Origin of the sequence: Methylorubrum populi, from assembly GCA_036946625.1 — a bacterium.
Classification (GTDB): domain Bacteria; phylum Pseudomonadota; class Alphaproteobacteria; order Rhizobiales; family Beijerinckiaceae; genus Methylobacterium; species Methylobacterium populi_C.
Map to the genome: position 1 here is coordinate 509,571 of JAQIIU010000003.1, position 57,671 is coordinate 567,241.

Consider the following 57,671-nt stretch of genomic DNA (forward strand, 5'->3'; position numbering starts at 1 on the left):
TCTCTTCAAGAACGGAGAGGCGGGCTCATCCGCTTCATCGGCGAAGACGGTCAAGGCCGCCGCCACCTATGTCGGGCCGCGCCAGCGCACGGGGGGCGACACCGTGGTGGAACTGCGCGAGGACATCCGCGCCAAGCTCGTCTACGGGCTGGGCAAGACGCCCGAGGCCGCCCGCGAGCGCGATTGGTTCGCCGCCACCGCGCTCGCCCTGCGCGACCGGATCGTCGATGCCTGCTACCGCGGGCAGGCCGGCACCGTCCCGGACAAGCGGGTCTACTATCTCTCGCTCGAATTCCTGATCGGCCGGCTCCTGTCGGACGCGATGAACAATCTCGGCCTGGTCGAGGCCACCAAGGCCGCCCTGCGCGATCTCGGCGTCAGCCTCGCCGAGGTCGAGGGGGCCGAGCCCGACGCGGCGCTCGGCAACGGCGGCCTCGGGCGGCTCGCCGCCTGCTTCATGGAGAGCATGGCGAGCCTGTCGATCCCGGCGATCGGCTACGGCATCCGCTACGACCACGGCATCTTCCGGCAGTCGCTGGAGGACGGCTGGCAGCGCGAGGCGCCGGAGACCTGGCTCGCGGAGGGCAATCCCTGGGAGTTCGCCCGGCCGGAGGCCACCTACACGATCGGCTTCGGCGGCCACGTCACCATGACGAGCCAGGGCGACCACCACATCCGCCGCCACTGGCACCCGGCCGAGACGGTGAACGCGGTCGCCTACGACATCCCGGTCGTCGGCTGGGGAGCCAAGCACGTCAACGTCCTGCGCCTGTGGAAGGCGGAGGCCGACGCGCCGGTCGAGCTCGCCCGCTTCAATGCCGGCGACCATGTCGGCGCGGTGGCCGGCCGCGCCCGGGCCGAGGCGATCTCGCGGGTGCTCTATCCGAGCGACGCCTCCGCCGAAGGCCAGGAGCTGCGCCTGCGCCAGGAATTCTTCTTCACCTCGGCCTCGCTGCAGGATCTCGTGCGCCGGCACGCGGCCGAGCGCGGCAGCTTGCGCTCCCTGCCCGACCACGCCGCGATCCAGCTCAACGACACGCATCCCGCCATCGCCGTGCCGGAGCTGATGCGCATCCTGATGGAGGATCACGACCTTCCGTGGGAGGAGGCGTGGCAGATCACCTCCAACACGCTGCACTACACCAACCACACCCTGCTGCCCGAGGCGCTGGAGACCTGGCCGGTCGAGCTGATGGAGCGGCTGCTGCCGCGCCACATGCAGATCGTCTACCTGATCAACTGGCTGCATCTCGAAGAGCAGAGCAAGAACGCCAAAGGCGGCGCGTCGGGAGGGGCGCTCGACATCTCTTCCGTCTCGCTGATCGACGAGTCGAACGGGCGGCGCGTGCGGATGGGGCCGCTCGCCTTCCACGGCTCGCGCCGGGTCAACGGCGTCTCGGCGCTCCACAGCGAACTCCTGAAAACGACCGTGTTCAAGGATCTCCACGCGATCGAGCCGGAGAAGATCGTCAACAAGACCAACGGCATCACCTTCCGCCGCTGGCTGCACAACGCCAATCCCGAGCTGACGGCGCTCGCCGTCGAGGCGGCGGGGGAGGGCGTGCTCGACGATCCGACCGAGCTGACGAAGCTCGAAGCGTTCGCCGACGATCCCGAGTTCCGCCAGCGCTACGCGGCGATGCGAAAGGTTCGCAAGACGCGGCTCGCCGCGGTCATCGCCGAGCGCACCGGCGTCGCCGTCGATCCGTCCGCGCTGTTCGACGTGCAGATCAAGCGCATCCACGAGTACAAGCGCCAGCTCCTCAACCTCGTCGAGACGGCGGCTCTCTACCAAGCCATCAAGCAGGCGCCTCACGAGGACTGGACCCCGCGCGTCAAGATCTTCGCCGGCAAGGCGGCCCCGAGCTACGTTCAGGCCAAGCTCATCATCAAGCTCGCGGGCGACATCGCCCGGGTCGTCAACGCCGATCCGGAGATCGGCGACCGGCTGAAGGTGGTGTTCCTGCCGAACTACTCGGTCAGTCTCGCCGAGGTGATCATCCCGGCCGCCGACCTCTCCGAGCAGATCTCGACCGCCGGCATGGAGGCCTCGGGCACCGGCAACATGAAGCTCGCCCTCAACGGCGCGCTCACCGTCGGCACGCTCGACGGCGCCAACATCGAGATCAAGGACCATGTCGGCGCCGACAACATCTTCATCTTCGGCCTCGACGCCGAGGGGGTGCTGGCCCGTGCGGCCGAGCCGGCCTACGCCGCCAGGGCCATCGCTGCCTCGCCGCGGCTGGCGGCGGCGCTCGATGCCATCGCCGACGGCACCTTCTCGCCGGACGATCCCGGCCGCTTCGCGCCGCTGGTGGACGAGCTGCACCGCCGCGACCACTACCTGACCACGGTCGATTTCGACGATTACTGGCGCGTCCAGCGCGAGATCGACGCGGCCTGGAAGCGCCCGGCCCAGTGGTGGCGCGCGGCGATCCTCAACACCGCGCGGATGGCGTGGTTCTCCTCCGACCGCTCCATGCGGGAATATGCCGAGGAGATCTGGCAGGTGAAGCTGGGCTGAGGGCCCGAGCGGGACGAACGACGAAAGGGCGGGAAGGGGGCCCTTCCCGCCCTTTCTCTTGCTGAGTTCGAGGGGAGGGGCTGATAGGCTCGCTGCGCCCGCGGCTCCGCGAATCGCTTCGCCCGATCAGAGGTCGCGCCCTGGATTGCTTCGGCTCCGCCTCGCAATGACGGCAAGGGGAGGAAGAGGGCGCTCCACTCCGTCATCGCGAGCCGTCAGGCGAAGCGATCCAGGACCGCGACGGCGCCGGAAGGGGCATCCGAGCGGTCCGACACCTATTCGCCAGCAGGATCGGCTTCACCTCGCGATGACGGGGAGGGTCCCCCTCCCCGTCATCGCGAGCGGCAGCGAAGCGATCCGGCAGCGCCGGTGGCCGGATCGAGGGCGACCCCGCATCATGCAAGCGGCCGTCGGAAGGGCGTGCCTCACGCCCCCGGTTCGAGCGGGATCGGGTAGAACCGCGCCCCGGCGGCCGCGGCCAGAACCTCGACCGCGCCGAGGGTCGAGGGGCCGCCGGAAGCGTGCACCACGTCGGTCGCCCGCAGGGTCGGGATGTGGGCGGTGAGCGGGCCGGGCCGCACGTCGGGGGCGCGCTGGCGGTGGCGGTCGGCGGCCAGCGTGATGCGGGTCACGCCGGTGGCGCGCAGCCATTCGAGCGACGGGCGCATGTAGAGGTCGAGGGGGTCGCGCGCACCGATGACGAGGCAGATCTCGCGGGCCGGCTCGACGTAGCGCGCGGCGCGGGCGATCGCCCAGATGCCGGCGAATCCCGTCTCCGCCGCCACCAGCACGAGGCGCCCGCCGCCGGGCCGGTAGGTGCCGTTGCCGACCGGGCCCTTGACCTTCAGCGCGAGGCCGGGCGCGACCGCGCAGCCGAACAGGGCGGTCAGATCCTCCGCGCACGCGCCGCGCAGGTGGAAGACGAGCTCATTGAGTTCCGCCCCGCCCTCGACGCCGAGCGTCGGGGCGAGCGTGACGGGACGGCCGCCGTCGAGCGTGACCACGACCTGATCGCCCGGCTCGAAGGGGAGCCGCCGCTCCAGGGTGGCGACCACCTGCACGACCCGCGGCGCCAGGGCCGTGACCGCGTCGATGCGGCCGGGGCGGCCCACCGGCGTCCGGGCGGTGGGCTTGGCGGGCCGGATCGCCGCAGCCGGATCGGGCGCCGACAGCGTCACGGCCTCCGCCCGCCGGGCCCGGGCCGGCAGCCGCCGCGAAGCCGGTCCGGCGCCCTGGCCGAGCAGGCCGGTCGCCGGGGCGATCACCCCGTCGGCGAGGGCGGTTTCGAGGGATGTGTCGCCGGGCGAGACCCGCAGGGGCTGGCCGTTCACGACAAGCGAGCAACGGGCGCTCGTGGGGGCACGCATGGCGGCAACCCGCTCCGATCGACTTGAAAACAGGTTCGGCGGATCAGAGCGGATCGTGGATCAGGCGCTCGACCAGGGCGGCCCAGCGCGTGCGCACGGCCCGCGCCTCCTCGCCCAGGGTCTCCGCTTCCGCGAGGCCGAGGCCGGCGCGCAGCGCCTCGCTCTCCCGCCGCTCGGCGGCGAGCGCGGCCTTCATCATCGCCACTTCGAGGCGCAGGCGCGCGAGATCGGCCGATGCCGCATCCGCCTCGGGCTCCGAGGGCGGGGGATCGTCCGCTTCCGCCTCGATCGCGCGCGGCGGGAGGGAGCCGGCGAGGTGCGTCTGGAGCGGACGCATCATCAGGCGCCGCATCGCGCTGCCGTTCGGCGCCGGGCTCCTGCGTCTCGTCGCCTCGATCATCGTCCATCCCCGGGCCGGCCGGAGCGCCGAAGGGCGTCCCGGATCCTCGAGATGGACCTTCCCGCAACATGGTTAAGGGACGTTTAAGCGGACCTCCGACGCGGCCGCCTCACCGCGGGATCGCGCGCCGCGCGCAGGGGCCGGATCAGGCGGCCTCCGGCGCGGCACCGACGAGCTGGCGGGCCTGGAGCATGGTCATCGGCTCGCCGAAGGCCGCCCCTTGGGCGTAGTCGCAGCCGAGCTCCTGCAGGCCCTGCGCATCCTCCTCCGACTCGGCGCCTTCGGCGATGGTGGCGAGTCCGAGTTCCTGGCCCATCCGCAGGATCGAGCGCAGCATCGCGGTGCGCCCCTGGCCGAGCGGGCGCACGAAGGTCTGATCGACCTTGATCGTGTCGAAGGGAAAGCGCTGGAGGTAGGAGATCGCCGAGTAGCCGGTGCCGAAATCGTCGAGGACGAGGCCGGCGCCGAGATCGCGCACCCGCGCCAGCATCTGCGCGGCGTATTCGGGGTTCTCCATCACCAGCCCCTCGGTCATCTCCAGCTTGAGCGAGCCCGGCAGAACGCCGGTGCGGGCGATGACGGTCTTCACGTCGTGCAGGAGGTCGTGGCGCAGGAGCTGGCGCGAGGAGACATTGACCGAGGCGAAGATCGGCGGATCGACGTCGAGGGAGCGCTGCCAGGCGGCGAGTTCGAGGGCGGTGCGCTCGACCGCGAAATTGCCGAGCTGGACGATCACCCCGGTCTCCTCGGCCACCGGCATGAAGGTCGCGGGCGGGATGCGCCCGAGCTTCGGGTGGTCCCAGCGCAGCAGCGTCTCGAAGCCCGCCACCGTGCGGTCCTCTAGCCGGACGATCGGCTGGAACAGCACCTTGATCTCGTTGCGCTCCAGCGCCTTGCGCAGGTCCGCCTCCAGCATCAGCCGGTCGGAGCGCTCGACCCGCATGTTGGCGCGGAACACCTCGATCCGGTCGCCGCCGCCGCGCTTGGCCTGGATCATCGCCATCTCGGCGCTCTTGAACACCTCTTCGCGCCGCGGCTGCCCGCTTCCCTGGCCGCTCTGCGCGGCTTCGTGCAGGGCGATGCCGATCGAGACGGTGAGGAAGACCTCGCGGTCGGCGTAGGTGACGGGCGTGGCGATGGCGCGCCGGATCATCTCGGCGAACGAGAGGATGCGGTCGGGCTCGCGCTCCGAGAGCAGGATCACCGCGAACCCGTCGCCGTCGATCCGGGCCAGGGTGTCCTGCGGGCGCAGGAGCCGCCCGAGTCGGCGCGAGAGGGTCAGCAGGATCGAATCGCCGGCCGAGAGGCCGATGGCGTCGTTGATCGCCTTGAAGCGGTCGATGTCGAGGGCGATCACCGCCGGCTTCAGGCGCGGATCCTGGCTCGCCAGCGCCAGGGCGGCTTCGAGCCTGTCGTGGAACAGCTCGCGATTGGGCAGGCCGGTCAGGCTGTCGTGCACGGCGTCGTGCAGCAGACGCTCCTCGGCGGTCTTGGCCTCGGTCACGTCGCTGATGGTGCCGACGATGCGGATCACCTCGCCGTCGGTGCCGATCACCGGGCGCGCCTTGAGGCGGTACCACGCGTAAGGCCCGTCGGCCGAGCGCAGGCGGAAATCGTGGACGATGCGCCCGCGCCGTTCCTCGATCACCGTGTCGAGGGCCGCCGAGTAGCGCTCCACGTCGAAGGGGTGGAGCAGGCCGAGCCAGTTCGCCGCCGGGCCTTCGAGGGCGCCGCGCCTGAGCCCGAGCTGGGCCTCGATCTCGGGACCGGCGAAGACCCGGTCGCCGGGCACGTCCCAGTCGAACACGATGTCGCCCGCCCCCGTCAGCGCCAGCGCCCGGCGCTCGGTGTCGGAGACGAGGCTGTGGCTCAGGCCCCCGCCGGCGAAGGCGTGCTGCATCACCGTGAAGCCGATCAGCATGACGATGAGCACGAGGCCGCCGATCAGGGCCGGCTGCACGAGGTCGGAGCCGATCTGCCCGGTGATGGCGAAGCCCGCCGCCACCACCCAGACCAGCAGCAGCAGCCAGGTCGGCACCAGCAGGATGGCGCGGTCGTAGCTGTTGTGGACGGCCAGATACAGGATCAGCAGGAGCCCGACGCCGGCCACCGCCGCGATCGAGATGCGCGCCACGCCCGCCGCCACCGGCGGGTCGAACACCGCGAGCGCCACGAGGCCGGCGAGGAAGGTCAGCCAGAAGAAGGCGACGTGGCTGTAGCGCACGTGCCAGCGCGACAGGTTGAGATAGGCGAACAGGAACACGAGCAGGGTGGCGCCGAGCACCGCCTCGGCCGAGGCGCGGTAGATCCGCTCGGCCAGTTCCGTGACCGGGAAGACCCGCTGCAGGAAGCCGAAATCGATGCAGGCATAGGCCAGCACCGCCCAGGAGAGCGCGGCGGCGGCGGGGAAGATGATCGCGCCCTTCACCACGAAGATGATGGTGAGGAACAGCGCCAGCAGCCCGGCGATGCCGATGACGATGCCCTTGTAGAGGGTGAGCCCCGAGGTCTTCTTGCGGTAGGCGTCCTGATCCCAGAGGTAGACCTGCGGGATGTTGGGGCCTTTGAGTTCGGCGACGTAGGTGACCGTGGTGCCGGGATCGATGGTGATCAGGAACTGGTCGGCGTCGAGGCTCTCGTCGCGCTCGGGCCGGATGCCCTCGCTCGCGGTGATCGCGGCGATGCGCGAGCCGCCGAGATCGGGCCAGATCACGCCGGAGCCGACGAGGCGGAAGTGGGGGGCGACCAGCAGGCGGTCGATCTGCTCGTCGGTGTCGTTGGTGAGGGCGAACACCATCCAGTCCGGCCGCGCGCCGGTCTCGCGGGCCTTGACCGCGATGCGCCGCACGATGCCGTCCTTGCCCGGGGCGGTGGAGATCTGGATCAGGTCGCCGTCCGAGCGGTAGCGCTCGATCGTCGGCGTGAGGTCGATCGCCGGCGCGTCGAGGGTGACGCGCACGGCCTCGACCGCGCGGGCGGGGGTGGCGCTCCCGAGGAGGCAGCCCAGGGAGGCGGCCACGGCCGTCAGGATCGCGAGGGCCAGGGCAAGGGCCGGGGAGAGCGTGCGCAACGGGCGTTTCTTGGCAACCGGCTTTGAGCGGTGGAGGCGAGCGGCCAAGTCGTATCGGCGGTGCCGCGCCCCGGCAAGGCGAGGCGAGCCGGCGCGCGCGGCGCACCCACCGCTCTTTCGGCGCACCGCGGCCTGCGGATCGCGTGGCTTTGCGGCCAAAACAAGTTGGGGCCGCCCCGCGGCGCGAGGGGCGGCCCTGAGAAGTCGGCGGATGCCGGGTCCGGGCGGCGCTCAGAAGAAGATGGGCCGCGCGCTCGCGCTGTGCTCGACCAGCACCGCGCCGGTCGCCGGATCGACCTCCTTGAGCACCGCGTCGTAGCCCCAGAGGTCGGCGAGGTGCTGGAGCACCCGCCGGGCATCCTCCTTCTGCAGGGTGATGCGGTTGAGCGCCTTGTGGTGGAGGATCAGCCGGCGATCGCCCTCCAGGTCGACGTCCACCACCTCGATGTCGGGATCGAGCCACGCCACGTCGTACTGCCGGGCGAAGGAACGGCGCATCCTGCGGTAGCCGCGCTCGTCGTGGATCGCCTCGACCCGCATCTCCGGCTCGTCGGGATCGTCCACCACGTGGAACAGGCGCATGTCGCGCATCAGCTTCGGCGAGAGGAACTGCGCGATGAAGCTCTCGTCGCGGTAGTTTTCCCAGCAGTCGCGCAGCACCGCCATGGCGTCGCCGGTGCCGGCGATGTCGGGAAACCACGCCCGATCCTCGGGCGTCGGCTGCTCCACGATGCGGGCGATGTCCTGCATCATGGCGAATCCCAGCGCGTAGGGGTTGTGGCCGCCGAAGGAGCGGTCGTCGAAATTCGGCTGGCGGATGACGTTGGTGTGCGAGGTCAGGAATTCGAGATAGGCCGCCTCGCCGATCTGCCCTTTCTGCGAGAGCGCGTTCATGATCCGGTAGTGGCAGTAGGTGGCGCAGCCCTCGTTCATCACCTTGGTCTGGCGCTGCGGGTAGAAGTACTGCGCGACCAGCCGGACGATCCGAAGGATCTCGCGCTGCCAGGGCCGCAGGCGCGGAGCCACCTTCTCCAGGAAGTAGAGGATGTTCTCCTGCGGCAGTTCGAGCAGCGCCCGGCGCCGCTCCAGCGCCGGGTCGCCCTTCTGCCCGCCCGATTTGGCCGGCAGGGTGCGCCAGAGGTCGTTGTAGATCTGCTCGCCGTGCTCCTCGCGCTCGCGCTCGCGGCGCTGTTCGGAGGCGAGGTCCGGCCGCTTCTTGCGGGGATAGCGGTGGACGCCCTGGCTCATCAGCGCGTGCGCGGCGTCGAGCACGTGCTCCACCGCCTGATGCCCGTAGCGCTCCTCGCAGCGGGCGATGTAGCCCTTGGCGAAGTCGAGATAGTCGAGGATGCCCTCCGCATCCGTCCACTGCCGGAACAGATAGTTGTTCTTGAAGAAGTGGTTGTGGCCGAAGGCGGCGTGGGCGATCACCAGCGTCTGCATCGTCGCCGTGTTCTCCTCCATGACGTAGGAGATGCACGGGTCGGAGTTGATGACGATCTCGTAGGCGAGCCCCATCAGGCCGCGGCGGTAGCTCGCCTCGTGCTGGGCGAAGTGCTTGCCGAAGGACCAGTGCTTGTAGAACAGCGGCATGCCGATCGAGGCATAGGCGTCGAGCATCTGCTCGGCGGTGATGATCTCGATCTGGTTCGGATACCACGACAGGCCGAGTTCGGGCCCGGCCACCGCCTCGCAGGCGTCGTGGATGCGCCGGATCGTCTCGAAATCCCAGTCGTTGCCGGAAAACAGCAGCTCGCCGGGCTTCGGCGCCGTGGGCTTCGTGCGAATCAGGCTCGCGACCATGTTTCCGGTCCTCGTGCTCGACCGATCCGTGACACCTCCTCTCCCCGCAAGGGGGAGGAGAGCAAATCCGCCTACGCCTCCGCCTTCGCGTCCTTGCGGCCGAACAGCTCGCGGAACACGGGGTAGATGTCGCGGCGGTGGTTCACTTTCCGCATGGCGAGCGGCTCGCCGGCCCGGGCCAAAGCCTCGTAGGTCCGCCACAGGGTGGTGCGGTGCTCGACGAAGCCGGCGCGCGGGCCGTTCTCGTCGCCGACCTCCAGATAGGCGAAGTGCTGGCAGGCCGGCAGGATGTGGGCGCGCAGGAGTTCCGTCGAGGTCGGCCCGTCGGAGGAGACGTTGTCGCCGTCCGAGGCCTGCGCCGCGTAGATGTTCCAGTCGTCCGGCGAGTAGCGCTCGGTGACGATGCGCTTCATCTCGACCAGCGCGGAGGAGACCAGGGTGCCGCCGGTCTCGCGCGAGCCGAAGAAGGTCTCCTCGTCGACCTCCGTCGCCTTGTCGGTGTGGCGGATGAAGACGATCTCGACGTGCTTGTAGCGGCGCGTCAGGAAGATGTGCAGCAGGATGTAGAACCGCTTGGCCAGATCCTTCATGTGCTCGGTCATCGAGCCCGAGACGTCCATCAGGCAGAACATCACGGCTTGCGCGATCGGCTTCGGATAGGGTTCGAAGCGGCGGAAGCGCAGGTCGATCGGATCGACGTAGGGGATGCGCTTGGAGCGCTCGCGCAGTTCGAGGAGCTTGAGCTTGAGGTCGGGCAGGCGCGGATCGTCCGCGGCCTCGGCCTCGGCGATCTCCGCCTCCAGCGCGGCGACCTCCTCCAGCTTGGGGCGCTTGAGGGCGATGCGCCGGGACATCGAATTGCGCAGGGTGCGCGACAGCGCGAGGTTGGCCGGCGAGCCCGAGACGGTGTAGCCGGCCCGGCGCAGGCCTTCCGTCTCCACCACCGCGAGGCGGCGCTTGGCGAGATCGGGCAGTTCGAGGTCTTCGAGGAAGAGGTCGAGGAACTCCTCGCGCGTCAGCACGAAGTGGAAGGCGTCCTCGCTGTTCTCGCCCCCCTCGCCGCCTTCCCCGGAGCCGCCGCTCCCCCCGCCGCCCGGCGGTCGCTCGATGCGGTCGCCCTCCACGTAGGTCTTGTTGCCGGGCAGGATGTAGTCCTGATGCCCCGTGCCGGGCTGGCGCGAGAAGCGCGGCTCGCGGACGCCATCGCCCGGCACGGAGATGCGTCCGTCCTTGCCGAGATCCTTGATGTCTTTCTCGCGGGCGGATTCCCGAACCGCGCGCTGCGCGACGTCCTTGACCCGGCGCAGGAAGCGCTGGCGGTTCGGGAGGCTCTTCCCACCTGGATTGAGCCGACGGTCGACGATGTGCATCCGGGGTCGCTCAGCGCCTCAAGTCTCACGTCCCGTTGTCAGGGACAAAGGTGCGAAAGTGCGGCGGCGGATGCCGGAGGGTTCGAGCCTCCTCAACCCGCCTGCTTCACTCGCATGTACCATTCCACCAGCCGCCGGACCTGCCGCTCGGTGTAGCCCCGGTCGGTCATGCGGTCGACGAACTCGCCGTGCTTCTTCTCGGTCTCGCTGTCCTTCTTGGATCCAAAGGAGATGACGGGCAGCAGTTCCTCGACCTGGGAGAACATCCGCCGCTCGATCACCTCGCGAAGCTTCTCGTAGGAGGTCCAGGACGGGTTGCGCCCGCCGTGCTGTGCCCGGGAGCGCAGCGCGAACTTGACGACCTCGTTGCGAAAATCCTTCGGATTGGCGATGCCGGCCGGCTTCTCGATCTTGGTCAGCTCCTGGTTCAGGAGTTCGCGGTTGAGGAGCTGGCCGGTCTCGGCGTCCTTGAAGTCCTGATCCTCGATCCAGGCGTCGGCGTAGTCGATGTAGCGGTCGAACAGGTTCTGCCCGTAATCGTGATAGGACTCGAGATAGGCCTTCTGGATCTCGTGACCGATGAACTCGGCGTAGCGCGGCGCGAGTTCGGTCTTGATGAACTCCATGTAGCGCTTCTCGGTCTCCGGCGGCAGTTGCTCGCGCCGGATCGCCTGTTCCAGCACGTACATCAGATGGACCGGATCGGCCGAGACCTCGGTGGTGTCGTGGTTGAAGGTCGCCGCCAGCACCTTGAAGGCGAAGCGGGTCGAGATCCCGTCCATGCCCTCGTCGACGCCGGCGGTGTCCTTGTATTCCTGCATCGAGCGGGCGCGGGGATCGACCTCGCGAAGGCTCTCGCCGTCGTAGACCCGCATCTTCGAGAACAGGTTCGAGTTGGCGTGCTCGCGAAGCCGCGAGAGCACCGAGAAGCGGGCCAGCATCTCCAGCGTGCCGGGGGCGCAGGCCGCCGCCGACAGTTCCGAGCCCGAGATCAGCTTCTCGTAGATCCGCTGCTCCTCCGTGACCCGGAGGCAGTAGGGCACCTTGATGACGTAGATGCGGTCGATGAAGGCTTCGTTGTTCTTGTTGGTCTTGAACGACTGCCACTCGGCCTCGTTCGAGTGCGCCAGGATCACGCCGGTGAAGGGGATCGCGCCGATATTCTCGGTGCCGACGTAGTTGCCCTCCTGCGTCGCCGTGAGCAGGGGGTGCAGCATCTTGATCGGCGCCTTGAACATCTCGACGAATTCGAGAACGCCCTGGTTCGCCCGGTTGAGGCCGCCCGAGTAGGAATAGGCGTCCGGATCGGCCTGGCTGAGCGTTTCGAGGCGGCGGATGTCGACCTTGCCGACGAGCGAGGAGATGTCCTGGTTGTTCTCGTCGCCCGGCTCGGTCTTGGCGATGGCGATCTGGCGCAGGCGCGAGGGCCGCACCTTGATCACCTTGAAGCGGGAGATGTCGCCGTCGAACGCGTCGAGGCGCTTCAGGGCCCAGGGGCTCATCAGGCCGGTGAGGCGGCGGCGCGGGATGCCGAAGCGCTCCTCGATCTCCCGGCCCATGGTCTCGGGATCGAACAGGCCGAGCGGGCTCTCGAACACCGGCGAGATCTCGTCGCCCGCCTTGAGCACGTAAACGGGATGGACCTCCATCAGCGCCTTCAGGCGCTCGGCGAGCGACGACTTGCCGCCGCCGACGGGGCCGAGCAGGTAGAGGATCTGCTTGCGCTCCTCCAACCCTTGCGCGGCGTGGCGGAAGAACGAGACGATCCGCTCGATCGTCTCCTCCATGCCGTAGAACTCGGCGAAGGCCGGATAGACCCGGATCGTCCGGTTCATGAACACGCGGCCGAGGCGGGAATCGCGAGCGGTGTCGACCATCTCCGGCTGGCCGATCGCATCGAGGATGCGCTCGGCGGCGGAGGCGTACATCAGCGGATTGTCGCGGCACGCCTCGAGATATTCGGAGAGGGTCATCTCCGTGTCGCGGCGCGCCTCGTAGCCGCGAGCGAAGCTCTGGAACAGGTCGTTCGTCGAGTGCAGCGGCATTCGAACACCCCCTATCAGGCTGATGACAGCTTCATCCTGTCTCGGGTCGGATGCAACCGACATTGCGGGTTTTGTCGCACCGCCCACAGGAGGGCTGTCGTGCGTGTGAAACGGGACACACCCAAGGCTGGTCGGGATTTAGCGCAACCTCGACCGGCTTCGGTCAAGGCCCGTCAACTTCCGGTCCGGCGCCGGAGGCCGTCGGAGCGGCGCGGGATCGCTGCGCTGCAGCATGGGCGGCGACGGGCTTACCCCACCGACCCGCCGGCTAGAGGTCGGTGGTGTCCTTCTTCTCGTCCTTGGGCTTGTCGCCTTTGTCGACGGTGATGCGGATGTCGCGCTTCTCGACCTCGCCGTCGGCGTTCCTGATCTCGACCACGACCCCGTCCGGGCCGGCATAGCCGCCGTTGGGCTGGTAGAAGATCGCCTGAACCTCGGCTTCCTTGTTGGGGCAGCGGTACTTGGCCGGGGTCTTCAGCTTGCCGGCCTTGGTGATGAGGGAGCCGGACTTCGGCGGCGTCACCACCTTGATCTCGGGCATCGGGCCGGCCGAGCAGTCCTTCTTGAGATTCGGCACGATCACGAGGCGGGCCTGCTTGCCCGCGGGGACGGTCTCGCTGCGGGTGACGGTGGTCTGCGCGAGCGCCGGGCCGGCGAGGCAGAGCCACGCGGCGGCGAGTGCGGCAGACAGGGCCGCGATCGGTCTCGGGGCAGGGGTCGGCAGGTCCATCGGCGTTTCCTTGAGCGTCGTCTCGCCGCCCCGCCGGCGGTCGGCCGGTCGGCCCTGGCGCCGCAGGGCGCAAGCGGGATGTGGGGACCGGGAGCGTCCGCGTCGAGGCTCGTCCCGCCGAATCTCGTCTCGCCGGGACCGCCGTCGGAGGGCGGGGCGGCCGCAGGTTCGCTCGGAAGAGCGTGCGAAAGAACCGCTCGGAGCCTGTTTGACTGCGATGATCCCATCTCGCCCCTCATCCTGAGGTGCCGCGTGAGCGGCCTCGAAGGGTGTTCCAGGTTCCGCGCGATCCCTGGAGCCCCCTTCGAGACCTCCGCTGCGCTCCGGCACCTCAGGATGAGGGTGGGGAGGGGAGCAGGGCTTTCCTCTCGCCTGACCGTTGCCTGACGAAGACACGTCGTCCGGTCACGGTCAGACAGGCTCTCAGTGCTGGAGCGCGGCGGCGACCGCCCCGGTGACGCGGGCGATCTGCGCCGCGTCGAGCTGTCCCGCCAGGGCCTGGGTCAGCACCTTCTCGACGCGCTCGCGCTCGCCGAGATCGGCGAGCGGCATGGAGGGAATGTCCGTTTCGGCCAGGGCGCAGACCCGGCGGATCGTCTCGGCGGCCTTGAGCAGGGTCTCGCGGTCGGTGGGGCCCATGTCCCACAGGGGTGCGCGCAGGCGGCTGATGACGCGCCGCGCGTCGCGATATTCCCGATCGACCGTGGTCGAGGCCTCGATCTGGCTGACGAGGAACATCAGTTCCAGAACCTCGTTCGCGGCTTCCGGGCAGGCGCGCACGATCCGCATCACGCGGGCGATGAGTTCCTGGGTCGGAGACATCCGGGAGCGGGGGGCGGCCATGGCGCCTCAACGCCGAGCGGACGGTAAAGTTCAGGTTCCATGATCGGGCCGGGCCCGGGACCGAGCGGAAACGGCAAGATGCGCCAATGGCTTGCGCGCAAACGAGTTTCGGAATGCTTCGCGGGGCGGTCTCGCCGCGATGGGGCAAAGGGCGACGCGGGAGAATCAGGCCGCCGCGCCGACCTCGTGATCGGCCTCGTCGAGACCGGCGAGCAGGGCTCGGCAGGCGCGCAACTCGGCGAGCGCGCCCTCCAGCGCCCGGCGGTCCGAGGCGGCGGCCTCGACGATATCCTCGTCGCGGTCGGAGCCGGTCGGCGCATCGGCTTCCGCCTCGCCCCGGCCGACCGCCTGGACGAAGCGCACGCCGTTCTCCTTGAGGATGCGCTGCGCCCCGCGGATGGTGTAGCCCTTGCCGCGCAGCAGCCGGCTCACGCCCCTGAGGAGATCGATGTCTTCCGGGCGGTAGTAGCGCCGCCCGCCGGCCCGCTTGACCGGCTTGATCTGGCTGAACCGGCTCTCCCAGAAACGCAGCACGTGCTGGGGCACGCCGAGTTCCTCGGACACCTCGGTGATGGTGCGGAACGCGCCGGGACGCTTCTCGCCGCCGTGCTCGTCGTCGGCAGGCGTGTCGAGAACGGGGGCTTCCAGCGGCAATCCCATGGCGGCGCCTCAATCCGGGGGCATTCGGAGCGGGCCGGGAGCGCCCGGCCGGATCACGCGTCCTCGTCCGCGTCGTGCCCGTTGACGGGGCCGCCATTGATGCGCGCCTTGAGCACGTTCGAGGGCTTGAACACCATCACCTGCCGCGGCTCGATCTCGACCTCGACGCCGGTCTTCGGGTTGCGGCCGATGCGCTTGCCCTTCGAGCGCACCACGAAGGAGCCGAACGAGGACAGCTTCACCGTCTCGCCCGAGGACAGGCACATGCAGATCTCGGCGAGCACCGTCTCGACCAGGGCCGCCGATTCGGCCCGCGAGAGGCCGACCTGCTGGTAGACGGCCTCGCTCAAATCGGCGCGTGTGACCGTCTTTCCTGCCATGCGCTCCCCCCTTCGGCCGCGTCGGATCCCGCCGCGTATCTCTATGATCGGACACGCTAATCGGCAGAGGTTCGACGGTCAACAGAACCTTGCGGTTGACAAGAAGCGCGGGGCGCGTCCTCGACGCGCGCCGCCTCACCAGCGGATCAGCGCGGCGCCCCAGGTGAAGCCGCCGCCGATCGCCTCGATCATCACGAGGTCGCCCTCGCGGATGCGCCCGTCGCGCCGCGCCGCATCGAGCGCGAGCGGGATCGAGGCGGCGGAGGTGTTGCCGTGCCGGTCGACGGTGAGCACCACCTTGTCCCGGGCGATGCCGAGCTTGTCGGCCGAGGCCTCGATGATCCGGCGATTGGCCTGATGCGGCACGAACCACGACAGGTCTTCCGCCGTGGTCCCGGAGGCGCGGAACGTTTCCTCGATCACGTCGGTGACGGAGCCGACGGCGAAGCGGAACACCTCGCGGCCCTCCATCCGCAGCTTGCCCGTCGTGCCGGTCGAGCCGGGCCCGCCGTCGACGTAGAGCTTGGCGCGGTGGCGCCCGTCCGAGCGCAGGCAGCTCGCCAGCACGCCGCGGTCCGCCTTCGTGCCCTCGCCCTCGCGGGCCTCCAGCACGATCGCGCCCGCGCCGTCGCCGAACAGCACGCAGGTGGTGCGGTCCTCCCAGTCGAGCAATCGTGAAAAGGTCTCGGCACCGACGACGAGGGCGCGCTTGGCGCCCCCCGTCGAGAGGAAGCGGTCCGCGGTCGCGACGGCGTAGACGAAGCCGGCGCAGACCGCCTGAAGATCGAAGGCGAAGCCGCCCTCGATCCCGAGCGCCGCCTGGATCTGGGTGGCGGTGGAGGGGAAGGTGTGGTCGGGCGTCGAGGTCGCGCAGATCACGAGGTCGATGTCGGCGGGGGAGAGCCCGGCCTCGTCGAGCGCCGCGAGGGCCGCCCGGGTGCCGAGCACCGAGGTCGTCTCGTGGGCCTTCGCGATGTGGCGCTGACGGATGCCGGTGCGCTGCACGATCCACGCGTCCGAGGTCTCGATCCCGCGCTCGGCGAGGTCGGTGTTCGTGACGACGGTTTCGGGCAGGCTGGCCCCGCACCCGACCACGACGGAGCGCCGATGCGCCATCAGATCCGTCCCCTTCCTCATTGCTCGACCGCGCCGGTCTCGAGACCGGCGGCGACCGCGGGCGTCTGCTCCAGCATGTCGCGGATCGTCCGCATCAGGTCGTGGCGGGCCATGTCGTGGGCAAGGTCGACGGCGGCCGCGAACCCTTGTGCATTCTCCGAGCCGTGGCTCTTGATGACGATGCCTTCGAGCCCGAGGAACACGCCGCCGTTGGCCCGGCTCGGATTCATCTTCTCGCGCAGGGCGCCGAAGGCCTGGCGCGCGAACAGGTAGCCGATCCTGGCCGAGAGGGTCCGCCCCATCGCCGCCTTGAGATAGGAGGCGATCTGCTTGGCGGTGCCTTCCGCCGTCTTCAGGGCGATGTTGCCGGTAAAGCCCTCGGTCACCACCACGTCGGTGGTGCCGCGCCCGAGATCGGTGCCCTCGACGAAGCCGTGATAGGCAAAGCTCGCGGGCTCGCTCTCGCGCAGGAGGCGGGCGGCCTCCTTCACGGCCTCGTTGCCCTTCATCTCCTCGGTGCCGACGTTGAGCAGGCCGACCGTCGGCCGGTCGAGGTCGAGCACGATGCGGGCCATGGCCGAGCCCATCACCGCCATCTCGACGAGGTGCTCGGCATCGGTGCCGATGGTGGCGCCGACATCGAGCACCACGCTCTCGCCGCGCACCGTCGGCCACAGGCAGGCGATGGCCGGCCGCTCGATGCCGGCCATGGTCTTCAGGCAGATCTTCGACATCGCCATCAGCGCGCCGGTATTGCCGGCGGAGACCGCGGCCTGGGCCTCGCCGTCGCGCACCGCCTGGATCGCCCGCCACATCGAGGACTTGCCCCGGCCCTGGCGCACCGCCTGGCTCGGCTTGTCGTCCATGGCGACCGAGACCGTGGTGTGGCGGATCTCGACCGCCCCCTTCAGCCGCGGCTCGGCCTCGACCAGGGGGCGCACCACCGCCTCGTCGCCGAACATCAGGAAGGTGGTCTCGGGGTGCCGCTCACGGGCGATGGCCGCACCGGGCACGACGGTCGAGGGACCGTGATCGCCGCCCATGGCGTCGAGCGAGATGCAAACGCGGTTCGACATGAGTCCTTCGGGGAGCCGCGGAGAGAGCCGGCGGGAAGCGCGCCGGCAAGAGCTTCAAGTCGGACGGAGCATCGGGCGCCCCGGACCCGGCGGCGCGCAAAATAGCGACCGCGTCCCGCCGGGCAAACAAAAACTCACCATAGTTTTCGCACGAGGCCTGTTTCGCGGGGCCCGTGAGCCCGCGCTCACCCCTTGTCCGACCCGAGCTTGGCCCGCAGGGCCGCGAGGTCGGCGAAGGGCAGCGGCTCCTCGCCGACCGTCACCGGCTCGAAGGCGACGCCGGGCTTGCGCGGATAGGGATCGAGCCCGAGCGCCAGGAACTCGGCGGTCAGCACGCCGAAATCGACGCGCCCGTTCACGATCGGGTCGGGCAGGTCGGCATCCTCGGACTCGGTGCCCTCCAGGATGTCGGCGTCGGTGAACGCGACCTCGACGGGTTCGGACACGCGCGCCTCGAATGGCTCCAGCGTGACGGTGCAGACCTGCGTCACGACCGCCTCGACGCGTCCCTCCGCCCGCAGCCGGGTCGGGGAACCGCTCAAGGCGAAGCGGCCGACGAGGTCGCGGATCGCCGGGATCCTGAAGTCGCGGGCGAGCGCCGCGCACTCCGTGGGGCTCGCCTCGACGACGATCTCGGCGCGGTCCCTGGGCAGGCGCTCGACGTTGACGGAGCGGGAGAGCGGGCCCTCGGGTTTGGAGGTCATCGATGGTCTCCTGCGGTTTCGGCCGAAGCCGCCGCGCGCAAAGCCTCGGGAAAGCGGGGCCCCTCCTCCAGCAGGCCGTCGAGGCCCTGGGCCGAGAGGGCGGCGGCGGCGGCCTCCACGTAGGCGGCGAGCGGGGCGGCCCCATCGGCCGCGCCGCCGTCGAGCACGTTGCGGGCGAGCGCCGCGGCCAGCGCCGCCCGGTCGCCGGTATCGAGCGCGGCGCCGTAGGTTCCGGCCCGGGCGTAGAACGCGGCGCCGAGCTTCCTGATGCGCTTGGGCACGCCCATGTCGCCGATGCCGAGTTCGCGCAGTGCGGCGTCGAGCTGCATGAAGACGGAATCGACGAGATCCTGCGCCACGTCCGCCGCCGGCGGCGGCAACTGGCCGAGGCGGCGCAGCACGAGGATGACGTGCAGGCTCAGGGCCTCGAAGCGGCCCTCCACGGTGTCGGGCACGCCGAGCGCCGTGTAGAGGCCCGGCCGGCGCGCCGCCTCGCCGATCCGCCGGTGCAGCGTCCGGATCGTGCGGCGGCGCCGGTCGGCGCGGCGAAAGAGGCCCGCGATCATCGCGCACCGTCCCGGATCGGGCGTCCGGGGCGACGGGCGCGGGTCCACCGGAACGGCCGGGCCTGTGGCCGAGCTTGCCTTGTCAAAGCCATAACCCCGCGGTACGGCAACCGCGGACCAGGGTGCAAGTCCGAACACGAGCGCGTTCCAACGCGCCGCGGATGACGGCCCTTTTGGCAGGAAATCAGGGGGGCCGATGTCGCGCCGTCTCGTCTCGTCGCTCGCCCGCGCGGCCGTTCTCGGCGCCGTCGCGATCGGCGTATCCGGCTGCATCGGCGAGGAGATCCGCCACGGTTATCAGGTCGATCAGGCGGCTCTGGCCACGGTCAAGCCGGGCATGGGCGCCGAGCAGGTGCTGCAGATCCTCGGCACCCCGTCCACCGTCTCCACCGTCGGCAACAAGTCCTGGTACTACATCAGCCAGAACACCCGCCGCACGGTGATGTTCCTCGGCGAGCAGGTCGAGGACCAGAAGGTCACGGCGGTCTACTTCAACCCGGGCATGAAGGTGGAGCGCGTCGCGCTCTACGGCCTGCAGGACGGGCGCGTGTTCGACTTCATCGAGCGCAAGACCCCATCGAGCGGTGCCGACCGGGCCTTCCTCAGCCAGATGTTCCGCGGCCTGACCCGCTACGAGCCCTTCGGCAGCGGCGCCGGCGCCTCGGTCGTTCCCGGCGCCCGCGCGGGTCAGTGAGCGGGGCCCGCAAGGGCACGCACCACCGCGCCCGGATCGGCGAACAGGTAGGCCGGCCTCGCGCCGGCCAGAGCTTCGGGACTGTTGTAGCCCCAGGCGACCGCGGCGAAGGCGCAGGCCGCCTGCCGCGCCGCGTCCGCGTCGCGGATCTCGTCGCCCACGGCCAGCATCGCGGCCGGCGCCACGCCGGCCGCGCTCGCGACCGCGCGCAGGTGGCGCGCCTTGCCGAACAGCGAGGCGCCGCAGGCGTAATGGCGGATGCGCCCGCCCACGGACCCGAGGGCGCGGCGCACGTTCGCCTCGCTGTTCGAGCTGACGACGGCGAGGACGAACCCGGCCCCGTCGAGGCCCGCCAGCATGTCCGGCACGCCGGGAAACAGCCGCACCGCGCCGGCGTCGCGGGTCGCGAGCGCGCGCATGTGGCGGGCGATCAGCGGCACCTTCCAGGCCGGGATGCCGAGATCCTTCAGGATCGCCCGGGCGCTCATGGCACGCAGCCGCCCGGTCTCGCCCGCCGCGACCCGGCGGAAGCGGTAGCGGTCGGCCACGTCGTCGAGGTTGGCGCAGAACCAGGGGAAGGTGTCGGCGAGCGTGCCGTCGAAATCGAAGGCGACGAGGCGATAGGCGGCGGCCGATGCCGCAGGCGCTTCCGGCGTCGTCACGCTCACGCAACAGGTCTCCGGACGGACGGGGGCAGCCCCGCTCGCGCGAGACCGCCTCCCCATGGCCGGTCCCGTGCCGATCTTGCGATCCGGCCTCTTGCCAAGCCGCAGGGAAGCCGACCGAGGGTCGGCATCCCTTGCGTCCGGCGGACGCCCGCCGCCGCGCCTTCGTGCGGGCAACCGGCGACGAGCGGGATCCATCGCCGGCTGGTCTTAGTGTCTCTCACAAAACTCCCGCTGCGCCGTCGCACCCGGAGTGAGCGCGGTCGGTGATCGGGAGTTTTGTGAGGCACTCTTACGCCGCCTGCGACAGCGTCGGATAGTCGACGTAGCCTTCCGGGCCCTGGCTGTACCAAGTCTTCACGTCGTCCTTGGCGAACGGCACGCCCTTGGCGATGCGCTCGGGCAGGTCCGGATTGGCGATGTAGGGCCGGCCGAAGGCGATGGCGTCCGCCTCGCCCGAGGCGACCGCGGCTTTCGCCCGCTCCCCGTCGTAGTCGCAGTTGAGGATGACCGGGCCGCCGAAGCGCTCCTTGATGACGGGCGCCACCGGCGGCACCGTCGCCTTGCCGAAGGTGCCGTTCGGCCCCGGCTCGCGCAGCTCGATGAAGGCGAGGCCGACGCGCTCCATCATCTCGGCGGCGAGCCCGAAGGTCTCGTGCGGGTTGGAATCGTCCACGCCCTGGATCGGGCCGTTGGGCGAGAAGCGGATGCCGGTGCGCTCGGCCCCGACGATGCCGGCCACGGCCTGCGCCACCTTGGTCACCAGCCGCACCCGGTTCTCGACCGAGCCGCCGTAGCGGTCGTCGCGCCGGTTGATGCCGTCGCGGATGAATTCGTCGAGCAGGTAGCCGTTCGCCGCGTGGATCTGCACGCCGTCGAAGCCGGCCGCGACGGCGTTGCGCGCCGCGCGCTCGTAATCGGCGATCAGCCGCGGGATCTCGTCCTCGCGAAGCGCCCGCGCCTGGCTGTAGGGCTTCTTGCCCTCGTAGGTATGCGCCGCGTCCGGTGCCGTGGCGACGGAGGGGGCGACCGGCGGCTCGCCGCCGAGGAAGTCGGAATGGACGAGGTAGCCCATGTGCCAGAGCTGGGAGACGATGCGCCCGCCCGCGTCGTGCACCGCCTTCACCACCGGTTTCCAGGCCTCGACCTGCTCGTCGGACCAGAGGCCCGGGGCGTAGGGCCATCCGAGGCCCTCCCGGCTGATGCCGGTGGCCTCCGAGATGATCAGGCCCGCGTCGGCGCGCTGGGCGTAGTATTCCGCCATCAGCGGCGTCGGCACGTGGGCGCGGGTCGAGCGGCCGCGGGTCAGCGGCGCCATCAGGATGCGGTTCGGCAGCTTCAGCGCGCCGAGCGTGATCGGATCGAACAGAGACGGCATTCGGGACTCATCCGTGGGGGGGAGGGCGGCGCGTGAGGCGTCCCGTTATCGGGCGCCGAGCGGCCATTGCGGTGGGCCCAACTTGTGTGGACGCGACCGGTTCGCCAGTGCGCTGGCGCACCTCCGCCGCACCGCGACCGACGCCTCATACCGTTTCCGATCGATCGCTTCGGGTTTCGTCGCCCTCCGTCATCGCGAGCGGCCGCGAAGCGATCCAGAACGCGGGCATGTCCGGAAAGGGCGCGCCCTGGTTTGCTTGCGCCGAGCCTCGCAAGGACGCCGGTACAGGCCGAACGCATCGACCGGATGGCGTATCACTCCTCCGTGAGCGCCTTCTCGTAGCGCCACGCCTCCATGCCGTCCGCGTAGTAGTCCGGCTTGGTCCCGGTGCGCGCATAGCCGCCCCGCTCGTAGAGCCGGATGCCGCCGCCGTTGTCGGCCCGCACCTCCAGGCGCAGCCGCTCGCAGCCGTGGCTGCGGGCGTCGGCCTCCGCCGCCTCCAGCAGCAGCCGGCCGAGCCCGGTCCCGGTGCGGGCGGGGGCGACGGCGAGCGAGGAGAGCCGGGCGCTGCGGTTGGTGCGGCGGCGTTCGAGCGTCGCGGCCCCGACGAGGATGTCGGACCCGCCGTCCTTCGCCACCGCGACGAGCAGGCTCATGGTGGGCGAGCCGATCGCGTGGCGGATCGCCCGCCGCGCGGCCCGGTCGGTGGCGAAGGCGGCGTGTTCGAGGGCCACCAGCGCGTCGAGATCGGCGATCTGCGCCGGTCTGATCTCGACGGGGCGGCGGGCGGCGGCCCGCTCGGCGGGGGTGCTCACGCCGCGCTCCAGGGATAGGACCACGTTTCGGTCAGCGCCCGATCCCCTTTTCGCAAGTAGGCTCGCAGTTCCGTCGCTCCCGGTCCGTCGAGCCGGACGTCGAGGGCGACCCGGAAGCCGCCGACATGCGGGTTCGGCACGATCGAGGTCGCGGCGATGCGCCCGGCGCTCGCGCTGGCGACGACCTCGGGCGGGGACGGATCGCTCAGGAAGGTTTTCAGGCTTCCCCCGCCGAAGTCGATCAGGAAGCGCCGGCTGCGCCGGGCGGCGGCATCGGGCGTCCGGCGGGCGGCGCCGCTCGCGGCGGCCTCGGCGATGAAGGTGTTGGCCACCTTGCCGTTCGGGTGGAGGTCGTCGCCCGTGAGCGCCCGCGTCCGATAGCCGATCCGCACCGGCTCGCCCGCCGGATAGGGCGCCTTCGGGCGCCAGAAGGCGACGACGTTGTCGGCGGTCTCGTTGTCGGTCGGCAGTTCGACCAGCACGACGCTGCCCTCGCCCCAGGCGCCCTCCGGCTCGACGAAGTAGCCGGGCCGCCGCTCGTAGCCGGCTTCGAGATCCTGGTAGCTGGCAAAGTCGCGGTCGCGCTGCAACAGCCCGAACCCCTTCGGGTCGCGGTCGAGGAAGGCCGAGATGCGCCGCTCCCGCGGATTGTCGAGGGGGCGCCACAACCATTCCCCGGAGCCGCTGGCGATATGGAGCCCGTCCGAATCGTGCAGTTCGGGCCGGTAGTCGTCGCTGTGGCCGCGGTCGGTCTCGCCGATGAAGAACATCGAGGTCAGCGGCGCGATGCCGACGGAGGACAGGGCCCGCCGCGGATGGAGCGTGGCGCTGACCCGCATCACGGTCTGCGCTCCCGGCTCGACCGTGAAGCGGTAGGCGCCGGCAACGGACGGGCTGTCGAGCAGGGCGTGGATCGTCAGCGCCTTCGCGTCCGGCCCCGGCACCTCGATGAAGAAGGCGCGGAAGAACGGAAACTCCTCGGTCTCGGCGTCCGTGCCGAGGGCGAGGCCGCGCGCCGAGAGGCCGTAGAGCTGATCCTTGCCGAGGAAGCGGAAGTAGCTCGCCCCGACGAAGACCGCGAGTTCGTCGAGCCGGTCCGGCCGGTTGAGCGGCGCGTGGATGCGGATGCCGGCGAAGTTCAGGTCGCTCGGCAAGGTGCCGTCGATCCGGGTGCGGCCGAAATCGAACAGCGCCGGATCGTACCTGACCGGGATGCTGCGCCCGTCGCGCACGAGATTCACCGCGACCGGGCGCGGATAGAGGAAGCCGCGGTGGAACAGTTGGAGACGGAACGGGCCGCCGCCCTCGCCGAGGAGGGCGTGGTCGGGCCGGAAGCGGATGTCGCGATAGGCATCGTAGTCGAGGCCGGCGAGCGGCGCCGGCAGCGGCGGAAAGCTGCCGTCGAAGGGGCGGGCCGCGAGCGCCCGGGCCCAGCGCTCGACCACCGCCGGCTCGAAGGCCGCTCCTTCGTCCGCGGGCGCGGCGCCGGCCGGCAGCGCGGCGGCGAGGCCGGCGGCGGCCAGCCCCGCCATGACGCCGCGGCGCGAGGGAGCGCCCCCCGCAAAAGCCTCCTGTGCCGTTTCCTGGCCGGCATGACCTTCGGCTTGGATCATCGTCCCGTTCCGTGATGCCGTGGTTCAATGGCCGCTTCGGCAAGGCTTGAAAAGAGGCCGGCGGGCGACGCCCCGGCGGCGGTGCGTCCTTTCCGCAACAATCCCGATGTCGTGCGGAAATCACCGGAACGGCCGGCTTTTTCCCTTGTCGCCGCGGGCCCTCGGCCGTATATCGCCCCTGCCCAATTTCGCACGTGCCTGTGGCCGCGTGTCGGTTGGTGGGCATCCGGTCAACTGCCGGACAGCCGCCAGGGGTCTTAAAGGATCGATGGTCGAATGGGTGGATCCCTGCGGCCGGCATCCGGGTGGCGACACCAGACCCCGACAACAACCGACAGCCGGAGGCGAAACCGGCGAACCCCGCTCTCCACGGGGGACGCAGCTTAAAGCAACGACGAACGGGCTTTTTTGGTCTCGTCGGCCCTCCAAAGGCCGACACCGAAGAGGCTTGTTTATCCTTGCCCGGCGTGCGGTTGGGGTTCCCCCATCCAATCCACGGCAGCTTCCGGGGTGCTTCTCGCGCCGCCGCCGTCCGCGCGTCTCCAAAGCGCGCGGATGCGAGCGACGCGTCGCCCCCTGACGCCGACGGCTCGTTCCCGGGCCGTCCCGATTCGATCCCGCGCCCGAAGACGGCGCCTCGAACCTGTGGTGGGGACGACCGATGACCGATCGCATCCGCGATTACCTGCGCACGCGCCGCGACCTCGGCCGGGACGAAGGTCCGGTGATGGTCCTCGACCTCGATGTCGTGCGCGACAACTACACCGCGTTCAGTCGTGCGCTCCCCGACACCCGCGTGTTCTACGCCGTGAAGGCGAACCCGGCCGCGGACGTGCTGCGCCTGCTCGCCGAGATGGGCTCCTGCTTCGACACCGCCTCGGTCGCCGAGATCGAGATGGCGCTGGCCGCCGGCGCCACCGCCGAGCGCATCTCCTTCGGCAACACCATCAAGAAGGAGCGCGACGTGGTGCGTGCGCTCAAGCTCGGCATCCGCCTCTTCGCCGTCGATTGCCAGCCGGAAGTCGAGAAGATCTTTCGCGCGAGCGAGGCGGCCGGCGTCGAGGCCGCCGACGTGCGGGTCTTCTGCCGCATCCTCTGCGACGGTGCCGGCGCCGACTGGCCGCTTTCGCGAAAATTCGGCTGCGAGCCGGAGATGGCGGTGGACGTGCTGGAGCACGCCCACCGGCACGGCCTCCACGCCTACGGCGTCTCCTTCCATGTCGGCTCGCAACAGGCCGACACCGGAGCCTGGGACGGGGCGCTCGCCGCCGCTTCCCAGATCTTCCAGGAATGCGGCTTGCGCGGCATCGGCCTGTCGATGGTCAACCTCGGCGGCGGCTTTCCGACCAAGTACCTCAAGCAGGTGCCGGGCGTGGAGAGCTACGGCGACGCGATCTTCCGCGCGCTCACCAAGCACTTCGGCAACCGGATCCCGGAGACGATCATCGAGCCGGGCCGCGGCATGGTCGGCAACGCCGGCATGATCGAAGCGGAGGTCGTGCTGGTCTCCAGGAAGTCGGAGGCCGAGGACGAGGTGCGCTGGGTCTATCTCGACATCGGCAAGTTCGGCGGTCTGGCCGAGACCATGGACGAGTCGATCCGCTACGCGATCCGCACCGACCACGACGCGGACCGCATGGCGCCTTGCGTCGTCGCCGGCCCGACCTGCGATTCGGTCGACGTGCTCTACGAGAAGAACCCCTACCCGCTGCCGGTCTCCCTCTCGATCGGCGACAAGGTGTGGATCGAGGGCGCGGGCGCCTACACCACGACCTACGCCGCGGTCGCCTTCAACGGCTTTCCGCCGCTCGAACAGATCGTGATCTGATCCGCCGCCCCATGATGTGCGGCCCCGCATCTCCCCGCGGGGCCGGCATCGGTCAGGCTTCGTTCACGCCCATCGCCAGAAGTGCCGCGTGTCTCACGAGACGCGCTTGTCGATCTGTCCCGGACGGCCCGCCTCCGGCGGGTGCGAGGGCTGTTTCTTCCCGCTTGTCAGCGACCTGGGAGGGTGCGGCCGTGATCCAGATCCGCGATGAAATCGCCTCCGACGTCGCGGCCCGCGAGCGCCTGCTCAATGCCTGCTTCGGGCCGGGCCGCTTCCTGAAGACCTCGCAGCGCCTGCGCGAGGGCCGCCTCCCGGCGCGTGGCCTCGCCCTCTCGGCTGTGCGGGGCGAAGGGCTCGTCGGCACCGTGCGGCTGTGGGATGTCGAGACCGGCTGCGGCCGTCCGGCCCTGCTGCTCGGCCCGCTCGCGGTCGATCCGACGCTCCAGGGCGCCGGGCTCGGCGGAGCGTTGATGCGGGCGGCCATCGCCAGAGCCACGGAACAGGGCCGCGGTGCCGTGCTGCTGGTGGGGGATGCGCCCTACTACGCCCGCTTCGGCTTCGAACCGGCCAAGGCGGAAGCCCTCTCCATGCCCGGCCCGTTCGAACGGGAACGTTTCCTCGGCCTCGAACTCAGGGCCGGCGCGTTGGCGAGGGTCGAGGGCGTGCTGCGGGCGACCGGCGCCATCGAGGAACGGCCGGAGGTGGCGGCCGCGGCCGCCGCTGGGGCCGCGCGACGACGCGCCGCCTGAGTCGATGGCGGGCCGGGGGCGCCTCACATCAACAGGCGGCTGGCGCTCCGGTGGAAGGCGCGGGCGTGACCCAGCGCCGTGCGGCCGGCGCGGACGAGACCGGTGAGGAGCGTGATGATGCCCGGGTCGCGGTCGATCGCTTCGACTTCCGGATGGATGGACGGTGCGGTGAGGACGGTCAGCATGGTTCGATTCCCTCGTGCGTGCTGTCTGCCCCCTGGGTGCCCTCCCTTGTTGCGCTGCAATATAAGCTCTTCCCGACAGGACGGCCTCCGATGCCTGCCGATCTCAGCCTTGCGCTGAATTCATGGCTTCCCGGCCGTCGTCTTCACGATTCCGCAACGATCCCGTGGCGGGGCCGGTTGACCCCGGCGCGTCGAACCGTCATCCGCTCGTCATTTCCAGGCATCAAGCACGCCGCTCTGAAGCGAAGAGCAGCCCCGACAAGGAGTGTCCGCGCATGTCCGATGGCCCGCAGAAGGATCGGCCGGTCCATGGTCGCATCACCGGCCCGATCGTGATGATCGGCTTCGGGTCGATCGGCCGGGGCACCCTTCCCCTGATCGAGCGGCACTTCGAGTACGACAAGCGCCGCTTCACGGTCGTCGACCCGTCCGACGCGCACAAGGATCTGGCCGACGCGCACGGCCTGCGCTTCGAGAAGGTGGCGCTCACCAAGGAGAATTTTCGCGATGTCCTCACGCCGCTCCTCACCGAGGGCGGCGGCCAGGGCTTCTGCGTGAACCTCTCGGTCGACACCTCCTCGCGCGACATCCTCGAACTCTGCCGCGAACTCGGCGCGCTCTACATCGACACGGTGGCCGAGCCCTGGGCCGGCTTCTACTTCGACAAGGCTCTGAGCCAAGCCGACCGAACCAACTACGCGCTGCGCGAAAACATCCTCGCCGCCCGCCGCGCCGCGCCCGGCGGCCCGACCGCGGTGTCGTGCTGCGGCGCCAACCCCGGCATGGTCTCGTGGTTCGTCAAGCAGGCGCTGCTGAACATCGCTCACGACACCGGCGTCACCGATCCGGAGCCGACGAGCCGCGAGGGCTGGGCCGCGCTCATGCGGAAGCTCGGCGTCAAGGGCGTCCACATCGCCGAGCGCGACACCCAGCGCGCCAAGAACCCGAAGCCGCAGGGCGTGTTCGTCAACACGTGGTCGGTCGAGGGCTTCGTCTCCGAGGGCAACCAGCCGGCCGAGCTCGGCTGGGGCACGCACGAGACCTGGAAGCCGGCCAACGCCGAGGAGCAGACCAAGGGCTCGCGCTGCGCGATCTTCCTGCTCCAGCCCGGTGCCGACACCCGCGTGCGCTCCTGGACCCCGACGGCGCAGGCGCAGTTCGGCTTCCTCGTCACCCACAACGAGGCGATCTCGATCTCGGACTACTACACGGTCCGCGAAGGCGGCGAGGCGGTCTACCGCCCGACCTGCCACTACGCCTACCATCCGGCCAACGACGCGGTGCTCTCGCTGCACGAGATGTGGGGCAATGCCGGCAGGGTACAGGAGCGCCACCACATCCTCGACGAGAACGAGATCGTCGACGGAATCGACGAACTCGGCGTGCTCCTCTACGGCCATGCCAGGAACGCCTACTGGTACGGCTCTCAGCTCTCCATCGAGGAGACGCGCCGCGTCGCCCCCTACCAGAACGCCACCGGCCTTCAGGTGACGTCGGCGGTGCTCGCCGGCATGGTCTGGGCGCTGGAAAACCCGGAGGCCGGCATCGTCGAGGCCGACGAGATCGACTTCCGCCGCTGCCTCGAGGTGCAGACGCCGTATCTCGGCCCGGTCGTCGGCGTCTACACCGACTGGACTCCCCTCGCCGACCGCCCCGGCCTGTTCCCGGAGGACATCGACCGGAGCGACCCCTGGCAGTTCCGCAACGTGCTCGTGCACGGCTGATCCGAAAGAGGGCCGCCCTCAGGGCCATCGCTCGAAGCCGCATCAGTGGCTTCGCGGCGCGAAGAGCGCCGCGCGGAGCGAGAGCCTGAGCCCGCGGGCGCCGGCGACTGAGGCTGGCCAAAAAAATCAGGGCGAACGCTTCAAGCGATCGCCCTAGGGCCGCCCTGTCCGGGGCGGCCCTTTCTTGTTACGGTGCGCGCCTTCGCACCGGAGGCTGATCGATGGCCGTCGCCGCATGCCGCGACACCCGCATGCGGGTCGCCGAGTATCGGGATTGGGCCGCAACCCGGCCGGACGACGAACGCTGGGAATTGATCGAAGGCGTGCCGGTGCTGATGCGCCCGCCAAGGGTCGACATCAGCGCATAGTCACCAACCATCGTCAAACATCTTGACGACCTCGCCGAGCGCCGGGGCTGCGGCGCCTATCCGGGCCTCGCGATCCTGAGCGAGGCCATGGACGATTACGCGCCGATTCCCGACGTGGTCGTGCAATGCGGCGAGCCGCCGGAATACGGCTACACCAGCGATCCCCTGCTCGTCGTGGAAGTCCTCTCGCCCTCGACCCTCGTGCTCGACCGCGGCCGCAAGACCGAGTTCTATCAGACCGTTCCGTCGCTCGCCGTGCTCCTGCTCGTGCATCAGGACGAAGCGCGGGTGGAGGTCTGGCGCCGTGCGCCGGACTGGACGGTTTAGTTCGCCGGCCCCGGCGCGGTCATCGACCTGCCTGAACGCGGCGGCGCGCTGTCCGTGGCGGAAATCTATGCGCGTCTCACTCTCTGATCCTGCGCCGCGCCCCGCTTGCCTGGCTCCGGGGCGGTGCTAGCATCGAGGCCGGTTTCGGAGGCTCCTCGATGGCGCTCGCCCTTCGGCGCGACCCCGGCATGCGGGTGGCGGAGTATCAGGCCTGGGTTGCCGATCGTCCCGACGAGGAACGCTGGGAGCTGATCGACGGCGACCCCACGCTGATGGCGCCGCAGAGCGAGCGGCACCAGCAGATCGTGCTGAACCTGTCTCGAAAGCTCTCCGACATGGTCCGCGACCGCGGCTGCCGTGCGATTCCCGGGATCGCCGTGCTGAGCGACGCCATGGACACCTTCGCACCGATCCCCGACGTGGTGGTCCGTTGCGGACCACCGCTGAGGGATGGCTACGCCCGCGATCCGGTCCTCGTCGCGGAGGTGCTCTCGCCCTCGACCATGAGCCGGGACCGCGGCCGCAAGACCGACTTCTATCGCAGCGTCGCCTCGCTCAAGCTCTTCCTGATCGTCTATCAGGACGAGCCGCGGGTGGAGGTGTGGCGGCGCGGGCCCGACGGCGGGTGGGCGTTCGAGGCCCGGGGCTTGAGCGGCGCGGTCGAAATGCCCGAACTCGGCGGCCGCTTGGCCGTTGCCGAGATCTACGACGACATCGCCTTCTAGGACCCCCGTCCCGGTCACCAGATCCGGGACGAGGCCCTAGGTTCCTGATTTTGCATCGTCTCTCTCCGAAAGCCGGCAACCGCCTCTCGGAACGATGCCATGGACGACGAACCTGCGCGGACCCGGCCTTGCCCCATTTCGAAGACGACTACGCCAACAAGCTGCGCGGCTCGCTCGGCGTCACCGACGCGGAATCGGTGCTCGATCTGCGCGGGACCAACCGCCCGACGGCGGAGGCCTCGCTGACCGACATGCTGGAGCGCAGCCGCTTCGCCAAGGGCAAGACCGTGGTGATCCGCCTCGACCCGCCGCCGAAGGGCGGCGGCGAGACCCTGTTCCAGCCGGTCGGGCGCCAGCTCCTCGACGCCAAGCGCCGCGGCTGGATCGACCGGCTGCAGACGCTGCCGGCCGGCGACGGGCTCGGCTTCTACGTCGCGCTCGCCGGCAGGCCGGACCGCGAGCGCGCCTGAATTCATGGCCTGGAGCCGGAACGACAACGCGCTGGAGCACCTCGCCCGCTTCGGCTACGCGGCGCGCGGCCTCGTCTACCTGATGATCGGCGGCTTCGTGCTGGCCGCCGCCTGGACGCAGGGGCCTTCGGAGGCGTCCGGCCTGTCGGGCGCCTTCGCGCTGAGGGCCCAGCCCTACGGCTGGGGGCTGCTCGCCATCGTCGCCGCCGGCCACTTCGCCTTCGCCTTCGGCCTGATCCAGGCGCGCTACCGCCGCATCGACGCCCCGGATCTCGGGGAGGCGGACGGGGCCATCGCGCGTGCACGGCGCTCGCTCGGCTGAGCGGCCGGAGGGGATCCGCTCGGTTCATCGGGGTCGCGTGTCGCTCGCCGCGTGTCGCGTTGACACCGGGCGAGGCTGCGCCGATACCGCCCCGCACTCCGAAAAAAGCATCATGCAGAAGCGCACCCTCAAGACGGCGGTGATGGTCGTCCACGATCTCGCCGCGACCGCGGCGGCCGTGGTGCTGACCTTCGCCTTCCGCTTCCAGGACGGGGCCCTGGCCGAGCGCCTGCACGCGTTGCCGCTGCTGCTGCCGCCGTTCCTGGCCTATGCCGGGCTGATCTACGCGTGGTTCCGGCTCTACCGCACGAAATGGCGCTTCGCCTCGCTGCCCGACCTCGCCGGCATCGTGCGCGCCGCGAGCGTCACCGCGCTGACGCTGCTCGTGCTCGACTACGTGCTGGTCTCCTCGAACCTCTACGGGTTCTACTTCTTCGGCAAAGTCGCCATCATCCTCTATTGGGTGCTGCAGATCTTCCTGCTCGGCGGCCCGCGGCTGGCCTTCCGCTATCTGAAATACGCCCGCTCCCGGCAGAGCCAGGCCCGCGCCGCCACCACGCCGACGCTGCTGCTCGGGCGCGGTGCCGATATCGAGATCGTGCTGCGCGCCATCGAATCGGGCTCGGTCAGGCGGCTTTCGCCCAAGGGCATCCTCTCGCCGCGGGCCGACGAGGCGGGGCAGATGATGCGCGGCGTGCCCGTGCTGGGAGGCTTTCGCGATCTGGAGCGGGTGGTGGCCGATCTGGCGGGGCGCGGCCTGCCCGTGCGCCGGCTCGTGGCGACGCCGAGCGCACTCGCCCCCGAGGCCGAACCCGACGACCTGATCGCCCGCGCCCGGCGGCTCGGCCTGCCGCTCGCCCGCGTCACCAGCCTCGGCGAGGGGATGCGCGACGCCGAACTCGCGCCGCTGGAGATCGAGGATCTGCTCCTGCGCCCCACCGTCGCCATCGACCGGCCGCGCCTCGAACGCTTCCTGGCCGGCGCCCGCGTGGTCGTGACGGGCGGCGGCGGTTCGATCGGCTCGGAGATCTGCGCCCGGGCGGTCGCCTTCGGCGCCTCGGCGCTGCTCGTCGTCGAGAATTCCGAGCCGGCGCTCCACGCCGTCCTCAACGGACCGGCGCTGCTCCACGCCGAGGCCGAGGTGCAGGGCGCGCTGGCCGACATCCGCGACCGCGAGCGCCTGCACGCGATCCTGCGCGACTTCCGGCCGACCTACGTGTTCCACGCCGCCGCGCTGAAGCAGGTGCCCTACCTCGAACGCGACTGGGCCGAGGGCATCAAGACCAACGTGTTCGGCTCGATCAACGTCGCCGAGGCCACGGTGGCCGCGGGCGCTCGGGCGCTGGTGATGATCTCGACCGACAAGGCGATCGAGCCGGTCTCGCAGCTCGGCGTCACCAAGCGCTTCGCCGAGATGGTGGCACAGGCTCTCGATGCGGAGCGCTCGGGCCCGGAGGCGATCCGGCTGATCGCCGTGCGCTTCGGCAACGTGCTGGGCTCGGCCGGCTCCGTGGTGCCGGTGTTCAAGGCGCAGATCGCCCGCGGCGGCCCGGTCACCGTGACGCATGCCGAGATGGTGCGCTACTTCATGACCGTGCGCGAGGCGTCCGACCTCGTGCTCACCGCCGCCTCCCACGCCGATGCCGAGGGGCGCGGCGACACCGGCGACCAGCGCGCCGCGGTCTACGTGCTCAAGATGGGCCAGCCCGTGCGCATCCGCGATCTCGCCGAGCGGATGGTCCGTCTCGCCGGCTTCGAACCGGGCGAGGACATCGAGATCCAGGTTACCGGGGCGCGGCCGGGCGAGCGGCTCAACGAGATCCTGTTCGCGAAGGAGGAGCCGCGGGTGACGCTCGCCGGCATCGACGGCGTGATGGCGGCCAAGCCCGTCTTCGCCGACCGCGCCGTGCTGGAGGCCTGGATTTTCCGCCTGCGCGAGGCCGTGGCGGCGGGCGACCGGGCGGCGGCGGAAGCCGTGTTCGAGGAGGCGATCCCGGATTTCCGCAACCGGGCGGGCGCCGTGCCGAGCCCGGTGCCCGCAGCGATCGCGCCTCGGGCCGAGGTAACACCCACCGCCGCGCCACCGCTCGCGACGACCGCGTAGAGCATCGTCCCGCAAGGTGGCTGCCGGCTTTCGGGACGATGCACAATCAAAAACCGAGAGCATCCGAACGTTCGATCCGGGCTTTCCGGGTCATGCAGGCCCCGCATCCGGTCCGTTGCCCTGGATCGGATCCTTGAAGCGTTCGGAAGAGCGGAAAGGGGGTTGCGAAGCCGGTTGCAGTCGCGCTGCTGGATTGCTTCGCCTGACGGCTCGCAATGAAGGCGCGGGTGACTCTCTCCGTCATTGCGAGGCGAAGCCGAAGCAATCCAGGGCGCGACGGCGCCGGAAGGGATGTCGAGACGTCCGGCCCCGCGTTCGCCGATTGCATCGTCTTTTCCGAAGGCCGGCAACCATCTTTCGGGACGAGGCTCTATCCGACTGTCCTGCGCTCCAGGCAGCCGACAGGCCGAGAACATCGCGGCTCCGGTCGAGCCGGCGACGATTCGGGCCTCAGCCCCCGGCCCGCGCCAGCGCGGCGAGCCCCTCGCGTGTCCCCTGTGACGGCCGCCAGCCCAGGGCCCCCAGCCCCTCGGCCCGGGCCACCAGGGAGCCGGTCAGGCGGTCGAAGGCGGCCTCGCGGCCGGTGGCGCGGCAGGCCAGCCCGATCAGCGGAACCGGGCAGGGGAGCAGGCCGGGGCCGCGGCCGAGGCCGGAGCGGAGCGCCGCCAGCATCTCCGGCAGCGTCAGCGGGTCGGGATCGGCCACGATCAGCGGGCGCGCGAGCGGGGCGGGCGCCTCCAGCACCGTCGCCACGGCAGCGGCCAGACTCTCGACCGAGACCAGCGAGCGGCGCCCCGTCAGGCTTGCGAGCGGCAGCGGGTAGGGCGTCCGGGCGAGCCGGAGCAGCGCGGCCATGTTGCCCTTCACCCCGGCGCCGTAGACCAGCACCGGGCGCAGGGCGACCCAGTCGAGCCCCGCCTCGGCCAGCGCCTCCTCGGCGGCGAGCTTCGAGCGGCCGTAAGCGTCGGTCGGCGCGGGCGCGTCCGATTCGCAGAGGGGCGCCGGGGCGCTCGGGCCGGCCTGCGCGCGGATCGAGGAGAGGAACACGAAGCGGCCGACCCTGGCCCGCTGCGCGGCGTCCGCGAGGCGCCGGGTCGCCTCGGTGTTGGAACTGCGGAAATCGTCCTCGGGCGCGCCGGACATGGCGTGGGCGAGGCCCGCCGAATGCACCACGGCATCGACTCCGGTGAGCGCCGCGGCCATGTTCATCGGCCGGGCCAGATCGCCGACCACCGCGCCGCTCGCGCCTTCGGGCAAAGCCACCGGTCGCCGCAGCAGCACGCGCACCCGGTCGCCGCGCTCCGTGAGCGCCCGCAGCAGGTGGCGGCCGATGAAGCCCGTCGCCCCCGTCAGCGCGATCAGCTTTCCGGTCACGCCCTGTTTCCTTCCGAAGCGCGGCCCGGCCGCGGTGCCGCGAACCGGCGCAGCAGCCATCCGACCAGCCCCGCCGCGAGGACGAGGCCGGCGAGCGTGACCGCGGGGTGCGGCCAAAGCAAGGTCGCGGCGGCCAGGACCGCGAGCATCCCCTGCACGGCGAAGACGGAGCCGACCACCTCGGGAACCGAGAAGCCGTTGACGGTGGCCACCTGATAGTAATGGCTGCGGTGGGCCTGCCAGACCCGCTCGCCGCGCCGCAGGCGCCACAGCAGCGTCAGCGTCGCGTCGGCGAGCGGGTAGAGCGGCAGGATCAGCGCGGCGGCGAGCCCCCCCTCCGCCGCAAGACGGAACAGCAGCCACGCCACGATCAGGCCCACCGGCAGGGAGCCGACATCGCCCATGAACAGCCGCGCCACCGGCCGGTTGAACGGCGCGAAGCCGAGGAGCGCGCCGAGCAGGGCGCCCGCGACCAGGGTCGGCGCGGGGGCGTAGAGGCCGGCGAGGCCGAGGACGAGCAGGAGGGCGGCCGGCGGCACGAACTCGGCCAGCGTCATCCAGTCGAGCCCGTCCATGAAGTTGACGAGGTTCACGAACCAGAGCCCGGCGAGGATCGCGAGGCCCCGTTCCAGCCAGAGCGGAGTCCCGGGCAGGAGGCGTCCCTCGGCGGCGAGGACCAAAGCCGCCACCGTCCCCGCCTGGACGAGGAGCCGCAGCGAGGCCGGCAGCGGGCGGATGTCGTCGACGGTCCCGACGACGGCCAGCACGAGGATGCCGAGGGCGAGCACCGGCAGTTCCGTGCCCGTGCGATCGATCCCGGCGGGAACGGCGAGAAGGGCCCCGGCGGCGAGCGCGGCGGCGACGATGGCGATCCCGCCGCCCTGGGGCGTCGGCACCCTGTGGCTGGAGCGGGCGTTGGGGCGGGCCAGGGCGTAGCGCCGCAGCAGGGGCTTCAGCAGCACGATCAGCCCGGCGGCGAGGAGGCCCGCGAGCGGGACGGCGAGGAGGGGGGCGAGGCTCATCGGTGGGCCGGGAGATGCGGGCTGTCCCGCCGCGGCGGCAGGAGGGCTTCGAGGCCGGCGAAGCGCCGGCCCGAACGAAGGCTGCCGGCTTGTGCGAGAAGCCGAGGCGAAGCGCAACGCGCTCAGGGCCTGTTCGACCACCTCGATTCCATTCGCAGCCTCATCCTGATTGGCGGCGCGACGACGGACGAGGCCGGGGCCGCGCAGCGGAATCCGGAACGACGGCCGTGATGAGCCGGAGAGCGCCGCCAAGAGCGTCGACCCGGGTTCGGAGCCCTGGGCTCGGTCCCTCTCACCCCCGCCGGGTCGAGCCCCGCAGCACCGCCCGCCCGCTCAGCGTCACCTTCCGCACCGGCTGGCCCGGATGCTCGATGCGCTCGAACAGGAGGCGCATCGCCTGGGTGCCGATCTCGGCCACCGGCTGCGCGATCACGGTGAGGCCCGGCTCGACCAGATCGGTCCAGGGCTCGTTGTCGAAGCCCGCCAGCGCCAGATCTGCGGGGATGGCGAGCTCGAGCGTGCGCGCCGCGCGCACCGCTCCCATCAGAATCAGCCCGTTCGAGAGGATCAGAGCCTCGGGCCGGTCGGGCTGCGCCAGCCAGCGGACGGTCTCGGCCTCCGCGGCCGCCGCGTTCGGCGCCACGGAGCGGGCGACGGGGGAGAGGTCGTGGCGGGCCATCGCCGCCTCGTAGCCGGCCTGCCGCTCCCGTGCGGTGGAACTGGTGGAACCGAACAGGCCGCCGATCCGCTTGAACCCCTGCGCGACGAGGTGATCGACCAGGGACGCGGCGGCCGCCGCGTTGTCGAGCACCACGCTGTCATGGGCTCCGGGCATCCCCGCGCGGTCGATGAACACCGTGGGGAAGGACAGGCTGTCCGCCGTGAGCCCGTCCGCCGTCGTCCGGGTCGGCGCGAAGATCACGCCGGTGACGCGCTCCTCCTCCATCAGCCGCAGGTACATCGCCTCGCGGGCCGGATCCTCGTCGGTGTTGCACAGGATCACCCGCATCCCGGCGGCGTAGGCCGCGTCCTCCACCGCCCGGCTCACCGCCGTGAAGAACGGGTTGCGGATGTCGGCCACGATCAGGCCGATGGTCTGCGCCGCCTTCGAGCGCAGGCGGCGGGCCGAGAGGTTCGGCCGATAGCCGGTGGCGCGCACCGCCGCCTCGACCTGCGCGCGCACGGCATCGCTCACCGGCCCGCGCCCGAGCGCCCGCGAGACCGTCGCCGTCGAGACGCCCGCCGCGCGGGCCACGTCGCGGATTCCCACGCTCATTCCGGCATCCGCAACGAAGGAAACGTTTTCAGCCGCATGCCAGGGTTCTGCCACTCCGCGATCCGCATCGCAAGCCGCCATTCTGCACTTTTTTGCAGGTATCCCTTGACACATCTTGTGAAAACGTTTTCATTCGGAATAACAAGGCAGGCGGAACAACCGAGCAGGCCCAGCGCGGCCTGCGTCCGGCAAATGCACCCGGCGAACCAGCCGGGGCAGCCTTGAGGTGAGGAGAGCACGCCATGCTCGCGCAGACGCCGACGTTTTCGCCCCAGCGCACCGGCCCACGGCTCCTCGTCCGCCTCGCCGCCGCGCCGGCCAGCAAGGAGGCCGCGATCCGCGAGGCCGCCGGGCTGCTCACGGCCGCCGGCTGCATCGACGCGGCCTACGGCGAGAGCATGCTGCGCCGCGAGGGCGTGGCGAACACCTATCTCGGCCACGGCGTCGTCATCCCGCACGGCATGGTCGACGACCGGCACCTCGTGCGCGAGAGCGGGCTCGCCGTCCTGCAGATCCCCGGCGGCCTCGAATGGCACGACGGCCAGACCGCCCACCTCGTGGTCGCCATCGCCGCGCAGTCGGACACGCACATCACCGTGCTGCGCCGCCTCACCCGCCTGATCCAGGACGAGGGCCGCCTCGACCGGCTCCGCACCACGCGGAGCGAGGCGGACATCGCCGCGGCGCTCACCGAGGACGCCGCCGCGCCGACCGCCCCGGGCCCGGCCACCGATCTGCGCCAGCGCTTCGATTGGACCGTCGATTACCCGACCGGCCTGCACGCCCGGCCCGCCGCGCACTGGGTCGAGACCGCCCGCGCCCTGCCGGCGCGCATCCAGGTGCGCCACGGCGGGCAGGCGGCGGACGCCAAGAACCTGATCGCGCTGCTGCAACTCGGCCTGCGCTGCGGCGACGAGGTGACGATCTCGGCGGAAGGGGACGACGAGGCCGGGGCGCTGGCAAGGATCTGCGCCGCGGTGACGGGTCTGAGCGCCGGCGAGAAGGCCGCCGCCCGGCGCGCGGCGGAGGCCGCGGCCAAGGCCGCCGCCCCGGTGGCCGGCTGGAACCCCGCCGACGCGCCGCGGGTGATGCCCGGCATCGGCGCCAGCCCCGGCATCGCCATCGGGCCGATCCACGTGCTGGCGGCGGCCGAGGTCACCGTGCCCGACGAGCCCGAGCCGCTGACCTCCGGCGCCGACCGCCTGCACCGGGCGCTCGCCGCCACCGGCGGCCAGCTCAAGGCGCTGGCCGACGACACCGAACGGCGGCTCGGCAAGGCCGATGCCGGCATCTTCCGGGCGCAAGGCGAGCTGATCGCCGACACCGACCTCATCACGCTGGCCTGCCAGCTCATGGTCGAGGGCCACGGCGTGGCGTTTGCCTGGAACGCCGCGGTCGAGCGGATGGCCGGGCGGCTCTCGGCGCTCGGCAACCCCGTCCTCGCCGCCCGGGCCGCCGACCTGCGCGATGTCGGCCGCCGGGTGCTGGCGCAGATCGACCCGGCGCTGAAGAGCGGCCACGACCTGCCGGACGTGCCCTGCATCCTGATCGCCCCCGACCTCGCCCCCTCCGACACGGCGGGCCTCGACCCCGCCCGCGTCATCGGCCTCGCCACGGCCCAGGGCGGCCCGACCTCGCACACCGCGATCCTGGCGCGCACGCTGGGCATCCCGGCCGTGGTCGCGGGCGGTCCCGGCCTGCTGGCGATGGAGAACCGCACCACCGCGATCCTCGACGGCACCACCGGCCGCCTCTACCTGAGCCCGAGCGAGGCGGACGTCGCCTCCGCCGGGAACTGGCGCGCCCGGCAGCGCGAGCAGGCGGAGGCCGAGGCGCGGGAGCGGGCAAGGCCCGCGCAGACCCGCGACGGCCACCGCATCGCCATCGGCGCCAACGTCAACAACCCCGAGCAGGTGCCCCTCGCCCTCGACCAGGGCGCGGAGGGCGTCGGCCTGATGCGCACCGAGTTCCTGTTCTTGGAGCGCGGCGACACGCCGGGCGAGGACGACCAGTACGCGACCTATTCGGGCATGCTGAAGGCGCTCGACGGCCGCCCCTTGATCGTGCGCACCCTCGACATCGGCGGCGACAAGCAGGTCGCCCATCTCCACCTGCCTCGGGAGGAAAACCCCTTCCTCGGTGTGCGCGGCGCCCGCCTGCTCCTGCGCCGGCCCGACCTGATGGAGCCGCAACTGCGCGCCCTCTACCGGGCGGCGAGGGATCACGTTCCCGCCGACGCCCCGAAGGGCAAGGACGCGCCGCTCTCGATCATGATGCCGATGATCACCTCGGTGCCGGAGGTGCTGAAGCTCCGGGAGATCTGCGAGCGGATTCGAGGGGACGTCGGCGCGCCGGACGTGCCGCTCGGCATCATGATCGAAGTGCCCGCGGCCGCGATCCAGGCCGACGTGCTGGCCCGGCACTGCGACTTCTTCTCGATCGGCACCAACGATCTCACCCAGTACGCCCTCGCCATCGACCGCCAGAACACCGAGCTCGCGCCGGAGGCCGACTCGCTCCACCCGGCGGTGCTGCGGCTGATCCGCCTCACCTGCGAGGGCGCCGCCCGGCACGGGCGCTTCGTCGGCGTCTGCGGCGGCATCGCCGGCGACCCGTTCGGCGCCTGCCTGCTCGCGGGCCTCGGCGTCCACGAGCTGTCGATGACGCCCCGCGACCTGCCCGGCGTGAAGGCGCGCCTGCGCGCCTCCGACAGGGCCGAACTGACGGCGCTTGCGGCCAGGGCCTGCGCGCAGGAGGACGCGGCCGCGGTGCGCGCCCTCGACGAAGCCGCGGCCGGAGCCTGAGCGATGCGCCTCGTCACCCTCACCCTCAACCCGGCGATCGACCAGACCGTCACGCTGGACAGCCTGACGCCGGGCAGCGTGCACCGCGCCCGCTCGGTCTGGGCGGACGCCGGCGGCAAGGGGGTCAACGTCGCCTGCTGCCTCGCCGACTGGGGCCTGTCTGTCGCCGCCACCGGCGTGCTCGGCCAGGACAACGCCGCGCCGTTCGTCCAGCTTCTCGCGGCCAAGGGCATCGACGACCGCTTCGCCCGGATTCCCGGCGAGACGCGCACCAACCTCAAGCTGCTCGATGCGGGCAGCGGCGAGACCACCGACATCAACCTGCCGGGTCTCGACATCGGCCCCTCCACCGTCGAGGCGGTGCGCGCCGTGCTCGCCGACCTGACCGGCCCCGGCAGCCTCGCGGTGCTCGCCGGCAGCCTGCCGCGCTCGGCGCCCGCCGACACCTATGCCCGGCTCACCGCCGAGCTGAAGCGGCGCGGCGCCCGCGTCGTCCTCGACGCCTCCGGGCCGGCGCTCGCCGCCGCGCTCGCCACGGGGCGCGACGGCCTGCCGGACGCGATCAAGCCGAACCGGCACGAACTGGAAGAGTGGGCCGGGCGCCCGCTCCCCGAACTGTCCGGCGTGCTCGATGCCGCTCGGGAACTCCGGCGCAGCGGCATCGCGCTGGTCTGCGTCTCGCTCGGGGCGGAGGGCGCGCTGTTCGTCTCCGCCGAGGGCGCGTTCCGGGCCCTGCCGCCGCCGACCCGGGTGGCGAGCACCGTCGGCGCGGGCGACGCCCTGGTCGCCGGCCTCGTCGCCGGCCTGCACGATCGCCTCGCCCTGCCCGACCTCGCCCGGCGGTCGCTCGCCTTCGCCGCGGGCAAGCTCAGCCGCACGGGGGCGAACCTGCCGGGGCGGGACGAGGTGGAGGCGATCGCGCGCGAGATCGGGATCGAGCGGCTCGACTGACCGCATCCCCGACCCTCCCCCCTCTGCGGGAGAGGGATCATCGGCGGGCGACCGAGCGAACGGGTAAAAACTCGAGGAGGAAACCCATGGCACAGCTTCTGGCCGTGGTGGGAGGCGGAGACCTCTCCACCCACGCCGTCCTCGCCGCCGAGGCCCTGCGCAAGGCGGCCGGGCGGCGCAACACGCCGATGACCCTCGAAGTCCGCGGCAAGGGCGGCAGCGGCAACCCGATCCCTGAAGCGGCGATTGCGCAGGCTCGGGCCGTGCTGCTCGTCGGCGAGGGCGATCTCGGCGAGGGCCGGTTCGGGGCGCTGCACCGGGCGCGGGCGGCGATCGAGGACGTGCTGACCGACGTCAACGCCGTGCTCGACCGCCTGGGCGCCGGCACGGAGGTGTCCGGCTCCACGGCAAACGCGGCGGCCACTCCGAAAAGAATCGTGGCGATCACCTCCTGCCCCACCGGCATCGCCCACACCTTCATGGCGGCCGAGGGCATCCAGGCGGCGGCGAAGGCGCTGGGCCACGACGTCCGGGTCGAGACGCAAGGCTCCGTCGGCGCCCGCGACGCATTGACGGCGGCGGAGATCGCGGCGGCCGACATCGTGCTGATCGCCGCCGATACCGGCGTCGACCGGGCGCGCTTCGCCGGAAAGCGGGTTTACGCCACCAACACCAAGGCGGCGATCCGCGACGGCAAGGGCCTGATCGCCACCGCGCTCGCCGAGGCGCAGGGGCAGGCGGCCGATACGGCCCAGGCGACGGCGGACGGCCCCGCCCGTCCGGCCGCGGCGGAGAACAAGGCCGGCGCCTACAAGCACCTGATGACCGGCGTGTCCTTCATGCTGCCCTTCGTGGTGGCGGGCGGCCTCCTGATCGCGCTGGCCTTCGCCTTCGGCGGCATCGACGCGATGAAGCCGGAGAATGCCGGCACGCTGGGCTATGCGCTCGGAGAGATCGGCGCCAAGGCGGCGTTTGCCCTGATCGTCCCGGCGCTCGCCGGCTACATCGCCTATTCCATCGCCGACCGGCCGGGCATCGCGCCGGGCATGATCGGCGGCATGCTCGCCGCGAACCTCCAGGCGGGCTTTCTGGGCGGCATCGCCGCAGGCTTCATCGCCGGCTACACCACCGCCTTCCTCAACCGGCACATCCGCCTGCACAAGAACCTGGAGGGCCTCAAGCCCGTCCTGATCCTGCCGCTGCTGGCCACCACGATCACCGGCCTGATGATGGTCTACGTGGTCGGCGTGCCGGTGGCCGCCGCGCTCGCGGCCCTCACCGAGTGGCTGAAGGGCATGCAGGGGGCGAGCGCCCTGGTGCTCGGCCTCGTGCTCGGCGGCATGATGGCGGTCGACATGGGCGGGCCGATCAACAAGGCCGCCTACGCCTCCTCGGCGGCGCTGCTCTCGTCGGGCGTCGATGCGCCGATGGCCGCGGTGATGCTCGGCGGCATGACGCCCCCGCTCGGGATCGCACTGGCCACGCGCCTGTTCCCGAACCGCTTCACCGCGCCGGAGCGCGAGGCCGGCGGCGCGGCCGCCGTGCTGGGTGCCGCCTTCATCACGGAGGGCGCGATCCCCTTCGCCGCCGCCGACCCGCTGCGGGTGATCCCCTCCATGGTGGCGGGTTCGGCGGTCGCCGGCGCCATCGCCCTGACCGCGGGCGTGACCCTCAAGGTGCCCCATGGCGGCCTGTTCGTGCTGCCGATCCCCAACGCCGTGACCAACGTGACGGGCGCGCTGATCGCGCTCGCCGCCGGGACGATCGTGACGGGGCTTCTGGTCGGCCTCCTCAAGAAGCGCGCCGCCTGATCGGACTGGCCGCGCCCTTCCCAGGAGCCTCGGCCGCGCATGTCCGCCGCCGCCTTTCACAATCAAAAGTCATGGTTCGACAACGCGTCTCGACCCGAGCCCCGAAAACGAGCCGGGCATCGTCGATCTGGGGGAACGACATGAAAGCTGACAGGGCAGCTTGGGCCGTGCTCGGCCTCTTCACGGTACTGGGGATGGGGACGATGCCGGCCGGCGCGCAGGACGAGCCCGGACAGCCGGGCCTCGCGCGGGCGGAGAACGGCGTGGCCGTCGTCCGGCGTCCGGCCCTGCGGCGCGTGGTGCGGCGGGCGCCGCCTCGCCGAACCTTCGGCAACGACGGCAGCGCCGCGGCGGCGGCCGACGTGCTCGGCCAGACCGCGACGCCCCCGGCCCTACCGCCGGGCACGTTCGACCTCGGCAACGGCCTGTCGTTCCTCTTGAACTACACGGGACAGGCGGCGGCCAACCCGGTCGGCGGCATCCGCCAGGGCTCGGCCTATGCCGGCCAGCTCTTCTTCGGCATCGATGGCGACCTCCAGCGGCTTGCCGGGATCGAGGGCGGCTCGTTCCACGTCGCGGTCACCAACCGCCACGGCCGCAACCTCGCCGACGACTTCATCGGCAACAACACCAGCGTGCAGGAGATCTTCGGCGGCGGCCAGACCACGCGGCTGACGCTGCTCTCCTACCAGCAGAAGCTGTTCGACAACCGGCTCGACGTCGAGGTCGGGCGCTTGGTCGCCAACATCAACTTCCTGAACTCGCCGATCTACTGCAATTTCCAGACGAATTCGGCCTGCGGCAACCCGACCTTCGTGTTCAAGACCTCGAACTTCACCTTCTGGCCGGTGGCGAGCTGGGGCGGGCACGCCAAGGCGTGGCTGACGGACAAGGTGTTCTTCCATGTCGGCGCCTACGAGGTGAACCCGCTGCACCAGCAGCCCGGCGACAACGGCCTCGACTTCTCGACCAAGGGCGCCACCGGCGCGATCGTGCCGTTCGAACTCGGCTACTCCACCACCTTCGCCAACGACGCATTGCCCCGCAACTACGGCATCGGCGGCTGGATCGACCGCTCCGACTACACCGACCCAGTGCTCGACGGGGCGGGGGGCCGCCGGGTGCTCACCGGGCTGTCTCCCGCCACCCGGTTCGGGCGTTCGGGCGTCTATGCCCGCTTCGACCAGATGGTGTGGCGCCCCGATCCGAACGGCATCCAGGGCCTCACCCTGTTCGGCGTCGCCATGGCCGGCACCGGGGGCCGGCTGGTCGAGGACTACTTCCTGGAGATCGGCGCGCTCCAGACCGGCACCTTCGCCGGCCGGCCCTACGATACGATCGGTTTCGTCATCAACACGCAAGCGTTCAGCCCGCTCGCGCTCTCGAACATCGAGGCGGCGCAAGCCTCCCTCGGGCTGTTCCGCACGATTCCCTCGCAGCAGATCATGATGGAGCTGAATTACGGTATCCAGATCTCGCCGGCGGTCCGGCTGACGCCGAACCTGCAATACATCGTCAACCCGGACCAGACCCGCTTCCCGTACTACCCGAAGAACATCCCCGACGCTTTCGTCGTCGGCGCCAAGCTCTCGGTCGACCTGTTCACCCTGGCCGGCCTCGCCAAGGGGCCGGGGAGCCCGTGAGGGACGCCCGGGAGGACCGCTCGCCCCTCACGGCGCCCCGGCCGGGGAGGGCGCCTGCGCCGCCGCGACCCGGTTCGCGGCCTCCGAATGCGCGGCGGGCCTGCGGCGCGAGAAGGTCAGGATCAGCACCGGCAGCACCAGCAGGATCAGGAAGGGCGCCAGCGCCATGCCGCCCACCACCACCAGCGCCAGCGGCTTCTGCACCTGCGAGCCGACGCCGGTCGAGAATGCGGCCGGCAACAGGCCGACGCCGGCCACGACGCAGGTCATCACCACGGGCCGCATCTGCGTGGTGCAGGTGCGCAGCATCGCCGGCACGCGCTCGGCGCCCGCCGCCAGCAGGCCGTTGTAGTGGGTGAGCACGATGATGCCGTCCATCACCGCGATGCCGAGCAGGGCGATGAAGCCGATCGCCGCCGAGACGCTGAACGAGGTGCCGGTGAGCGAGAGCGCCAGGATGCCGCCGGCCATCGCCATCGGGATCACGCTCAGCGCGAGAAGCGAATCCACCACCGACGAGAAGTTCATGAACAGCAGGATGGCGATGATGCCGACCGCGACCGGGACGGTCACGGAGAGGCGGGCGATCGCGCCCTTCATGTTGTTGAACTCGCCGACCAGTTCCAGCCGGTAGCCCGGCGGCAGCCGCACCTCGTCGGCGACGCGGGTGCGCGCCTCCTCGATGGTGCTGCCGAGGTCGCGCCCGCGCACGGAGAACTTCACCGGCAGGTAGCGCTCCTGGGCCTCGCGGTAGATGTAGGCCGGGCCGGAGACGAGCTGGACGGTGGCGACCGCGCTCAGGGGAAACTGCACGGGGGCGCCGCTGGCGGGGCTCTGGCCGGCGATGCGCAGGTTGGCGATCGCCTCGATGCTCTGGCGGTATTGCGGCGCGAGGCGCACGACGATCGGGTAGTGCCGCTCGGAACCCGGATCGTAGAGATCGCCCGCCGAGTCGCCGCCGATGGCGGTGCGCACCGTGGTGTTGATGTCGCCCGGCGTCAGGCCGTAGCGGGCGGCCCGCACCCGGTCCACGTCGATCTCGATGGTCGGCTGGCCGAGCGACTGGAACACCGCCAGATCCTCGACGCCGCGGACCGTCGAGAGCACCTTCATCACGCTCTTGGCGCTGTCGGTGAGTTTTTGCAGGTCGGGGCCGAAGATCTTGAACGAATTCTCGCCCTTGATGCCGGAGACGGCCTCGGCGACGTTGTCCTGGAGGTACTGCGACAGGTTGAAGTCGACGCCGGGGAAGGCGGCCTGGAGCTTGTGCAGCATCTCCTCGGTGAGCGCCTCCTTGTCGAGGCCGGGGCGCCACTGGTCGAGGGGCTTCATCGGCGCGAAGAACTCGGCGTTGAAGAAGCCCGCCGCGTCGGTGCCGTCGTCCGGGCGCCCGTGCTGCGAGACCACGCGCTCGACCTCGGGCAGCGAGGCGATGATCTTGCGCATCGCGTTGACGTAGCCGTTGCTCTCGTGAAGCGAGATCGTCGCCGGCATGGTGGCGCGGACCCAGAGGTTGCCCTCTTCGAGCTTGGGCAGGAATTCCGAACCGAGGTTGCGCGCGGCCACGCCGACCCCGACCGCGATCAGCGCGACGCAGGCCGCCGTGACGAGCCGGGCGCCGATCGCCGCGCGCACCGCCGGGCGGTAGAGCCGGTCGAGGACGCGCACGAGCATCGTCTCGGTCTCCTCGATCTGCGCGGGGAGAAGGGAGGCGGCGAGCGCCGGCGTGACCGTGAAGGTGGCGATCAGGCCGCCGAGCAGGGCGTAGGCGTAGGTCGTCGCCATCGGCCCGAAGATGTGACCCTCGACGCCGGTGAGCGTGAACAGCGGCAGGAAGCCGGTGACGATGATCGCCGCCGCGAAGAAGATCGAGCGGCTCACATCCTCCGCGGCCAGCGCGATGCGCCCCGACTTGGCGTCGAGCCCCGGCGGCGGATAGCCCGGGATGCCGTGGCCCGACAGGCGCCGGAAGATCGCCTCGACCATGATGACGGTGCCGTCGACGATCAGGCCGAAATCGAGGGCGCCGACCGAGAGGAGGTTGGCGGATTCGTCGCGGGCCACGAGGATGACGACCGCGAAGAACAGGGCGAAGGGGATCGTCGCCACGACGATCAGGGCCGAGCGGAGATTGCCGAGGAACAGCCACTGGATCGCCAGGATCAGCAGGATGCCGACCACCATGTTGTGCAGCACGGTGTGGGTGGTGACCGCGATCAGGTCGGCGCGGTCGTAGATGCGCTCGATCTTCACCCCCGGCGGCAGGAGGCCCGCGGCCTCGATCCTGGCGACCTCCGCCTTCACGGCCTCGATCGACGGCGTGCTCTTCTCGCCGCGGCGCATCAGGACGATGCCCTGGACGATGTCGTCCTCGTCGTTCATGCCGGCGATGCCGAGCCGCGGCTGGTGGCCGATGGTGACCGTGGCGATGTCCCTGACGAGCACCGGCGCGCCGCCGACCTGGGCCAGCACCGTGCCGTTGATGTCGTCCACGTCGCGGATCAGGCCGACCGCGCGCACCACCGCCGACTGGCCGCCGATGGCGACGCGGTTGCCGCCGACGTTGAGGTTGCTGTCGTTGAGGGTCTTGACCACGCCCGACAGGGTCAGGCCGTAGGCCATCAGCCGGTCGAGATCGACCGAGAGCTCGATGGTCTTGGTCTTGCCGCCCCAGCCGATGGCGTCGATCACGCCCGGCACCGCGCGGAAGCGCTTCTTCAGCACCCATTCCTGGAGCGTGCGCAGGTCGAGCACGCTGTATCCATCCGGCGCGGTGAGCCTGTAGCGGAAGATCTCGCCGATCGGGCTGATCGGCGAGATGGTGGGCTTGGCGCCCGCCGGCAGCGGATCAAGCTGCTGCAGGCGGTTCAGGACCTGCTGCTCGGCCTGGAGATAGTCGAACTCGAAGCCGAACTGCAGCTTCACGTCGGACAGGCCGTAGAGCGAGATCGTGCGCACCTGGCGCAGGTTCGGCATCCCCGAGGTGATCCGCTCGATCGGGATCGTGACGTAGCGCTCGATCTCCTCCGCCGAGAGGCCGTCGGTCTGTGTCACGACGTCGACCATCGGCGGGGTCGGGTCGGGATAGGCCTCGATGTTGAGGTTCCGGAAGGCGGCGAGGCCCCCGACCACGAACAGCACGAAGGCCAGGATGACGAGGGGGCGCTGCCGGAGCGCGAGCGCGACGATGCCGTTCATGGGGTCGGTTCCAAACCTCGCGGCCTCACCGGACGCGGACCGGGCGGACCCGGCTCGGAATGTTCTTGTTCGTGAAGGACCGTCGCGAGCCCGGGCTCAGCCCGGCTGCTCGGTCATGCCGTCGATGAACAGGGCCCCCTTCGCGATCACCCGCTCGCCCACCGAGAGCCCTTCGATGATCTCGATGTCGTTGCCGTCGACGAGTCCGGTCTTCACCGGGCGGCTCTCCACGCTGTTGCCGGCGCCGAGCACCCAGACCCGGGCCTTGTCGCCCTCGAAGATCACCGCCTGCCGCGGCACCGCGCGGGAGACGGTCTCGCGCTCGTTGATGATGTGGACGCTGGCATACATCTCGGGCTTCAGGAGCCCCTTGGGGTTGTCGACCTCGGCGCGCACGACGATGCGCCGGGTGGCGGGATCGACCGAGGCGCCGATGAAGTTGATCCGGCTCTCGAAGGTCCGGCCCGGATAGGCGAGCGTCCGGAAGCGGATGCGCTCGCCGAGATCGACCTTGGCCGCGTCGGTCTCGCGCAGTTGCGCCACGATCCAGACCCGGGCGAGGTCGCCGATGATGTAGGAGGGGTCGGAGCCGCCGGTGTTGATGTACTGGCCCGGGCCGATCTTGCGCTGGATGACGGTGCCCGACAGCGGCGCGTTGATCGTCGTCTCCGGGTTGATCGCGCCCTTGGTCTGGAGGGCCCGCATGTCGTCGTCGGCGAGGCCGAGGATGCGCAGGCGGTTGCGCACCGCCTCCAGGCCGACCTCCGCCGTCTTGGCGTCGTTCTGCGCCGTGGCGAGGTCGTTCTGCGCCGTCTGCAATTCCTTCAGCGTGGTGACGCGGGAATCGTAGAGGTCGTGCAGGCGCTTTTCCGTATTCGTGGCGTAGGAGAGCTGCGAGCGGGCCTTGTTGAGGATGTTGAGGGCGGCCAGGAAATCGTTCTGCGCCTGGACCATTTCGTTGGCCTGGAGCGAGAACAGCTTGTCGCCCTGCTTCACCTGCTCGCCGGAGCGGGCGAAGATGGTGATCACCCGGCCGGCATAGGGCGAGAACACCGGCGTCGCCCGGTACTCGTCGACGCTGATCTTCCCCTCGGTGGCGATATCCTCGTAGAACAGGCGCTGCTCGACCGGCACGGTGGTGACGGTGGCGAGCTGGCTCTCGGTCAGCACGAAGCGCCCCGGTCCCGCGGCGGTGACGGCGGCCGGCGTCGGCACCGCGGCATCGACCGCCTCGGGCCGCCCGTACCACAGGACGGCGCCCGCGCCGGCGCACAGCACGGCGGCGACGAGGAGCTGCGTGCGCAGCCGCATCGTCCTCGGCGTCAGGTTGTCCTCGCGCGCCCCGCCCATCGCCATTTTGTCCCGATTCGACCCAGCGCCGCGTTTCAACGGATCGGCACACAGTGTGCCAGTTGCTTCGGCCTCTCGCTTGCGCGCAACCGAAACTCCCGAATTGCGCCGTTACCGTGGCGGCTTGACGGGGGTATGACGAGACCGGTTTCTCACAGATGAAGTAAGGGCGCCGGTTCGAAGCAGGGAGCGGGATTTTTTTCGTGGACCGCTCGTGCCGCTTCCTCGCCGTCATCGCGAGGCGAAGCCGAAGCGATCCAGGGCTCCGCCCTATCCGGAGCGGTCGCGCGACTGGATCGCTTCGCATCCGCTCGCGATGACGGCGCGGCGGGGCTGGCCCGTCAATCGTCCATCTTCAGCGCGGCGATGAACGCCTCCTGCGGGATCTCCACGCGGCCGAACTGGCGCATGCGCTTCTTGCCTTCCTTCTGCTTGTCCAGGAGCTTGCGCTTGCGCGAGATGTCGCCGCCGTAGCACTTCGCGGTCACGTCCTTGGACAGCGCCCGGATGGTCTCGCGGGCGATGATCTTGCCGCCGATCGCCGCCTGGACCGGGATCTGGAACAGGTGGCGCGGGATCAGGTCCTTCAGCTTCTCGCACATCGCCCGGCCGCGGCTCTCGGCGCGGGTGCGGTGGACGAGCATGGAGAGCGCGTCCACCGGTTCGGCGTTGACGAGGATCGACATCTTCACGAGGTCGCCCTCGCGGTAGTCCGAGACGTGATAGTCGAAAGAAGCGTAGCCCTTCGAGATCGACTTCAGGCGGTCGTAGAAATCGAACACCACCTCGTTGAGCGGCAGGTCGTAGACGACCATGGCCCGCTTGCCGACGTAGTTGAGGTCGATCTGGACGCCGCGCCGGTCCTGGCAGAGCTTGAGCACGCCGCCGAGATAGTCGTCGGGCGTGAGGATCGTGGCGCGGATCCACGGCTCCTCGACCGTCTCGATCTTCATCGGATCGGGCATGTCGGCCGGGTTGTGCAGCTCCTTGATCTCGCCGTCGCGCATGGTGAGGCGGTAGACGACCGACGGCGCCGTCGAGATCAGGTCGAGGTTGAACTCGCGCTCCAGCCGTTCCTGGACGATCTCGAGGTGGAGGAGCCCGAGGAAGCCGCAGCGGAAGCCGAAGCCGAGCGCGGCGCTCGTCTCCATCTCGTAGGAGAAACTGGCGTCGTTGAGCCGCAGCTTGCCCATGGCGCCGCGCAGGGACTCGAAGTCGGCGGCGTCCACGGGGAACAGGCCGCAGAACACCACCGCCTGCACGTCCTTGAAGCCCGCCAGCATCGCGGCGGTCCGGCGCTTGTCCTCGGTGATGGTGTCGCCGACGCGGGTGTCGGCCACCTCCTTGATCGAACCGGTGAGGAAGCCGACCTCGCCGGGGCCGAGTTCGCCGATATCGGCCATCTTCGGGCGGAACACGCCGATCCGGTCGACGCCGTAGGCGGCGTCCGCGCCCATCATGCGGATGGTCATGCCTTTCTTGAGCACGCCGTCGACGATGCGCACCAGCACCACGACGCCGAGATAGACGTCGTACCAGCTATCCACCAGCAGCGCCTTCAGCGGCGCGTCGCGGTCGCCCTTGGGCGGCGGCAGGCGGGTGACGATGGCTTCCAGCACCGCCTCGATGTTGAGGCCGGTCTTGGCCGAGATCGGCACGGCCTGCGAGGCGTCGAGGCCGATCACCTCCTCGATCTGCTCCTTGACCCGGTCGGGCTCGGCCGCCGGCAGGTCGACCTTGTTGAGGACGGGCACGATCTCGTGGTTGGCGTCGAGCGCCTGATAGACGTTGGCGAGCGTCTGCGCCTCGACGCCCTGGGACGCGTCCACCACGAGGAGAGACCCTTCGCAGGCGGCCAGACTCCGGGAAACCTCGTAGGCGAAATCGACGTGGCCGGGCGTGTCCATCAGGTTGAGGACGTAATCCTTCCCGTCCTGCGCCTTGTATTCGAGGCGGACGGTGTTGGCCTTGATGGTGATGCCGCGCTCGCGCTCGATGTCCATCGAGTCGAGCATCTGCTCGCTCATGTCGCGAAGCGCCACGGTGCCGGTCTGCTGGATCAGCCGGTCGGCGAGGGTCGACTTGCCGTGGTCGATATGCGCCACGATCGAGAAGTTGCGGATGTTGTCGATGGTGCGGGTGGTCATCGGGGTCTCCGGCACGGCGGTCCCGTTGCGGGCTGGCGCGGCGCACGGCAGGTCTGTCGGGATTGGCTGGGGCGGGCATAGCAGCGGCGGACACGCGCGCCAAGGCGGGGGGCGCCGCGGATGGTCCGCCCCCCGGGAAGATCGGCGCCTCAAGCCTCCGGGTGGGGAAGAGGGGCGTCCGTGCCGGAGCCGGCCCGTGCCGCGGCGGCCATCGCCACCAGGGTCTTGCGCAGGGCCTCCATGTCGCGCACCGGCTCCGGGTAGGTGACCCGCACCGTGCGCTCGGCAGCCATCAGGTCGAGCCCCTCCGGGTCGAGCCCGGTGAGCCGCCAGCCCGTGCCCGCCTCGCCGACAGCGGCGGCGTAGAGGGCGAGCGCGTCGGCATGGTCGGCGTTCATGTGCGCGACGGCGCCGCGCTCGCCCGCGACGACCGCCTCGGCGCCGGCCATGTCGAGGAGCAGTTCCGCGCCCGTCAGCGTCGCCGCCTTGGCGAAGCCGCCGTTGAGATGGCCCGCCGTGGGGGCGAGGGCGAAGAAGCCGAAATCGGGAAAGTCCGCGTAGAGCTTGGCCTTCGGGTGACGCGCTAGGAAGCGCTCGCGGACCCGAGGCTCGTCGCAGCGCGCGGCGCGGCCGGTCACGGTCAGGCGGGGATGGGCGAGGGGATCGCCCTTGCCGCCGACCGAGAACAGCAGCGAGGCGCGGGGATCGCGATCGAGGTTGCGCGTATGCGCCGAGAGCCGCGACAGCAGCATCAGGGGCGTGCCGTCGCTGTCGGTGGCGAGGGTGACCAGGGAGGCGAAGGGCGTGCCGTCGGCCGCGTCGATCGTGGCGAGCGCGCCCGAGCGCACGCTGCGCAGGAGGTGGCGGGCGAGGCCGGTCGCGTCGAAGGGCGCCTGCGCCGCGGGCAGCGGCTCGGCCGGCCCGCGCCGTTCCCCTGCGGGCGGCATCGCGTCGTTGACCATAGAAAGCGATCCTCCCCAGATTTTGTGAGAAGCATAGCGCGGTGTGGGGTCGATGCAGAAGAGCCGGCGGCGCGGCCAGACGCGGCGCGTTGTCGGCCCTATCTCCTCTCCCGAAGTCCCTTGTCCCAAACCGGCCGATACGGCCAAGCTTAGACTGCCGCTCGCTTTTTTCGAACGATGGTCGTAAAGGACGAGACCCACCGCACGGATGGCGGCCCCCGCATGGCGGAGGGCCGCGCATGGCCGTCGCGGGCCCCCAAGGACGCGCCAGGGGCGGCGCGCGCGTCGTCAAGTCAGGGAAACCGCATGCCCACCATCGCCCTCGTCGACGACGACCGCAACATCCTGACCTCCGTCTCGATCGCGCTGGAGACCGAGGGCTACCGGATCCAGACCTACACCGACGGCGCCTCGGCGCTCGACGGCCTGCGTCACTCCCCGCCGGACCTGGCCATCTTCGACATCAAGATGCCGCGCATGGACGGGATGGAGCTTCTCAGGCGCCTGCGGCAGAAATCGGACCTGCCCGTGATCTTCCTCACCTCGAAGGACGAGGAGATCGACGAGTTGTTCGGCCTGAAGATGGGCGCGGACGACTTCATCCACAAGCCGTTCTCGCAGCGCCTGCTGGTGGAGCGGGTCAAGGCGGTGCTGCGCCGCTTCGCCCCGAAGGACGCCACGCCCGGCGGGGCCGCCCGCGAGGCCGACGCCGCCGCCCGCTCGCTGGAGCGCGGCCAACTGATGATGGACCCCGAGCGCCACACCTGCACCTGGAAGGGCGAGCCGGTGACGCTCACCGTCACCGAGTTCCTGATCCTGCAGGCGCTCGCGCAGCGCCCGGGCGTCGTGAAGAGCCGCAACGCCCTGATGGACGCGGCCTACGACGATCAGGTCTACGTCGACGACCGCACCATCGACAGCCACATCAAGCGCCTGCGCAAGAAGTTCAAGGTGACCGACCAGAGCTTCGACATGATCGAGACGCTCTACGGCGTCGGCTACCGCTTCAAGGAGGGTTGAGGCGCGGCGATCCGGCTGAAACGATGCTCGCCCCCCTGTTCCGCCAGTCCGAGTCCGATGGGGCTCGCCGCGGCTTCCTCGCGCGCCTGACCCATTCCCTCACCCGCCCGCCGCTGACCTGGCCGCGCGACCTGTGGAACGCGGTGGGCCAGCGCGCCTCGTCGAGCCTGACGCGCCGCATCGTGGTGCTCAACCTCGTCGGGCTGATCGTCCTGCTGTTCGGCTTCCTCTACCTGAACCAGTTCCGCCAGGGGCTGATCCAGGCCCGCGTCCAGAGCCTGCTGATCCAGGGCGACATCATCGCCGGCGCCATCGCCGCCCAGGCCTCCGTCGAGACCGACACGATCCGGGTCGATCCCGACCGGCTGCTGCAGCAGCAGGCCGGCGAGGGCCGGGACGTCGACGACGATCCCGCCTCGCTCGCCTTCTCGCTCAACCCCGAGAAGGTCGCGCCCCTGCTGCGCCGCCTCGTGACGCCGACGGGCAACCGCGCCCGGGTCTACGACCGCGAGGGGAGCCTGCTGTTCGACACCCGCTCGCTCTACGCCCGCGGCGACATCACCCGCGGCGACACCGTGGCCCGGCCGCCCAAGCCCAACGTGCTGGAGCGGATCTGGGACTTCTTCGGCACCCGCATCCTCGGCCTCGTCGTCAGCGAGCGCTCGCCCCAGGAAGAGGCCGGTCCCCAGGACGGGCGTGCCTTCCGCGAGGTCCAGGCGGCGCTGAACGGCTCGCGCGGGACGATCTCCCGGCGCAACGAGCGCGGCGAGACCATCGTCTCCGTGGCGGTGCCGATCCAGCGCTCGGGCTCGGTGCGCGGCGTGCTGATGGTCTCGACGCAAGGGGGCGAGATCGACCGGGTGATCGCCTCCGAGCGCTTCGGCCTGCTCCAGGTGTTCCTCGTCGCGGCCGCCGTGATGCTGGTTCTGTCGATCCTGCTCGCCGGCGCCATCGCCGGACCGGTGCGGCGCCTGGCCGACGCCGCCGAGCGGGTGCGCCGGGGCATCAAGTCGCGCCAGGAAATTCCCGACTTCACGGGCCGCACCGACGAGATCGGCCACCTCTCCGGCGCCTTGCGCGACATGACCCAGGCGCTCTACCGGCGGCTCGACGCCATCGAGAGCTTTGCCGCGGATGTCAGCCACGAGCTGAAGAACCCGCTCACATCCCTGCGCAGCGCGGTCGAGACCCTGCCGCTCGCCAAGACCGACGAATCGCGCAGCCGGCTGATGCAGATCATCCAGCACGACGTGAAGCGCCTCGACCGGCTGATCTCCGACATCTCCGATGCTTCGCGCCTCGACGCCGAGCTCGCCCGCGCGGAGGCGCGCCGCGTCGATCTCGGCAAGCTGCTCACCACCGTGACCTCGGTCGCCAACGAGCGGCGGCGCGGGAACGCGGCGCTGATCCGGTTCGACGTCGAGCGGCCCGGCGGCGAGGTCGAGGATCCGTTCCGCATCATCGGCCACGACAGCCGGCTGGGACAGGTCGTCAACAACCTGCTCGACAACGCCCGCTCGTTCTCGCCGCCGGGCGCCAAGGTGCGGGTGGCGCTGCGCCGCCTCAAGGGCGAGGTCGAGTTCGTGGTCGAGGACGAGGGACCGGGCATCCCCGAGCACGCCCTGGAGCGGATCTTCGAGCGCTTCTACACCGACCGGCCGGAGCAGGGCTTCGGGCAGAACTCCGGCCTCGGCCTGTCGATCTCGCGGCAGATCATCCAGGCCCATCGCGGCACGATCCGTGCCGAGAACCGGCCCGGCCCGGCCGACGAGGAGGGGCACCCGACGGTACGCGGCGCCCGCTTCGTCGTGCGCCTGCCGACCGCGCCGCGTGCCGACCGCTATGGCGACGACGACCTCGCCGCATGAGCGGGGCCGGGACGCCCGACGGCGGAGCGCCGCGGGAGACGGTCCATGCGAGCTGCGTCCTCCTCGGCGAGGCCGGCGTGCTGATTCGGGGGGCGTCCGGTTCGGGCAAGTCGGCCCTGTGCCTCGCGCTCCTCGACCGGTTCTTCCTGGAGGGCCGCCACGCCCGCCTCGTCGGCGACGACCGGATTCGGCTGGAGGCGCATCACGGCCGCCTCGTCGCCCGGCCCCATCCCGTTCTCGCCGGACTGATCGAGGTCCGGGGCCTCGGCATCCGTCGTCTCGCCACGCACGCATCGGCCGCGGTCCTGCGGCTCGTGGTCGATCTGATCGCGGAAGCCGAGCGCCTGCCGGCCGAGGCGGACGCGACCGCGCGGCTCCTCGGCGTGGCGCTGCCGCGGCTCGCCCTTGAACCGCACCATCCGCGCGAATACCTGATTCGCGAGGCGCTCCGATCCGGCGTGGCAATGCGGACGCACCCGGCCGCTCTCGTGCCCGGCGGCGCCCGCGACGTGTAGCGCGGCCGCCACCGCCGTGGCATGGTGAGGCATCGCGTTACGCAAAACGCCGCGATCCGCTTGCGCTTCACCTTGCGCTGCACAAGATGGCGTCTCCGCTCACAGGGCGTCGGAACACGCTTCGATGATTGGAATGGTGCTCGTCACCCACGGCCTGTTGGCGACCGAATTCAAGGCCGCCCTGGAGCACGTCGTCGGCCCCCAGAAGCAGATCGAGACCATCACGATCGGGCCTGAGGACGACATGGAGCTGCGCCGCGGGGACATCATGTCGGCCGTCTGCCGGGTCGACTCCGGCAACGGCGTCGTGGTTCTGACCGACATGTTCGGCGGTACGCCCTCGAACCTCGCGCTGTCGTGCATGAACGGCGGCCAGGTCGAGGTGGTCGCCGGCATCAATCTGCCGATGCTGATCAAGCTCGCCAGCGTGCGCGAGGCCGAGAGTCTCGGCGACGCCGTGCTCCATGCGCAGGAAGCGGGCCGCAAGTACATCAACGTCGCCTCGCGGGTTCTTGCGGGCAAGTAGCGCCCCCCGTCGTCCCGTTCGCAGCGCCCCACGCCTTTCCTTCGCCCCGCTCCCGGCTTAACCAACCCCTCCCGAGCCCGGCCGGCGCAGGGTGCCGCGGCACCGCGCCCGATCGGAGCGGCGCGAGGAGGGGAGCCCGGCACAGCGATGAGCGAGAGCGTGGACGGCGAGGTCGAGCCGCAACCCGAGATTCCCGAGGGCGGCCACGTCCGGATCCTGCCGATCGTCAACCGCCGCGGCCTGCATGCCCGCGCCTCGGCGAAGTTCGTGCAGACGGTGGAGCGCTTCGGCGCTGCCGTCACGGTGACCCGCGGCGGCGAGACGGTGGGCGGCCGCTCGATCATGGGCCTGCTGACCCTGGGGGCGGCCAAGGGGACCACCATCGCCGTGGTCGCCGTCGGCGAGGATGCCGGGGCCGCCCTCGACGCGATCGAGGCGCTGCTGGCCGACAGGTTCGGCGAGGACGAGTAGGTTTTCGCCCGCGAAGCGGTCGTTTCGGAGAGGTCGGCGGCCTGGATTGCTTCGCCTGACGGCTCGCAATGACGGACGAGGCAGACTCACATCGTCATTGCGAGCGAAGCGAAGCAATCCAGAGCGCGACCCCGGCCGGTCGCGCCTGCGGGGAATATCAGGCGAGATCGGGGTAGAGGTCGCGCCAACCGGGGTTCAGCATCTCGATCAGGGCCAGCTTCCTGCTTCTCGACCCAGCCTTGATCTGCTTTTCGCGTGAAATGGCCTCGACCATCGTCTCGTGCGGCTCGTACCAGACCAGAAGCTTGCAGCCGTAGCGGGTCGTGAAGCCAGCCATCAGCCCCTCGCGATGTTCATAGGCACGTCGCGAAAGGTTCGAGGTAACACCCGTATAGAGCGTCCCATTGCGTGCACTCGCCATGATGTAGACGACGGGCTGCCGCATCGATCGCGTCCTGGAGCCGTATCATTTTCCGGCACAATCCTAGCGTTCAAATTTGCAGATGTCGCGCTCCTGGATTGCTTCGCTTCGCTCGCAATGACGGTGCGGGCTACCGTCATTGCGAGGCGAAGCCGAAGCAATCCAGAGCGCGACGGCGCCGGACGAGGTTGTCGCTGTCCGGCACACCCTGCGTCCGCGCGAACGCCCGACGCCGCGTCATGGCGAGCGGAATGGCGCCCGCTACCCCCCTGGGATCGCCAGCGGATTCTCCGTGAGCGCCGCCCGGTCCGGCGTGTCCGGGGCGGCCTTGCCCAGGAAGGCGTCCCAGATCCGGCGGACGAAGGCCGGGTCGAGGTCGCGCACGATCAGCACCAGCCGCGAGCGGCGGTCGGCGTCGGGCCATGCGGGCAGCGTCACCGGCGCGTGGACGACGTGCTGCACCCCGTGGACCACCACCGGATACCCGGGGTCGTCGGCGAGCGCCACCAGCCCCTTGAGCCGCAGGAGCTTCGGCCCGTGGGCCGAGCGCAGGAGATCCAGAAACATCTCGAAGGCCGGCCGCGGCACCGGCGCGTCGCTGGTCAGATGGAAGGCGCGGATCGCCGCATCGTGGCGGTTGACGTCGTGATGATGGTGGCCGTGCTCGTGCCCGTGGCCGTGATCCTCGGCACCGAGCCAGGCGCGCACGTCCTCACCCTTGCCGTCGAGGCCGAACAGGCCCCCGAGCAGACACGTCGCCGGCACGTCGGAGCCGTGGATCGCCGCGCCCGGATTGAGGGTGGAGAGCCGGTTTCGAAGCCCTTCGGGCTCGGCGCCGGGCAGGTCGGCCTTGGTCAGCACGAGGTGGTCGGCCACCGCCGCCTGCCGCAGGGCCTCGCCGTGGGCATCGAGGGTGCCGGCGCCGTTGACCGCATCGACCACGGTCACGACGCCCTGGAGCCGGAAGCGGATCGCGAGATAGGGGTGGTAGATCAGCGCGTGCAGGATCGGGGCGGGGTCGGCCAGTCCCGTGGTCTCGATCACGACCCGGCGGAACGGGTCGATGCGGCCGTTGTCGCGGCGCCGCAGGAGGTCTTCGAGCGTCGCGATCAGGTCGCCGCGCACGGTGCAGCACAGGCAGCCGGCCCCGAGCAGGATCATCCCCTCGTCGACCGTCTCGATCAGCAGGTGGTCGAGCCCGACCTCGCCGAACTCGTTGACGATCACCACCGTGTCGGCGAGCGCCGGATCGGTGAGCAGGCGGTTGAGCAGCGTGGTCTTGCCCGCACCGAGGAAGCCCGTGAGCACGGTGAGCGGGATCGGCTCGGGGCGACCGGGTTTTTCGGAGTGGGGCATGGTGGGACGGCTTTCGAGATAGCTCGCGAGATAGCTCGGTTGCGCTGCGGCACCCCCTCTCCCCGCCCGAAGTCGGGCCGGCCCGACTTCGGTAGCCGCCTGCTGACCCCGGGCAGGCCCGGGATCAGGCGGGGAGAGGCCCTCGGGCACCCCACCGTGCCTGCGGGAAGCGGCGGCGGAGCCGAAGGGCGGCGAGGGGGCTTTACCGGAAGAGGCCCGTCCTGAACCGCCCCCTCACCTTCGGCTGCCGCCTCGCTTCATGCCCCGACGAGGGGCATGAAGCCCTCTCCCCGCTTGCGGGGAGAGAGGCGTGGCGGATGTCGCAGCGTATGTCT

Annotated in this window: 45 protein-coding genes and 2 pseudogenes (1 of these 47 only partly in view); 19 read left to right on the forward strand and 28 right to left on the reverse strand. The window is 70.7% G+C overall.

All coding sequences use genetic code 11. From position 1 onward, the window contains the following. On the forward strand, nt 1-2,524 hold the 3' portion of the coding sequence (locus PGN25_13745; GenBank protein ID MEH3118616.1) for a glycogen/starch/alpha-glucan phosphorylase. It extends 23 nt beyond the left edge of the window; 2,524 of the gene's 2,547 nt are visible here — the last part of the coding sequence; its start codon lies beyond the left edge, outside the window; it ends in the stop codon at nt 2,522-2,524. A gap of 425 nt (nt 2,525-2,949) precedes the next feature. Here the strand turns inward: PGN25_13745 and PGN25_13750 are convergent, their stop codons facing one another. The 14 genes from PGN25_13750 to PGN25_13815 form a co-directional block, all read right to left on the reverse strand. Then, a complete protein-coding gene (locus PGN25_13750; GenBank protein MEH3118617.1) occupies nt 2,950-3,891 on the reverse strand; it encodes a ferredoxin--NAD(+) reductase in 942 nt (313 codons plus the stop codon). Between the two features lie 43 nt (nt 3,892-3,934). Then, on the reverse strand, nt 3,935-4,291 hold the full coding sequence (locus PGN25_13755) for a hypothetical protein (protein MEH3118618.1): 357 nt from the start codon (nt 4,289-4,291) through the stop codon (nt 3,935-3,937). Nucleotides 4,292-4,436: 145 nt separating this feature from the next. Continuing rightward, a complete protein-coding gene (locus PGN25_13760) occupies nt 4,437-7,361 on the reverse strand; it encodes an EAL domain-containing protein (protein ID MEH3118619.1) in 2,925 nt (974 codons plus the stop codon). Between the two features lie 231 nt (nt 7,362-7,592). Continuing rightward, nucleotides 7,593-9,164, reverse strand: a complete 1,572-nt coding sequence (locus PGN25_13765) for a SpoVR family protein (GenBank protein MEH3118620.1) — start codon at nt 9,162-9,164, stop codon at nt 7,593-7,595. Between the two features lie 71 nt (nt 9,165-9,235). Further along, nucleotides 9,236-10,534 carry a YeaH/YhbH family protein gene (locus tag PGN25_13770; GenBank protein ID MEH3118621.1) on the reverse strand — a complete coding sequence of 433 codons (1,299 nt, stop codon included), beginning with the start codon at nt 10,532-10,534 and terminating at the stop codon, nt 9,236-9,238. A gap of 92 nt (nt 10,535-10,626) precedes the next feature. Further along, nucleotides 10,627-12,579, reverse strand: coding sequence for a PrkA family serine protein kinase (locus tag PGN25_13775; protein MEH3118622.1), 1,953 nt, complete (start codon nt 12,577-12,579; stop codon nt 10,627-10,629). 268 nt (nt 12,580-12,847) lie between these two features. After that, nucleotides 12,848-13,309, reverse strand: a complete 462-nt coding sequence (locus tag PGN25_13780; protein ID MEH3118623.1) for a 4-aminobutyrate aminotransferase — start codon at nt 13,307-13,309, stop codon at nt 12,848-12,850. Nucleotides 13,310-13,732: 423 nt separating this feature from the next. After that, nucleotides 13,733-14,152, reverse strand: a complete 420-nt coding sequence (locus PGN25_13785; protein ID MEH3118624.1) for a hypothetical protein — start codon at nt 14,150-14,152, stop codon at nt 13,733-13,735. Between the two features lie 165 nt (nt 14,153-14,317). Further along, nucleotides 14,318-14,812, reverse strand: a complete 495-nt coding sequence (locus PGN25_13790) for a MerR family transcriptional regulator (protein MEH3118625.1) — start codon at nt 14,810-14,812, stop codon at nt 14,318-14,320. Nucleotides 14,813-14,865: 53 nt separating this feature from the next. Continuing rightward, the gene (locus PGN25_13795) at nt 14,866-15,192 is read right to left on the reverse strand and encodes an integration host factor subunit alpha (protein MEH3118626.1); all 327 of its coding nucleotides are present in this window, start codon (nt 15,190-15,192) and stop codon (nt 14,866-14,868) included. Nucleotides 15,193-15,327: 135 nt separating this feature from the next. Then, a complete protein-coding gene (locus PGN25_13800; GenBank protein MEH3118627.1) occupies nt 15,328-16,308 on the reverse strand; it encodes a ketoacyl-ACP synthase III in 981 nt (326 codons plus the stop codon). A 17-nt stretch (nt 16,309-16,325) separates the two neighbouring features. Continuing rightward, entirely contained in the window at nt 16,326-17,384 is a 1,059-nt protein-coding gene (gene plsX / locus PGN25_13805) for a phosphate acyltransferase PlsX (protein MEH3118628.1), read from the reverse strand. Nucleotides 17,385-17,569: 185 nt separating this feature from the next. Then, nucleotides 17,570-18,088 carry a DUF177 domain-containing protein gene (locus tag PGN25_13810; GenBank protein MEH3118629.1) on the reverse strand — a complete coding sequence of 173 codons (519 nt, stop codon included), beginning with the start codon at nt 18,086-18,088 and terminating at the stop codon, nt 17,570-17,572. Continuing rightward, the gene (locus PGN25_13815) at nt 18,085-18,654 is read right to left on the reverse strand and encodes a ubiquinol-cytochrome C chaperone (GenBank protein MEH3118630.1); all 570 of its coding nucleotides are present in this window, start codon (nt 18,652-18,654) and stop codon (nt 18,085-18,087) included. Before PGN25_13815 ends, PGN25_13810 begins: the two co-directional genes overlap by 4 nt. A 196-nt stretch (nt 18,655-18,850) precedes the next feature. Here PGN25_13815 and PGN25_13820 point away from each other — a divergent pair, with 196 nt between their 5' ends. Then, nucleotides 18,851-19,348: an outer membrane protein assembly factor BamE gene (locus tag PGN25_13820; protein MEH3118631.1), complete on the forward strand. Its 498-nt coding sequence runs from the start codon at nt 18,851-18,853 to the stop codon at nt 19,346-19,348. Here PGN25_13820 and PGN25_13825 read toward each other — a convergent pair. From PGN25_13825 to PGN25_13840, 4 genes are all read right to left on the reverse strand, one after another. Further along, nucleotides 19,342-20,016 carry an HAD hydrolase-like protein gene (locus tag PGN25_13825; GenBank protein MEH3118632.1) on the reverse strand — a complete coding sequence of 225 codons (675 nt, stop codon included), beginning with the start codon at nt 20,014-20,016 and terminating at the stop codon, nt 19,342-19,344. The genes PGN25_13820 and PGN25_13825 overlap by 7 nt on opposite strands. A gap of 289 nt (nt 20,017-20,305) precedes the next feature. Further along, nucleotides 20,306-21,391, reverse strand: coding sequence for an alkene reductase (locus PGN25_13830; GenBank protein ID MEH3118633.1), 1,086 nt, complete (start codon nt 21,389-21,391; stop codon nt 20,306-20,308). Nucleotides 21,392-21,705: 314 nt separating this feature from the next. Next, nucleotides 21,706-22,206: an N-acetyltransferase gene (locus PGN25_13835; protein MEH3118634.1), complete on the reverse strand. Its 501-nt coding sequence runs from the start codon at nt 22,204-22,206 to the stop codon at nt 21,706-21,708. After that, the gene (locus PGN25_13840) at nt 22,203-23,819 is read right to left on the reverse strand and encodes a glucan biosynthesis protein G (protein ID MEH3118635.1); all 1,617 of its coding nucleotides are present in this window, start codon (nt 23,817-23,819) and stop codon (nt 22,203-22,205) included. Before PGN25_13840 ends, PGN25_13835 begins: the two co-directional genes overlap by 4 nt. Nucleotides 23,820-24,480: 661 nt before the next feature. On the opposite strand from PGN25_13840, the gene PGN25_13845 reads away from it, so the two are divergent. Both PGN25_13845 and PGN25_13850 read left to right on the forward strand, forming a co-directional pair. Further along, nucleotides 24,481-25,647 (forward strand): type III PLP-dependent enzyme, encoded by a 1,167-nt coding sequence (locus PGN25_13845; GenBank protein ID MEH3118636.1) that lies wholly within the window; start codon nt 24,481-24,483, stop codon nt 25,645-25,647. A 191-nt stretch (nt 25,648-25,838) separates the two neighbouring features. Further along, a complete protein-coding gene (locus tag PGN25_13850; protein MEH3118637.1) occupies nt 25,839-26,396 on the forward strand; it encodes an N-acetyltransferase in 558 nt (185 codons plus the stop codon). Between the two features lie 23 nt (nt 26,397-26,419). Here PGN25_13850 and PGN25_13855 read toward each other — a convergent pair whose 3' ends face one another. After that, nucleotides 26,420-26,581 (reverse strand): hypothetical protein, encoded by a 162-nt coding sequence (locus PGN25_13855; GenBank protein ID MEH3118638.1) that lies wholly within the window; start codon nt 26,579-26,581, stop codon nt 26,420-26,422. 275 nt (nt 26,582-26,856) lie between these two features. On the opposite strand from PGN25_13855, the gene PGN25_13860 reads away from it, so the two are divergent. The 6 genes and pseudogenes from PGN25_13860 (at nt 26,857) to PGN25_13885 (ending at nt 32,621) form a co-directional block, all read left to right on the forward strand. Beyond that, a complete protein-coding gene (locus tag PGN25_13860) occupies nt 26,857-28,305 on the forward strand; it encodes a homospermidine synthase (GenBank protein MEH3118639.1) in 1,449 nt (482 codons plus the stop codon). A gap of 221 nt (nt 28,306-28,526) precedes the next feature. Next, nucleotides 28,527-29,087: pseudogene (locus PGN25_13865) on the forward strand (Uma2 family endonuclease). Between the two features lie 71 nt (nt 29,088-29,158). Beyond that, a complete protein-coding gene (locus PGN25_13870) occupies nt 29,159-29,725 on the forward strand; it encodes a Uma2 family endonuclease (protein ID MEH3118640.1) in 567 nt (188 codons plus the stop codon). A 128-nt stretch (nt 29,726-29,853) separates the two neighbouring features. Beyond that, nucleotides 29,854-30,195: a hypothetical protein gene (locus tag PGN25_13875; GenBank protein ID MEH3118641.1), complete on the forward strand. Its 342-nt coding sequence runs from the start codon at nt 29,854-29,856 to the stop codon at nt 30,193-30,195. Between the two features lie 31 nt (nt 30,196-30,226). Beyond that, nucleotides 30,227-30,517: pseudogene (locus PGN25_13880) on the forward strand (DUF1206 domain-containing protein). 112 nt (nt 30,518-30,629) lie between these two features. Then, the gene (locus PGN25_13885; protein MEH3118642.1) at nt 30,630-32,621 is read left to right on the forward strand and encodes an SDR family NAD(P)-dependent oxidoreductase; all 1,992 of its coding nucleotides are present in this window, start codon (nt 30,630-30,632) and stop codon (nt 32,619-32,621) included. A gap of 450 nt (nt 32,622-33,071) precedes the next feature. Here PGN25_13885 and PGN25_13890 read toward each other — a convergent pair whose 3' ends face one another. The 3 genes from PGN25_13890 to PGN25_13900 all read right to left on the reverse strand — a co-directional run bounded on the left by PGN25_13890 (nt 33,072) and on the right by PGN25_13900 (nt 36,293). Beyond that, on the reverse strand, nt 33,072-33,995 hold the full coding sequence (locus PGN25_13890; protein MEH3118643.1) for an NAD-dependent epimerase/dehydratase family protein: 924 nt from the start codon (nt 33,993-33,995) through the stop codon (nt 33,072-33,074). Next, the gene (locus PGN25_13895) at nt 33,992-35,017 is read right to left on the reverse strand and encodes a glycosyl transferase (GenBank protein ID MEH3118644.1); all 1,026 of its coding nucleotides are present in this window, start codon (nt 35,015-35,017) and stop codon (nt 33,992-33,994) included. Before PGN25_13895 ends, PGN25_13890 begins: the two co-directional genes overlap by 4 nt. Nucleotides 35,018-35,309: 292 nt before the next feature. After that, nucleotides 35,310-36,293 (reverse strand): LacI family DNA-binding transcriptional regulator, encoded by a 984-nt coding sequence (locus tag PGN25_13900; GenBank protein MEH3118645.1) that lies wholly within the window; start codon nt 36,291-36,293, stop codon nt 35,310-35,312. A 242-nt stretch (nt 36,294-36,535) separates the two neighbouring features. Here PGN25_13900 and ptsP point away from each other — a divergent pair, with 242 nt between their 5' ends. From ptsP to PGN25_13920, 4 genes are all read left to right on the forward strand, one after another. Further along, nucleotides 36,536-39,097 (forward strand): phosphoenolpyruvate--protein phosphotransferase, encoded by a 2,562-nt coding sequence (gene ptsP, locus PGN25_13905; GenBank protein ID MEH3118646.1) that lies wholly within the window; start codon nt 36,536-36,538, stop codon nt 39,095-39,097. Nucleotides 39,098-39,100: 3 nt separating this feature from the next. Then, a complete protein-coding gene (gene pfkB / locus PGN25_13910) occupies nt 39,101-40,048 on the forward strand; it encodes a 1-phosphofructokinase (protein ID MEH3118647.1) in 948 nt (315 codons plus the stop codon). Between the two features lie 86 nt (nt 40,049-40,134). Next, nucleotides 40,135-41,859 (forward strand): fructose-specific PTS transporter subunit EIIC, encoded by a 1,725-nt coding sequence (locus PGN25_13915; protein MEH3118648.1) that lies wholly within the window; start codon nt 40,135-40,137, stop codon nt 41,857-41,859. A 140-nt stretch (nt 41,860-41,999) separates the two neighbouring features. Beyond that, a complete protein-coding gene (locus tag PGN25_13920; GenBank protein MEH3118649.1) occupies nt 42,000-43,502 on the forward strand; it encodes a carbohydrate porin in 1,503 nt (500 codons plus the stop codon). Between the two features lie 27 nt (nt 43,503-43,529). Here the strand turns inward: PGN25_13920 and PGN25_13925 are convergent, their stop codons facing one another. The 4 genes from PGN25_13925 to PGN25_13940 form a co-directional block, all read right to left on the reverse strand. Beyond that, complete coding sequence (locus PGN25_13925; protein MEH3118650.1) at nt 43,530-46,700, reverse strand: CusA/CzcA family heavy metal efflux RND transporter; 3,171 nt, start codon at nt 46,698-46,700, stop codon at nt 43,530-43,532. Nucleotides 46,701-46,796: 96 nt separating this feature from the next. Next, nucleotides 46,797-48,050, reverse strand: coding sequence for an efflux RND transporter periplasmic adaptor subunit (locus PGN25_13930; protein ID MEH3118651.1), 1,254 nt, complete (start codon nt 48,048-48,050; stop codon nt 46,797-46,799). Between the two features lie 341 nt (nt 48,051-48,391). Next, a complete protein-coding gene (gene lepA, locus PGN25_13935; protein MEH3118652.1) occupies nt 48,392-50,197 on the reverse strand; it encodes a translation elongation factor 4 in 1,806 nt (601 codons plus the stop codon). A 149-nt stretch (nt 50,198-50,346) separates the two neighbouring features. After that, a complete protein-coding gene (locus PGN25_13940) occupies nt 50,347-51,159 on the reverse strand; it encodes a DUF2470 domain-containing protein (protein MEH3118653.1) in 813 nt (270 codons plus the stop codon). Nucleotides 51,160-51,465: 306 nt separating this feature from the next. On the opposite strand from PGN25_13940, the gene PGN25_13945 reads away from it, so the two are divergent. The 5 genes from PGN25_13945 to PGN25_13965 all read left to right on the forward strand — a co-directional run bounded on the left by PGN25_13945 (nt 51,466) and on the right by PGN25_13965 (nt 55,559). Further along, nucleotides 51,466-52,179: a response regulator transcription factor gene (locus PGN25_13945; protein ID MEH3118654.1), complete on the forward strand. Its 714-nt coding sequence runs from the start codon at nt 51,466-51,468 to the stop codon at nt 52,177-52,179. A 23-nt stretch (nt 52,180-52,202) separates the two neighbouring features. Beyond that, the gene (locus PGN25_13950; protein ID MEH3118655.1) at nt 52,203-54,047 is read left to right on the forward strand and encodes a stimulus-sensing domain-containing protein; all 1,845 of its coding nucleotides are present in this window, start codon (nt 52,203-52,205) and stop codon (nt 54,045-54,047) included. Then, complete coding sequence (locus PGN25_13955; GenBank protein MEH3118656.1) at nt 54,044-54,562, forward strand: HPr kinase/phosphatase C-terminal domain-containing protein; 519 nt, start codon at nt 54,044-54,046, stop codon at nt 54,560-54,562. Before PGN25_13950 ends, PGN25_13955 begins: the two co-directional genes overlap by 4 nt. 124 nt (nt 54,563-54,686) lie before the next feature. Then, complete coding sequence (locus PGN25_13960; GenBank protein ID MEH3118657.1) at nt 54,687-55,088, forward strand: PTS sugar transporter subunit IIA; 402 nt, start codon at nt 54,687-54,689, stop codon at nt 55,086-55,088. Nucleotides 55,089-55,235: 147 nt separating this feature from the next. Beyond that, nucleotides 55,236-55,559, forward strand: a complete 324-nt coding sequence (locus tag PGN25_13965) for an HPr family phosphocarrier protein (GenBank protein ID MEH3118658.1) — start codon at nt 55,236-55,238, stop codon at nt 55,557-55,559. 157 nt (nt 55,560-55,716) lie between these two features. Here PGN25_13965 and PGN25_13970 read toward each other — a convergent pair whose 3' ends face one another. Continuing rightward, complete coding sequence (locus tag PGN25_13970) at nt 55,717-56,004, reverse strand: GIY-YIG nuclease family protein (GenBank protein ID MEH3118659.1); 288 nt, start codon at nt 56,002-56,004, stop codon at nt 55,717-55,719. Between the two features lie 237 nt (nt 56,005-56,241). Continuing rightward, nucleotides 56,242-57,336 carry a GTP-binding protein gene (locus tag PGN25_13975; GenBank protein ID MEH3118660.1) on the reverse strand — a complete coding sequence of 365 codons (1,095 nt, stop codon included), beginning with the start codon at nt 57,334-57,336 and terminating at the stop codon, nt 56,242-56,244. Nucleotides 57,337-57,671: the final 335 nt, after the last annotated feature.

What these genes read in the sequence shown, in the direction of transcription:
- PGN25_13750 (MEH3118617.1), bottom strand. Translation starts at nt 3,891, where the DNA reads ATGCGTGCCCCCACGAGCGCCCGTTGCTCGCTTGTCGTGAACGGCCAG.
- PGN25_13755 (MEH3118618.1), bottom strand. Translation starts at nt 4,291, where the DNA reads ATGATCGAGGCGACGAGACGCAGGAGCCCGGCGCCGAACGGCAGCGCG.
- PGN25_13765 (MEH3118620.1), bottom strand. Translation starts at nt 9,164, where the DNA reads ATGGTCGCGAGCCTGATTCGCACGAAGCCCACGGCGCCGAAGCCCGGC.
- PGN25_13770 (MEH3118621.1), bottom strand. Translation starts at nt 10,534, where the DNA reads ATGCACATCGTCGACCGTCGGCTCAATCCAGGTGGGAAGAGCCTCCCG.
- PGN25_13775 (MEH3118622.1), bottom strand. Translation starts at nt 12,579, where the DNA reads ATGCCGCTGCACTCGACGAACGACCTGTTCCAGAGCTTCGCTCGCGGC.
- PGN25_13780 (MEH3118623.1), bottom strand. Translation starts at nt 13,309, where the DNA reads ATGGACCTGCCGACCCCTGCCCCGAGACCGATCGCGGCCCTGTCTGCC.
- PGN25_13785 (MEH3118624.1), bottom strand. Translation starts at nt 14,152, where the DNA reads ATGGCCGCCCCCCGCTCCCGGATGTCTCCGACCCAGGAACTCATCGCC.
- PGN25_13790 (MEH3118625.1), bottom strand. Translation starts at nt 14,812, where the DNA reads ATGGGATTGCCGCTGGAAGCCCCCGTTCTCGACACGCCTGCCGACGAC.
- PGN25_13795 (MEH3118626.1), bottom strand. Translation starts at nt 15,192, where the DNA reads ATGGCAGGAAAGACGGTCACACGCGCCGATTTGAGCGAGGCCGTCTAC.
- PGN25_13800 (MEH3118627.1), bottom strand. Translation starts at nt 16,308, where the DNA reads ATGGCGCATCGGCGCTCCGTCGTGGTCGGGTGCGGGGCCAGCCTGCCC.
- plsX (MEH3118628.1), bottom strand. Translation starts at nt 17,384, where the DNA reads ATGTCGAACCGCGTTTGCATCTCGCTCGACGCCATGGGCGGCGATCAC.
- PGN25_13810 (MEH3118629.1), bottom strand. Translation starts at nt 18,088, where the DNA reads ATGACCTCCAAACCCGAGGGCCCGCTCTCCCGCTCCGTCAACGTCGAG.
- PGN25_13815 (MEH3118630.1), bottom strand. Translation starts at nt 18,654, where the DNA reads ATGATCGCGGGCCTCTTTCGCCGCGCCGACCGGCGCCGCCGCACGATC.
- PGN25_13820 (MEH3118631.1), top strand. Translation starts at nt 18,851, where the DNA reads ATGTCGCGCCGTCTCGTCTCGTCGCTCGCCCGCGCGGCCGTTCTCGGC.
- PGN25_13830 (MEH3118633.1), bottom strand. Translation starts at nt 21,391, where the DNA reads ATGCCGTCTCTGTTCGATCCGATCACGCTCGGCGCGCTGAAGCTGCCG.
- PGN25_13840 (MEH3118635.1), bottom strand. Translation starts at nt 23,819, where the DNA reads ATGATCCAAGCCGAAGGTCATGCCGGCCAGGAAACGGCACAGGAGGCT.
- PGN25_13845 (MEH3118636.1), top strand. Translation starts at nt 24,481, where the DNA reads ATGACCGATCGCATCCGCGATTACCTGCGCACGCGCCGCGACCTCGGC.
- PGN25_13855 (MEH3118638.1), bottom strand. Translation starts at nt 26,581, where the DNA reads ATGCTGACCGTCCTCACCGCACCGTCCATCCATCCGGAAGTCGAAGCG.
- PGN25_13860 (MEH3118639.1), top strand. Translation starts at nt 26,857, where the DNA reads ATGTCCGATGGCCCGCAGAAGGATCGGCCGGTCCATGGTCGCATCACC.
- PGN25_13870 (MEH3118640.1), top strand. Translation starts at nt 29,159, where the DNA reads ATGGCGCTCGCCCTTCGGCGCGACCCCGGCATGCGGGTGGCGGAGTAT.
- PGN25_13885 (MEH3118642.1), top strand. Translation starts at nt 30,630, where the DNA reads ATGCAGAAGCGCACCCTCAAGACGGCGGTGATGGTCGTCCACGATCTC.
- PGN25_13895 (MEH3118644.1), bottom strand. Translation starts at nt 35,017, where the DNA reads ATGAGCCTCGCCCCCCTCCTCGCCGTCCCGCTCGCGGGCCTCCTCGCC.
- PGN25_13900 (MEH3118645.1), bottom strand. Translation starts at nt 36,293, where the DNA reads ATGAGCGTGGGAATCCGCGACGTGGCCCGCGCGGCGGGCGTCTCGACG.
- ptsP (MEH3118646.1), top strand. Translation starts at nt 36,536, where the DNA reads ATGCTCGCGCAGACGCCGACGTTTTCGCCCCAGCGCACCGGCCCACGG.
- pfkB (MEH3118647.1), top strand. Translation starts at nt 39,101, where the DNA reads ATGCGCCTCGTCACCCTCACCCTCAACCCGGCGATCGACCAGACCGTC.
- PGN25_13915 (MEH3118648.1), top strand. Translation starts at nt 40,135, where the DNA reads ATGGCACAGCTTCTGGCCGTGGTGGGAGGCGGAGACCTCTCCACCCAC.
- PGN25_13920 (MEH3118649.1), top strand. Translation starts at nt 42,000, where the DNA reads ATGAAAGCTGACAGGGCAGCTTGGGCCGTGCTCGGCCTCTTCACGGTA.
- PGN25_13925 (MEH3118650.1), bottom strand. Translation starts at nt 46,700, where the DNA reads ATGAACGGCATCGTCGCGCTCGCGCTCCGGCAGCGCCCCCTCGTCATC.
- PGN25_13930 (MEH3118651.1), bottom strand. Translation starts at nt 48,050, where the DNA reads ATGGGCGGGGCGCGCGAGGACAACCTGACGCCGAGGACGATGCGGCTG.
- lepA (MEH3118652.1), bottom strand. Translation starts at nt 50,197, where the DNA reads ATGACCACCCGCACCATCGACAACATCCGCAACTTCTCGATCGTGGCG.
- PGN25_13940 (MEH3118653.1), bottom strand. Translation starts at nt 51,159, where the DNA reads ATGGTCAACGACGCGATGCCGCCCGCAGGGGAACGGCGCGGGCCGGCC.
- PGN25_13945 (MEH3118654.1), top strand. Translation starts at nt 51,466, where the DNA reads ATGCCCACCATCGCCCTCGTCGACGACGACCGCAACATCCTGACCTCC.
- PGN25_13950 (MEH3118655.1), top strand. Translation starts at nt 52,203, where the DNA reads ATGCTCGCCCCCCTGTTCCGCCAGTCCGAGTCCGATGGGGCTCGCCGC.
- PGN25_13955 (MEH3118656.1), top strand. Translation starts at nt 54,044, where the DNA reads ATGAGCGGGGCCGGGACGCCCGACGGCGGAGCGCCGCGGGAGACGGTC.
- PGN25_13960 (MEH3118657.1), top strand. Translation starts at nt 54,687, where the DNA reads ATGATTGGAATGGTGCTCGTCACCCACGGCCTGTTGGCGACCGAATTC.
- PGN25_13965 (MEH3118658.1), top strand. Translation starts at nt 55,236, where the DNA reads ATGAGCGAGAGCGTGGACGGCGAGGTCGAGCCGCAACCCGAGATTCCC.
- PGN25_13970 (MEH3118659.1), bottom strand. Translation starts at nt 56,004, where the DNA reads ATGCGGCAGCCCGTCGTCTACATCATGGCGAGTGCACGCAATGGGACG.
- PGN25_13975 (MEH3118660.1), bottom strand. Translation starts at nt 57,336, where the DNA reads ATGCCCCACTCCGAAAAACCCGGTCGCCCCGAGCCGATCCCGCTCACC.